General features: G+C 66.8%; 57 protein-coding genes and 2 tRNA genes (1 of these 59 cut by a window edge). 35 read left to right on the top strand and 24 right to left on the bottom strand.

The window, feature by feature from the left end:
- Window positions 1-1440, top strand: partial view of a tRNA uridine(34) 5-carboxymethylaminomethyl modification radical SAM/GNAT enzyme Elp3 gene (locus EGH21_RS10545; RefSeq protein ID WP_220618434.1) — the 3' portion only. Its footprint begins 225 nt before the window's first position; 1440 of the gene's 1665 nt are visible here — the last part of the coding sequence; the start codon falls outside the window, past its left edge; it ends in the stop codon at window positions 1438-1440.
- A 102-nt stretch (window positions 1441-1542) separates the two neighbouring features.
- Here the strand turns inward: EGH21_RS10545 and EGH21_RS10540 are convergent, their stop codons facing one another.
- On the bottom strand, window positions 1543-1914 hold the full coding sequence (locus EGH21_RS10540; protein WP_220618433.1) for a DUF7994 family protein: 372 nt from the start codon (window positions 1912-1914) through the stop codon (window positions 1543-1545).
- A gap of 62 nt (window positions 1915-1976) precedes the next feature.
- On the opposite strand from EGH21_RS10540, the gene EGH21_RS10535 reads away from it, so the two are divergent.
- Window positions 1977-2438, top strand: a complete 462-nt coding sequence (locus EGH21_RS10535; RefSeq protein ID WP_220618432.1) for an SRPBCC family protein — start codon at window positions 1977-1979, stop codon at window positions 2436-2438.
- Between the two features lie 27 nt (window positions 2439-2465).
- Here EGH21_RS10535 and EGH21_RS10530 read toward each other — a convergent pair whose 3' ends face one another.
- Both EGH21_RS10530 and EGH21_RS10525 read right to left on the bottom strand, forming a co-directional pair.
- Window positions 2466-3119 carry a hypothetical protein gene (locus EGH21_RS10530; RefSeq protein ID WP_220618431.1) on the bottom strand — a complete coding sequence of 218 codons (654 nt, stop codon included), beginning with the start codon at window positions 3117-3119 and terminating at the stop codon, window positions 2466-2468.
- A gap of 77 nt (window positions 3120-3196) precedes the next feature.
- Window positions 3197-4021 carry a hypothetical protein gene (locus EGH21_RS10525; RefSeq protein ID WP_220618430.1) on the bottom strand — a complete coding sequence of 275 codons (825 nt, stop codon included), beginning with the start codon at window positions 4019-4021 and terminating at the stop codon, window positions 3197-3199.
- Between the two features lie 204 nt (window positions 4022-4225).
- On the opposite strand from EGH21_RS10525, the gene EGH21_RS10520 reads away from it, so the two are divergent.
- The 7 genes from EGH21_RS10520 (at window position 4226) to EGH21_RS10490 (ending at window position 12374) form a co-directional block, all read left to right on the top strand.
- A complete protein-coding gene (locus EGH21_RS10520) occupies window positions 4226-4936 on the top strand; it encodes an MBL fold metallo-hydrolase (protein ID WP_220618429.1) in 711 nt (236 codons plus the stop codon).
- Window positions 4937-5004: 68 nt separating this feature from the next.
- Complete coding sequence (locus EGH21_RS10515; protein ID WP_220618428.1) at window positions 5005-6042, top strand: NAD(P)/FAD-dependent oxidoreductase; 1038 nt, start codon at window positions 5005-5007, stop codon at window positions 6040-6042.
- A gap of 59 nt (window positions 6043-6101) precedes the next feature.
- The gene (rqcH, locus tag EGH21_RS10510; protein WP_220618427.1) at window positions 6102-8237 is read left to right on the top strand and encodes a ribosome rescue protein RqcH; all 2136 of its coding nucleotides are present in this window, start codon (window positions 6102-6104) and stop codon (window positions 8235-8237) included.
- A gap of 105 nt (window positions 8238-8342) precedes the next feature.
- Window positions 8343-9044, top strand: a complete 702-nt coding sequence (locus EGH21_RS10505; RefSeq protein WP_220618426.1) for a DUF4013 domain-containing protein — start codon at window positions 8343-8345, stop codon at window positions 9042-9044.
- Window positions 9045-9263: 219 nt separating this feature from the next.
- The gene (locus EGH21_RS10500) at window positions 9264-9986 is read left to right on the top strand and encodes a DUF4013 domain-containing protein (protein ID WP_220618651.1); all 723 of its coding nucleotides are present in this window, start codon (window positions 9264-9266) and stop codon (window positions 9984-9986) included.
- Window positions 9987-10025: 39 nt separating this feature from the next.
- Entirely contained in the window at window positions 10026-11093 is a 1068-nt protein-coding gene (locus EGH21_RS10495; protein ID WP_220618425.1) for an mRNA surveillance protein pelota, read from the top strand.
- Between the two features lie 123 nt (window positions 11094-11216).
- Entirely contained in the window at window positions 11217-12374 is a 1158-nt protein-coding gene (locus tag EGH21_RS10490; RefSeq protein ID WP_220618424.1) for a sensor histidine kinase, read from the top strand.
- Window position 12375: 1 nt separating this feature from the next.
- On the opposite strand, the gene EGH21_RS10485 is transcribed toward EGH21_RS10490, so the two are convergent.
- Window positions 12376-13134, bottom strand: a complete 759-nt coding sequence (locus EGH21_RS10485; RefSeq protein WP_220618423.1) for an MBL fold metallo-hydrolase — start codon at window positions 13132-13134, stop codon at window positions 12376-12378.
- 326 nt (window positions 13135-13460) lie between these two features.
- Window positions 13461-14258, bottom strand: coding sequence for an ArsR/SmtB family transcription factor (locus tag EGH21_RS10480; RefSeq protein ID WP_220618422.1), 798 nt, complete (start codon window positions 14256-14258; stop codon window positions 13461-13463).
- 174 nt (window positions 14259-14432) lie between these two features.
- On the opposite strand from EGH21_RS10480, the gene EGH21_RS10475 reads away from it, so the two are divergent.
- Window positions 14433-17183: an ATP-dependent helicase gene (locus tag EGH21_RS10475; protein ID WP_220618421.1), complete on the top strand. Its 2751-nt coding sequence runs from the start codon at window positions 14433-14435 to the stop codon at window positions 17181-17183.
- 69 nt (window positions 17184-17252) lie between these two features.
- Window positions 17253-17879, top strand: coding sequence for a beta-class carbonic anhydrase (locus EGH21_RS10470; protein WP_220618420.1), 627 nt, complete (start codon window positions 17253-17255; stop codon window positions 17877-17879).
- A 51-nt stretch (window positions 17880-17930) separates the two neighbouring features.
- Here the strand turns inward: EGH21_RS10470 and EGH21_RS10465 are convergent, their stop codons facing one another.
- A complete protein-coding gene (locus EGH21_RS10465) occupies window positions 17931-18809 on the bottom strand; it encodes a hypothetical protein (protein ID WP_220618419.1) in 879 nt (292 codons plus the stop codon).
- Between the two features lie 320 nt (window positions 18810-19129).
- On the opposite strand from EGH21_RS10465, the gene EGH21_RS10460 reads away from it, so the two are divergent.
- Both EGH21_RS10460 and EGH21_RS10455 read left to right on the top strand, forming a co-directional pair.
- A complete protein-coding gene (locus EGH21_RS10460; RefSeq protein ID WP_220618418.1) occupies window positions 19130-19591 on the top strand; it encodes a PH domain-containing protein in 462 nt (153 codons plus the stop codon).
- Window positions 19588-21165 carry a PH domain-containing protein gene (locus EGH21_RS10455; protein WP_220618417.1) on the top strand — a complete coding sequence of 526 codons (1578 nt, stop codon included), beginning with the start codon at window positions 19588-19590 and terminating at the stop codon, window positions 21163-21165. Before EGH21_RS10460 ends, EGH21_RS10455 begins: the two co-directional genes overlap by 4 nt.
- Window positions 21166-21394: 229 nt before the next feature.
- On the opposite strand, the gene EGH21_RS10450 is transcribed toward EGH21_RS10455, so the two are convergent.
- A complete protein-coding gene (locus EGH21_RS10450) occupies window positions 21395-24181 on the bottom strand; it encodes an AAA domain-containing protein (protein WP_220618416.1) in 2787 nt (928 codons plus the stop codon).
- A gap of 261 nt (window positions 24182-24442) precedes the next feature.
- Here EGH21_RS10450 and EGH21_RS10445 point away from each other — a divergent pair, with 261 nt between their 5' ends.
- On the top strand, window positions 24443-24616 hold the full coding sequence (locus EGH21_RS10445) for a DUF7556 family protein (protein ID WP_220618415.1): 174 nt from the start codon (window positions 24443-24445) through the stop codon (window positions 24614-24616).
- 8 nt (window positions 24617-24624) lie between these two features.
- Here the strand turns inward: EGH21_RS10445 and EGH21_RS10440 are convergent, their stop codons facing one another.
- Window positions 24625-25005 (bottom strand): DUF2237 family protein, encoded by a 381-nt coding sequence (locus EGH21_RS10440; RefSeq protein ID WP_220618414.1) that lies wholly within the window; start codon window positions 25003-25005, stop codon window positions 24625-24627.
- 117 nt (window positions 25006-25122) lie between these two features.
- On the opposite strand from EGH21_RS10440, the gene EGH21_RS10435 reads away from it, so the two are divergent.
- Both EGH21_RS10435 and EGH21_RS10430 read left to right on the top strand, forming a co-directional pair.
- Window positions 25123-25668: a hypothetical protein gene (locus tag EGH21_RS10435; protein ID WP_220618413.1), complete on the top strand. Its 546-nt coding sequence runs from the start codon at window positions 25123-25125 to the stop codon at window positions 25666-25668.
- Window positions 25669-25702: 34 nt separating this feature from the next.
- The gene (locus tag EGH21_RS10430) at window positions 25703-26041 is read left to right on the top strand and encodes a hypothetical protein (RefSeq protein ID WP_220618412.1); all 339 of its coding nucleotides are present in this window, start codon (window positions 25703-25705) and stop codon (window positions 26039-26041) included.
- Window positions 26042-26047: 6 nt separating this feature from the next.
- Here the strand turns inward: EGH21_RS10430 and EGH21_RS10425 are convergent, their stop codons facing one another.
- From EGH21_RS10425 to EGH21_RS10415, 3 genes are all read right to left on the bottom strand, one after another.
- Window positions 26048-27142 (bottom strand): GNAT family N-acetyltransferase, encoded by a 1095-nt coding sequence (locus EGH21_RS10425; RefSeq protein ID WP_220618411.1) that lies wholly within the window; start codon window positions 27140-27142, stop codon window positions 26048-26050.
- 96 nt (window positions 27143-27238) lie between these two features.
- Window positions 27239-28189 (bottom strand): zinc-dependent metalloprotease, encoded by a 951-nt coding sequence (locus EGH21_RS10420; RefSeq protein WP_220618410.1) that lies wholly within the window; start codon window positions 28187-28189, stop codon window positions 27239-27241.
- Window positions 28190-28250: 61 nt separating this feature from the next.
- On the bottom strand, window positions 28251-28502 hold the full coding sequence (locus tag EGH21_RS10415) for a hypothetical protein (RefSeq protein ID WP_220618409.1): 252 nt from the start codon (window positions 28500-28502) through the stop codon (window positions 28251-28253).
- A gap of 77 nt (window positions 28503-28579) precedes the next feature.
- Between EGH21_RS10415 and EGH21_RS10410 the strand changes: the two genes are divergently transcribed.
- The 6 genes from EGH21_RS10410 to EGH21_RS10385 all read left to right on the top strand — a co-directional run bounded on the left by EGH21_RS10410 (window position 28580) and on the right by EGH21_RS10385 (window position 34857).
- The gene (locus EGH21_RS10410) at window positions 28580-29638 is read left to right on the top strand and encodes a zinc-binding metallopeptidase family protein (RefSeq protein WP_220618408.1); all 1059 of its coding nucleotides are present in this window, start codon (window positions 28580-28582) and stop codon (window positions 29636-29638) included.
- 149 nt (window positions 29639-29787) lie between these two features.
- The gene (locus tag EGH21_RS10405) at window positions 29788-30936 is read left to right on the top strand and encodes an AI-2E family transporter (protein WP_220618407.1); all 1149 of its coding nucleotides are present in this window, start codon (window positions 29788-29790) and stop codon (window positions 30934-30936) included.
- 98 nt (window positions 30937-31034) lie between these two features.
- Entirely contained in the window at window positions 31035-31217 is a 183-nt protein-coding gene (locus tag EGH21_RS10400; RefSeq protein ID WP_220618406.1) for an LSM domain-containing protein, read from the top strand.
- Entirely contained in the window at window positions 31214-31387 is a 174-nt protein-coding gene (locus EGH21_RS10395; RefSeq protein ID WP_004517916.1) for a 50S ribosomal protein L37e, read from the top strand. Before EGH21_RS10400 ends, EGH21_RS10395 begins: the two co-directional genes overlap by 4 nt.
- A gap of 12 nt (window positions 31388-31399) precedes the next feature.
- Window positions 31400-32842: an amidophosphoribosyltransferase gene (purF, locus tag EGH21_RS10390; RefSeq protein WP_220618405.1), complete on the top strand. Its 1443-nt coding sequence runs from the start codon at window positions 31400-31402 to the stop codon at window positions 32840-32842.
- 200 nt (window positions 32843-33042) lie between these two features.
- The gene (locus EGH21_RS10385; protein ID WP_220618404.1) at window positions 33043-34857 is read left to right on the top strand and encodes an asparagine synthase-related protein; all 1815 of its coding nucleotides are present in this window, start codon (window positions 33043-33045) and stop codon (window positions 34855-34857) included.
- Between the two features lie 157 nt (window positions 34858-35014).
- On the opposite strand, the gene EGH21_RS10380 is transcribed toward EGH21_RS10385, so the two are convergent.
- Window positions 35015-35572, bottom strand: a complete 558-nt coding sequence (locus EGH21_RS10380; protein WP_220618403.1) for a DUF420 domain-containing protein — start codon at window positions 35570-35572, stop codon at window positions 35015-35017.
- A gap of 217 nt (window positions 35573-35789) precedes the next feature.
- Here EGH21_RS10380 and EGH21_RS10375 point away from each other — a divergent pair, with 217 nt between their 5' ends.
- Window positions 35790-36710, top strand: coding sequence for an LTA synthase family protein (locus EGH21_RS10375; RefSeq protein ID WP_220618402.1), 921 nt, complete (start codon window positions 35790-35792; stop codon window positions 36708-36710).
- 1 nt (window position 36711) lies between these two features.
- Here EGH21_RS10375 and coxB read toward each other — a convergent pair whose 3' ends face one another.
- Complete coding sequence (gene coxB / locus EGH21_RS10370) at window positions 36712-37491, bottom strand: cytochrome c oxidase subunit II (protein WP_220618401.1); 780 nt, start codon at window positions 37489-37491, stop codon at window positions 36712-36714.
- Between the two features lie 166 nt (window positions 37492-37657).
- On the opposite strand from coxB, the gene EGH21_RS10365 reads away from it, so the two are divergent.
- Both EGH21_RS10365 and EGH21_RS10360 read left to right on the top strand, forming a co-directional pair.
- Window positions 37658-39931, top strand: a complete 2274-nt coding sequence (locus tag EGH21_RS10365; protein ID WP_220618400.1) for a DUF6789 family protein — start codon at window positions 37658-37660, stop codon at window positions 39929-39931.
- Between the two features lie 3 nt (window positions 39932-39934).
- Complete coding sequence (locus tag EGH21_RS10360) at window positions 39935-40447, top strand: DUF7979 domain-containing protein (protein WP_220618399.1); 513 nt, start codon at window positions 39935-39937, stop codon at window positions 40445-40447.
- Here the strand turns inward: EGH21_RS10360 and EGH21_RS10355 are convergent.
- From EGH21_RS10355 to EGH21_RS10345, 3 genes are all read right to left on the bottom strand, one after another.
- Window positions 40444-41277: a cytochrome c oxidase subunit 3 gene (locus EGH21_RS10355; protein WP_220618398.1), complete on the bottom strand. Its 834-nt coding sequence runs from the start codon at window positions 41275-41277 to the stop codon at window positions 40444-40446. The two genes, EGH21_RS10360 and EGH21_RS10355, sit on opposite strands and share 4 nt — an antisense overlap.
- A 104-nt stretch (window positions 41278-41381) precedes the next feature.
- On the bottom strand, window positions 41382-43649 hold the full coding sequence (locus tag EGH21_RS10350) for a CDC48 family AAA ATPase (RefSeq protein ID WP_220618397.1): 2268 nt from the start codon (window positions 43647-43649) through the stop codon (window positions 41382-41384).
- Window positions 43649-43897 carry a DUF7127 family protein gene (locus EGH21_RS10345; RefSeq protein WP_220618396.1) on the bottom strand — a complete coding sequence of 83 codons (249 nt, stop codon included), beginning with the start codon at window positions 43895-43897 and terminating at the stop codon, window positions 43649-43651. The genes EGH21_RS10350 and EGH21_RS10345 overlap by 1 nt, the downstream gene beginning before the upstream one ends.
- 149 nt (window positions 43898-44046) lie before the next feature.
- Between EGH21_RS10345 and EGH21_RS10340 the strand changes: the two genes are divergently transcribed.
- Window positions 44047-44832 (top strand): alpha/beta fold hydrolase, encoded by a 786-nt coding sequence (locus EGH21_RS10340; RefSeq protein WP_220618395.1) that lies wholly within the window; start codon window positions 44047-44049, stop codon window positions 44830-44832.
- Between the two features lie 2 nt (window positions 44833-44834).
- Here the strand turns inward: EGH21_RS10340 and EGH21_RS10335 are convergent, their stop codons facing one another.
- A complete protein-coding gene (locus tag EGH21_RS10335) occupies window positions 44835-45521 on the bottom strand; it encodes a protein sorting system archaetidylserine synthase (protein WP_220618394.1) in 687 nt (228 codons plus the stop codon).
- Window positions 45522-45567: 46 nt separating this feature from the next.
- Window positions 45568-46245 (bottom strand): hypothetical protein, encoded by a 678-nt coding sequence (locus tag EGH21_RS10330; protein ID WP_220618393.1) that lies wholly within the window; start codon window positions 46243-46245, stop codon window positions 45568-45570.
- Between the two features lie 33 nt (window positions 46246-46278).
- On the opposite strand from EGH21_RS10330, the gene EGH21_RS10325 reads away from it, so the two are divergent.
- Entirely contained in the window at window positions 46279-46419 is a 141-nt protein-coding gene (locus EGH21_RS10325; protein ID WP_220618392.1) for a hypothetical protein, read from the top strand.
- Window positions 46420-46436: 17 nt separating this feature from the next.
- Here EGH21_RS10325 and EGH21_RS10320 read toward each other — a convergent pair whose 3' ends face one another.
- Complete coding sequence (locus EGH21_RS10320) at window positions 46437-46784, bottom strand: thioredoxin family protein (protein ID WP_220618391.1); 348 nt, start codon at window positions 46782-46784, stop codon at window positions 46437-46439.
- A 68-nt stretch (window positions 46785-46852) separates the two neighbouring features.
- Complete coding sequence (locus tag EGH21_RS10315) at window positions 46853-47284, bottom strand: SRPBCC domain-containing protein (RefSeq protein WP_220618390.1); 432 nt, start codon at window positions 47282-47284, stop codon at window positions 46853-46855.
- A 129-nt stretch (window positions 47285-47413) separates the two neighbouring features.
- Between EGH21_RS10315 and EGH21_RS10310 the strand changes: the two genes are divergently transcribed.
- Window positions 47414-47722: a PRC-barrel domain-containing protein gene (locus tag EGH21_RS10310; protein ID WP_220618389.1), complete on the top strand. Its 309-nt coding sequence runs from the start codon at window positions 47414-47416 to the stop codon at window positions 47720-47722.
- Here EGH21_RS10310 and EGH21_RS10305 read toward each other — a convergent pair.
- Window positions 47719-49179, bottom strand: coding sequence for a DHH family phosphoesterase (locus tag EGH21_RS10305; RefSeq protein ID WP_220618388.1), 1461 nt, complete (start codon window positions 49177-49179; stop codon window positions 47719-47721). The genes EGH21_RS10310 and EGH21_RS10305 overlap by 4 nt on opposite strands.
- Window positions 49180-49338: 159 nt before the next feature.
- Here EGH21_RS10305 and EGH21_RS10300 point away from each other — a divergent pair.
- Window positions 49339-49412: transfer RNA gene (locus tag EGH21_RS10300), tRNA-Lys, on the top strand.
- Window positions 49413-49507: 95 nt separating this feature from the next.
- Complete coding sequence (locus tag EGH21_RS10295) at window positions 49508-49651, top strand: hypothetical protein (protein ID WP_220618387.1); 144 nt, start codon at window positions 49508-49510, stop codon at window positions 49649-49651.
- Window positions 49652-49663: 12 nt separating this feature from the next.
- Here the strand turns inward: EGH21_RS10295 and EGH21_RS10290 are convergent, their stop codons facing one another.
- Window positions 49664-50101 (bottom strand): GNAT family N-acetyltransferase, encoded by a 438-nt coding sequence (locus tag EGH21_RS10290; RefSeq protein ID WP_220618386.1) that lies wholly within the window; start codon window positions 50099-50101, stop codon window positions 49664-49666.
- Window positions 50102-50207: 106 nt separating this feature from the next.
- On the opposite strand from EGH21_RS10290, the gene EGH21_RS10285 reads away from it, so the two are divergent.
- Window positions 50208-50432, top strand: coding sequence for a hypothetical protein (locus tag EGH21_RS10285; protein ID WP_220618385.1), 225 nt, complete (start codon window positions 50208-50210; stop codon window positions 50430-50432).
- 75 nt (window positions 50433-50507) lie between these two features.
- On the opposite strand, the gene guaB is transcribed toward EGH21_RS10285, so the two are convergent.
- A complete protein-coding gene (guaB, locus tag EGH21_RS10280) occupies window positions 50508-51992 on the bottom strand; it encodes an IMP dehydrogenase (RefSeq protein WP_220618384.1) in 1485 nt (494 codons plus the stop codon).
- 196 nt (window positions 51993-52188) lie between these two features.
- Between guaB and EGH21_RS10275 the strand changes: the two genes are divergently transcribed.
- The 4 genes from EGH21_RS10275 (at window position 52189) to EGH21_RS10260 (ending at window position 53752) form a co-directional block, all read left to right on the top strand.
- On the top strand, window positions 52189-52356 hold the full coding sequence (locus EGH21_RS10275) for a hypothetical protein (RefSeq protein ID WP_220618383.1): 168 nt from the start codon (window positions 52189-52191) through the stop codon (window positions 52354-52356).
- A gap of 6 nt (window positions 52357-52362) precedes the next feature.
- Entirely contained in the window at window positions 52363-53250 is an 888-nt protein-coding gene (locus EGH21_RS10270) for a DUF5794 domain-containing protein (RefSeq protein WP_220618382.1), read from the top strand.
- Between the two features lie 38 nt (window positions 53251-53288).
- Window positions 53289-53516: a DUF5795 family protein gene (locus tag EGH21_RS10265; RefSeq protein WP_220618381.1), complete on the top strand. Its 228-nt coding sequence runs from the start codon at window positions 53289-53291 to the stop codon at window positions 53514-53516.
- Window positions 53517-53571: 55 nt separating this feature from the next.
- A tRNA-Trp gene (locus EGH21_RS10260) sits at window positions 53572-53752 on the top strand.
- Between the two features lie 563 nt (window positions 53753-54315).
- Here the strand turns inward: EGH21_RS10260 and EGH21_RS10255 are convergent.
- Window positions 54316-54675, bottom strand: coding sequence for a DUF7522 family protein (locus EGH21_RS10255; protein WP_220618380.1), 360 nt, complete (start codon window positions 54673-54675; stop codon window positions 54316-54318).
- Window positions 54676-54806 lie beyond the last annotated feature (131 nt).

Here is a 54806-nt window from a genome sequence, read left to right as displayed (position 1 = left end):
AAGCCGGTCCGGACGGCGTCGGGCGTCTCGCCCATCGCCATCATGACCTCGCCCGAGCGGTGTCCTCACGGGAAATGTCTGTACTGTCCCGGCGGCCCGGACTCGGAGTTCTCCTCGGCGCAGTCCTACACGGGCCACGAACCGGCGGCCGCCCGCGGCGAACAGAACGACTACGACCCCTACGGACAGGTCACGCTACGGCTGAACCAACTGCGCGAAATCGGCCACCCCGTCGACAAGGCCGAACTCATCGTCATGGGCGGGACGATGACGGCCCGGAGCCACGACTATCAGGAGTGGTTCGTCAAGCGGGCCTTAGAGGCGATGAACGACTTCGACGTCGACGCCGACCCTCAGCCAGCGGAAGAAGTCAGCTTCGCAGAGGACCCCGACGAGTACGAGTTCCGCTATCTCGAGGACGTCGTCGCGGAGAACGAGACGGCCGACGTCCGCAACGTCGCGACGACGTTCGAGACCAAGCCGGACTGGTGTGACCCCGAGCAGATAGACCGGATGCTCCGCCTCGGCGGGACGAAGGTCGAGGTGGGCGTCCAGACCACCTTCGAGCGCATCAACCGCGAGATGCACCGCGGCCACGGCGTCCAAGCCAGTATCGACGCCAACCGACGCCTGCGCGACTCGGCGTTCAAGGTGGGCTTCCACATGATGCCCGGCCAACCGGGGATGTCCAAGGAGATGTGTCTGGAGGACTTCCGGCGCATCTTCTCGGAGGAGCGCTGGAAGCCCGACTACCTCAAAATCTACCCGACGCTGGTCGTCCCGGGGACGGTCACCTACGACTGGTGGCAGCAGAACGACTTCGACCCGCTGGGCAACCAGGAGGCCGCCGAACTCGTCGCCGAAATCAAGGACATGATTCCGCGGTACACCCGCCTCCAGCGCGTCCAGCGGGACATCCCGGCGGACTTCATCGAGGGCGGCGTCTGGAAGTCCAACCTCCGCCAGTTGGCGTGGAAGGAGATGGAGGACCACGACTGGACCTGTGACTGCATCCGCTGTCGCGAGGCCGGCCACAGCGACGAGGTGGCCGAGAACGTCGACCTCGACGTCATGACCTACGAGGCCTGTGGCGGCACGGAACACTTCGTCTCGTTCGAGGACTTCGAGAACGACGTCCTCGTCGGGTTCTGTCGCCTGCGGTTCCCGAACGACCCGGTGCGCCGCGAACTGCAGGACGCCGCGCTCGTCCGGGAACTCCACGTCTACGGGAATTCGGTCGGCCTCGGCCAGTCGGCGGGCGACGACGACCACCAGCACAAGGGGTACGGGAAGCGGCTTCTCGGGAAGGCGGAGGAACTGGCCCGCGACGCCGGCTTCTCGAAGATTGCGGTCATCTCCGGCATCGGCGTCCGCGAGTACTACCGCGACAAACTGGACTACGTGCAGGACGGCCCCTACGTCTCGAAGCGGCTGGAGTAAGGCCGCCTCACTGCCCACGTTTTCGTGCCGAGCAGGGACCGCAAACTCACGAGACTGGAAGCGTAGCTGGAGGGTCCTCTGTCCCGAAGCGGGTGGCGTGACTCACAGTCGCCCGTGCTTCTCGGCGAGGCCGACGACGCCGAACAGCACCGCGCTCAGGCCGCCCAGAACGACCAGCGCCGTGTAGAGGGTCCCCTCGACGCCGGCCGGCGTCCGCCAGAGTCCACCGAAGATAGCGAGGCCGACCGCGACGTCGCCGAGGCCGCTACAGTCGTGCAACTCGACCGCTCGACCGCCGACCCGGAGGAGACGCTCCGTCGCGGCGACGAGGAACAGACACCCGGCGAGGGCGAGGAACCCGACGAACGCCGTGGTCCCGACGCCGCCGGTCAGGGCCGCCGGCCCGAAGAGGCCGGCGAGAAGTGCCACACCGGCGAAACAGCACACGCCGGCCAGCAGGTTCAGGCGGTTCACCACGCTTCCGTTCGGCCGCGAGTCGGAAATCCGATGCGGCTCCGGGCGTGAGTCGTGCGTGCATGCCGCGTATCCACCGCGAGACCCGCATCGACGCGCCGCGTGAGCGGGTGTTCGACCTCGCGCGCCACGTCGAGGCCCACGTCGCGACGATGCCGAACGAGGAGGCGGTCCGCGGGAGCGGTCTGCTCGGCCCCGGCGACGTGGTGACGTTCCGGGCACCGCAGTTCGGTGTCTCGTTCGAACTCACCGCCGAAGTGGTCGAGTTCGAGCGACCGCGCCAGTTCCGAGACGTCCAGCGTGACGGCGTGTTCGGGTCGCTCTCGCACGAACACACCTTCGCGTCCGTCGACGGTGGCACCGTGATGACCGACGACGTGCGCTTCTCGATGCCGTTGGACCCGCTCGGACGACTCGGGGCACCGGTCGCCCGCTGGCGACTCGCACGACTCGTCGACTACCACGCCGCGGCGCTGAAAGCACTGGCAGAGGGCGACGAGTGGCGGACGTTCCTCGACGACTGAGCCGCGGGCTTCGCCCGTGTCGCCCGCCTAACGAGGCTGGAACGACCGACTGACCCGTTCGCACACGGCGTCGTAGGTGTCCGGACAGGGGTCGCCAGCACCGACGGCGGTCCGGACCTCGATTTCGTAGGTGCCGTCCGAACCGGGGATACCGAAGACCCACGCGACGGCCGTGTCGTCGGTCCGACGGACGGCGACCGCTCGCTCGCCGCCGTCGTACGTGACTGTTCCGCCCGCCTCCCAGCCGTCTCGCTGGACGTACCGTTCGCCGACGTCCTCCTCGTCGACGGGGCCACGCTGGGTGACCCGAAGCGTCTGTTCGTACTGTCCGTCCTCGGCCGCGGCGTAACCGATGGCGGTCACTGCCTCGGTGTCACTTGACCGCTCCTCGAACACCGCTCCGGCCATCGGATAGACGAACGTCGCCACCAGCGGTCGGTCGCCGGGGTCGTAGCGCTGGTCCGTGTCGCCGAAGGCGGCCGCACAGGACCCCGCCAGACTGGTGTCTCCGCTAGCCTCGCCGCTGTCCGTCGGCAACGCGTCCGTGTCGTCCTGCGCCGTCGTCGGCGTCGCGGCCGGAGCGTCGCCGAGACAGCCAGCTACCACCGTCGTCACTCCGCCAGCGGCGAGGGCGGCGAGAAACCGACGTCGGCCCACGGTCCCGTGATTCGTCCGGTTCATGTCTACCATACGGCTACGGGATGGCTTAACCCCCTCTCAGGGCGAGAGAAACTCTCTCAGGCCGGTCTGTCCGGTCACTATCGGGAGCGTTCTGCGACGCTACTGTTCAGCAGTTCCTCGGCCAGAACGTCTACACCCAGTACGTCCTCGCCGGGGGTCGCCGTCGTCTCGAACCCCGCCGGTTCGGCGGGCGGGCCGCCGCGACTCCCCCGCGGCGGCGGGCCGTGCGCGTAGACGCCGCCCGGGTTCGGAAGGGTCCAGACGTGCATCATACAGGGGGTTCTGCACGGCAGGCGGAACCCGGTGTCGGCCCCGTCCCCCCACACCTGCTGGTACTTCCACCACGCGTACCGCCCCGGCAGACCGACGTGGTGGTGCCACGGCGAACAGCGGTCCTCGTCGTCGCCCTCGCCGTAGACGTCGGGCGGGTCGTCGAGTCGCTCTCCGTCTCTCGTCGCCACGAACATCACGCCGAGGGGGCGCCACCACTTGTTGTCGACCATGACGGCGGCCGGCCGACTCGCGTCGAGTATCGAGTCGTCACCGATGTACCGTGGGTTCAGCCAGTGGGACCAGCCGCCGGCGTCGCCGTCCGTCAGGAGGTCGAAGTACGGGACGAACCCGTCGTCGAGGAGCGCACCGACGGTGTCGAAGTCGGCGTCCAGCGCCGCCGCGGCCTCGTCGCTGAGTTCCTTCGTCCGCGGGTGGTCGTCGGTGCACCCGGCCGTCGTCGCCGCCTCGCAGTCGCGCATCGCCGGCCGCGTCGTGGCGTCTGGACAGTCGCCCGTGAGAGAGAACGACGGACTCGCGTTCCCAGTGGCCCCCGAGAGGCCGAACACGCCACCGGAAGCCCGCAGTACGTCGCGCCGGGAGAGCGACCCGGACGTCTGTTCGTCGGTCATACGGTACAGTGGCACAGACCAAGATTCAATAAACAATCAGCACTTATCCCTCGCCGTCTCCCGATAGTGTGACCTTATCGACCATCGCTGGGCCGCCCGCGCCGTCGACGGCGGGTGCGTGACCGGCGTCGACACCACGACCCACGGTAGGGACAGCCACACACGATTCCGCAGTGTTTTGCTGGTCCGGACCCTGTGTAGTGTATGGTCCGTCGTCTCGGTGAGGGCGTGTGGCTCCTCGAACTCGGTCTGATTCCACCGCTCGCCTCGAACGCGTATCTCGTCGACGAGCGTGCACTCGACGCCGAGAGCGACGCACTGACGCTCGTCGACACCGGCCTGTGGTGGAACGAACCCACCATCGTCGACGAACTGGGGGCCGTCGGTTTCGGTCCCGCCGACCTCGACCGCGTCCTGTTGACTCACTACGACCTCGACCACGTCGGCGGGCTGAACCGACTGGTCCCCGAGTTCGACGGGCCGGTCGCCGTCGGGAGCGACGACCTCGAACTGCTCTCCGGGCACGTGGACCCCGAATTGCTCCACCACAAGGGGCTGTTCCACCGGGCCAGCAGACGGCTGTTCCCCTTGCCCGACCTCGCGCTGGAACCGGTGGAAGACGGCGACGCTATCGGCGGGTTCACCGCCTACCACACGCCGGGGCACAACCCGGGCCACGTCGTCTACCACCACGCGGCGGCCTCGACGGCGTTCCTCGGTGACCTCGTCTGGGAGGACGAGGGCGGTCTGACGACGCCCTTCTGGGGCGACTCCTACGACATGGACCTGCTCCGCCGGAGTGTCGCGGACCTCTCTGCGCGAATCCCGCCGTTCGAAATCGCGGCGATGGGCCACGGCGACCCGTTGGTCGCGGACGGTGACGACGCGCTTCACGCGCTCGCTGGCCGGGTCTAACCGAACGACAGCGGCTCCCTCTCCCGTGTGGGGGTGGTTATTTACTCGCGCCGACCTTCCGTTCGAGTATGACAACGACGCTGGCAATCGTCGGCGCCGGAGCGGCCGGGGCCGCGGCCGCGTACGCCCTCAGGGACGCGCCCGTCGAGGTGACGGTCTTAGAGAAGAGCCGTGGCGTCTGCGGCCGGGCCGCTACGCGACGCAAAGACGACTGCACCTACGAGTACGGGGCGAACTACCTCAAGGACGACGACGCCCGGGTCACGGAACTGGTGACCGAGACGCTCCCGACAGACGGCCTCGTCGACGTCGAGGACCCGATTCACGCCTTCGAGCGGAGCGGCGGCATCCACGAGGGCCGGGACGCGGACGACCACAAGTGGACCTACGAGGACGGCATCACGCAACTCGCGAAGCGCCTGTTCGCCGAGACGGACGCGACGGTCCACAACGGCGTCCGCGTCGAGACGCTCGACCGGGCGGACGGCGGGTGGCGAATCGTCGACGCCGAGGAGACGGACTGCGGCGAGTTCGACGCCGTCCTCCTCACGCCGCCGGCCCCCCAGACGGCGGACCTCCTCGGACAGGCGCGGTGGGACCACGACGACTGCCGGGACTTCCGACAGACCATCGCCTCGGTGCCGTATCGGACCGTCGTCACGGGGGTCTTCCACTACCCGTTCGAACTCGACGTCCCGTGGTACGGCGCGGTCAACACCGACAAGGACCACGACGTCGGGTGGGTCGCCCGCGAGGAGTGCAAGGACGGTCACGTCCCCGACGGCGAGTCGCTGCTGGTTGTCCAGATGAACGAGCCGTGGTCGGTCGCCAACTACGACGAGCACCCCGACCGGATACTCTCGGCCATCGCCGAGCGAACCGCGGGTCTGGTGGCCGACGACCGGCTCACCGACCCCGACTGGACGGACTACCAGCACTGGCGGTACGCCCAACCGGAAGCCACCGTCGACCACGCCGAACTGGCAGGCGCCACGGACCACGACCTCTACTTCGCCGGCGACTGGGTGGCCGACGAACCCCGCCTGCACGCGGCGGTGCGGAACGGGCTCGAGACCGGCGAGGCCATCGCCGACGAACTCGCGTAACCGGCCCCCTCGTCCGTCGGTCCCGACAGGCCTTTGCGTCGGCGCCGACAGCCACCGACATGGACACGAAGCGGGAACTGACGAGCGTCGACCTCGCGGCCCTCGAGGGCGAACTCGCCGACTACGAGGGCGCGAAACTCGACAAGGCCTACCTCTACGCCGAGGACGACCTCGTCCGACTGAAGATGCGGGACTTCGACCGCGGGCGGGTGGAGTTCATCATCGAGGTGGGTGACGTCAAGCGCGCCCACGTCGCGGCGGCCGAACACGTCCCGGACGCCCCGGGCCGGCCGCCGGACTTCGCGATGATGCTCCGGAACCGCCTGTCGGGGGCGGACCTCGTCCGCGTCGAGCAGTTCGAGTTCGACCGTATCGTCGAACTGGAGTTCGACCGCGAGGACGGGTCGACGACCATCGTCGCGGAGCTGTTCGGCGACGGCAACGTCGCCGTGCTGGACGAGTACGGTGAGGTCGTCGACTGTCTGGAGACGGTCCGTCTGAAGTCACGCACCGTCGCGCCCGGGACGCCCTACGAGTTCCCGTCGGCGCGGTTCAACCCCCTGACCGTCGACTACGAGGGGTTCGTCGCCCGCATCCGCGACTCCGACTCGGACATCGTCCGGACGCTGGCGACCCAACTCAACTTCGGGGGCCTCTACGGGGAGGAACTGTGTACGCGGGCGGACATCGACTACAACGTCCCCGTCGAGGAGGTGACCGACGAACAACTCGAACGGCTCTACGACATCGTCTCGGAGTTGGGTACCCGTCTCCGCGAGGGTGACCTCGACCCACGGGTGTACTACGACACGCCCGAAGGGAGCGAGGACACCGAGGAGAACCGCCAGCGCGTCGACGTCACGCCCGTTCCGCTGGAGGAGTACGAACACCGATACAGCGAGGCGTTCGAATCGTTCAACGACGCACTGGACGACTACTTCTTCAACTTCCAGCGGGAGCAGGAGGTCGAGGGCGGCGAGACTCAGCGCCCCGACTTCGAGGCGGAGATTTCGAAGTACGAGCACATCATCCAGCAACAGCAGGGCGCTATCGAGGACTTCGAGGCCGACGCCGAGGCCGAACGCGAGAAGGCGGAACTGCTGTACGCTCGCTACGACCTCGTCGACGAGGTGCTGTCGACGGTCCAGCAGGCCCGCGAGGACGACGTGCCCTGGGAGGAAATCGAGGCCACCTTCGAGACGGGCGCGGAACGAGGCATCCCCGAAGCGGAGGCCGTCGTCGGCCTCGACGGCAGCGAGGGGACCGTCACGCTCGACGTCGACGGGACCCGCGTCACCGTCGACGCCAACACCGGCGTCGAGAAGAACGCCGACGAACTGTATCAGGAGGCCAAGCGCATCGAGGGCAAGAAGGAGGGCGCGATGGCGGCCATCGAGGACACGCGCGAGGACCTCGAAGCCGTGAAACAGCGCCGCGAGGAGTGGGAGGCCGACGACACCGATACGGCCCCGGAACCGGACGAGGAGGACGACGACGAACCCACCGACTGGCTCTCCGAGCCCTCTATCCCCATCCGCAACAACGAGCAGTGGTACGAACAGTTCCGCTGGTTCCACACCTCCGACGGCTACCTCGTCATCGGCGGCCGGGACGCCGACGACAACGAGGAACTCGTCCAGAAGTACTGCGAGCGGGGTGACAAGTTCTTCCACGCACAGGCCCACGGCGGCCCGGTCACGGTGCTGAAGGCGACGGGGCCGAGCGAACCCGCGAAGGAAGTCGACTTCCCGGACTCCTCACTGGAGGAAGCGGCGAAGTTCGCCGTCTCGTACTCCTCGGTCTGGAAGGACGGGAAGTTCGCTGGCGACGTGTACATGGTCGACCCGGAGCAGGTGTCGAAGACGCCCGAGAGCGGCGAGTATCTGGAGAAGGGTGGGTTCGCCGTCCGCGGCGACCGGACCTACTTCGAGGACACGCCGGTCGGCGTCGCCATCGGTATCACTTGCGAGGACCGGACCCACGTCGTCGGCGGTCCGCCCGCCGCAATCCGCCCGCACGCCGCGACGAGTATCACCGTCGAACCGGGCCAGTACGCCCAGAACGACATCGCCAAGCGGCTCTATCGGGAGTTCAAGGAACGCTTCGCCGACGAGACGTTCGTCCGGAAAGTCGCCAGCCCCGACAAGATTCAGGAGTTCCTCCCCCCGGGCGGGAGCCGAATGGTCGAGGAGTAGCACGGCTCACGCAGCTTCATATACTTGTCGGTCGTAGTATACGTGTAGAGACGCGGGGCGCCGTACGGACAGGACGACACCCCGTCCGTGTCTCGGGAGCCAACAATGTTTCAAGAAGCCCTAAACTACCCACGGAACAGCGACAGCGCGGTCAAGAACGTCGTCGTCGGCGGTCTACTACTGGTCTTTAGCTTCCTGCTCGTCCCGACGTTCCTCGTCTTCGGCTACCTCGCCCGGACGCTCCGGCACGTGATAGACGGCGTCGAGGAACCCCCGGCGTTCGACGACTGGGGCCCGATGCTCGTCGACGGCCTGAAGGTGTTCGCCATCGGGTTCGTCTACGCGCTGGTACCCACCGTCATCGCAATCGCGGCGCTGTTCGCCACCGGCGTCACCGCCGGCATCGGCGGAGACAGCAGTGGGGCCGGGCTCGCAATCGGCCTCATCGCGGTCGTGACGGCGCTCCTCGTGACCGTCGTCTCGCTGCTCGTCGCGTACGTGATTCCGGCAGCCGTCGTCGCCTGGGTCCGCACCGACAGCCTCGGCGCGGCGTTCTCGCCCGCCGAACTCCGCCCGACGGTCTTCAGCCGAACCTACGCCACCGGGTGGCTCGTCGCCTTCGGTATCAGCCTCCTGAGCGGTATCGTCATCGGCCTGCTGAACGTCGTCGTCGTCGGCGCCATCCTCGCCCCCTTCGTCACGTTCTACGCGAACGTCGCGGGGGTCCACGCGATCGGCTCGGCGGTCCGGGAGATGCCCGCCGTCGACGAGGGGCCCGACGCCCCGGCCAGCCAACCCGCGGCCTGAGCGACCGAACACGAGGTGGACCGGATTTTCGTGACAGTCGTCGTCAAGTGACGACCATCGGCTATCGAGCGTGCCCGTATCCAGCATGCTACTCGTAGTGTCTTTTCAGCCCGCCTTTATCCCCTTGGCAGACGTACTTTCCTCCGTTACTGCTACGCTGGGCCAACGACGAGTGTTCTCGAACGTGGCGCCGACGGAGGCGGTGACAAAGTGATACCCATGTTCGAAGACGCACTCAGATACCCCTGGCGAGGCGAGAAGCGAGCCGAGACCCTGCTCATCGGCGGCGTGTTGAGCCTGCTCGGGTTCCTGCTCGTTCCGATACTGTTCGTGTACGGCTACATGGTCCGGGTCGTCCGGCAGACCGCGGCCGGTGACGCCGCGACGCCGCCGCGATTCGACGACTGGGAAGAACTGCTGGTCGACGGCGTCGTGGCGTTCGTCGTTTCGGTGGTGTATCTCTTCGTCCCGGTCGTGGCCATCGCACTGGCGGCGTTTGCCTTCCTCGTGCCCGTCACCGTCGTCGAGGGCGGCGTGGGTCCCAGAGCGGGGATGCTGGCGGCCGGCGGACTGCTGGTGGCGTTGCTGGCACTGTCGGTGACGCTGCTGCTGTTGCTGGTCGCGCTGTACCTGTTCCCGGCGGGCATCGCGGCCTACGCCCGCACCGGCCGGGTCACCGCGGCGTTCTCACCCGGCGACCTGCGGACCGTCGCCGGCGACCGGCGCTACGCCACCGGCTGGCTCGTCTTCGTCGCCATCGCGGTGCTCGCACAGGTGGTCTCGGGGGCCGTCGCGGCGACCGGCGTCGGCGGGCTTCTGGTCCCGTTCCTCCTCTTCTACGCCAACGTCGCCGGCGCGTACGCCATCGGCGTGGGCGTCGCCGACCTCGAGCTACGGGACGAGGCCGACGAGGACGCCACGGCCAGTCAGCCAGCGGTGTGAATAGCAGGGCACTTGTGGACGGGCGGCCCACCACTCGGTATGCAGATCAAGAGCCGGCAGGCCACCGGCGAGGGTCGCGAACGCGTCGAGGTGGTCCCCGAGACGCTCGACGACCTCTGGCACCTCTCACACGTCGTCGAACCCGGCGACCACGTCTCCGGTGACACCACGCGGCGCATCCAGCGCAACGACGACAATCTCCGTGACAAGGGCGGGGAGCGTGAACCGATGTGGCTGAAGATAGACGTCACCGACGTCGAGTTCGCGAAGTTCGCCAACCGTCTCCGAATCGGCGGCGAAATCGTCGACTGTTCCCGCGAGGACCAACTGGGCTTTCACCACACGCTGAACGTCGAGGAACACACCGAACTGACAATCGAGAAGCGCTGGAAACCGGACCAGAACGCGCGATTGGAGGAGGCCGTCGAGGCGACAGAGAACCCCGACGTGGCAATCGCCACCGTCGAAGAGGGCGAGGCCCACGTCCACACCGTCGCCCAGTACGGCACCGAGGAACGCGCCTCGATAACGTCGACGACTGGGAAAGGCGAGTACGCCCGGCCACGCGACGAACTGTTCGGCGAACTCGCCGACGTGTTGAAACGACAGGACGTGGACGCATACATCCTCGCCGGTCCCGGGTTCACGAAGCAGGACGCGCTGGACTACTTCGAGGACGAGATTCCGGATATCGCCGAGCAGATTACCGTCGTCGACACGGCCGCAGTCGGTGACCGGGGCGTCCACGAGGTACTGAAACGCGGCGCGGTCGAGGACGTCCAGCAACAGACCCGCATCGCCGAGGAGGCCGACCTCGTCGACGAACTGATGGCCCGCATCGGCGAGGGGAGCGAGGTGGCCTACGGCCCGGAGGAAGTCGCCAAAGCCGCCGACTTCGGCGCCATCGAGACGCTGTTGGTCGTCGACGAGCGACTCCGCGAGGAGCGGTCGGGCGAGGGCGACTGGGACGTCGACGTCGACCACATCATCGAGACGGCCGAACAGAAAGGCGGGTCTGTGACCGTCTTCTCCGCGGAGTTCGCCCCCGGCCAGCAACTGTCGAACCTCGGCGGTATCGCCGCTCTGCTTCGCTATCGTCTCGACTGACGCTCGCCGTCGGTACGAGTCGGTCCGCCACTCACCCGGAGTATCGTATCTTGTAATCGCCCGAAACCGTTTTTCCCTGTCCTACCGAGGAGGAGTTATACACTCGTCGAGAGGGTGGCCTGGATGGCATTCGAGGAACAACCGGACTTCGCGCGACAGGTGGCCGACTTGAACAAGTACGGTCAGGCACTCAACCGCTGTGAGACCGTCGAGGAGGTGGTCTCGCTGACGCTGGAGGCGATGTCGCTGCTCTTCCAGTTCTCCTACTCGACCTTCGTCGAGGTCCGTGACGGTGACCCGCACGTGGTCCACAGTACGAACCCCCGGACGACGGCGGGCGATCAGCCGAGCGACGTCGCGGCCCGCGCACTGGCGGCCGGCGAGACGGTCGTCGCGACCGGCGAAGAGGCCGGCATGACCGCCGACTCGGAGGTGACCGCCACGCTCGCCGTCCCGACGCAGGTCGGCGGGGAGGTGACGGCGATTCTGGTGACTCGCTCCACGTCCGTCGACTCGTTCGGCGAGGAACAGACCCGCCCGCTCGAGATTCTGGCCTCCCACGCCGGGACCGCCATCAGTAACATCCGCTCGCGCGAGCGCCTCGAACGCGCTCGGCAGGACTTAGAGACGCGCAAGGAGATGATAGAGATGTACGACCGGCTCTTGCGCCACGACCTGGGTAACGACCTGCAGGTCATCGCCGGGTTCGCCGACGCCGTCGCGGCCGACGTCGACGGCCAGACCGAAGAGTACGTCGGCAAGATACAGCGGGCGGCCCGGAGTTCCGCCGACCTCATCGAACGCGTCGGCGACCTCGTCTCGACCCTCGAAGCACAGGACGAACCGGAACCGCGCGACCTCGGCGCGATACTCCGGAGGACCGTCACCGAAGTCGCGGGGAACTACGACAGTCTGTCCGTCGACTTCGACCCGGACGAGTTCGACCACCGGGTGTACGGCGGGGAACTGCTCGACTCCGTGTTCACGAACCTCGTCTCGAACGCCGCCGTCCACAACGAGGGCGACGTCGAGGTGCGGGTCTACACCGAGGAACTCGGGACCGAGGAGGTGGTCGTCGGGTTCGCCGACGACGGCGACGGCGTCCCGGAGCGCCTCCGCGAGGAGATATTCGAGATGGGGGCGAAGGGTCCGGACAGTTCCGGGAGCGGGTTCGGTCTCGGCTTCGTCCGGGCGCTGACCGAGTCCTACGGCGGGAGCGTCAGCGTCGGCGACAGCGAACTGGGCGGGGCGGACTTCCGGGTCACGCTCCAGCGCGTCTGAGTCAGCGCTCGTCGACCGTTATCGAGAGGCCGTCTTCTGCGAACCGGACGTCGCCGTCGTAGCGGTCGCCGAGCGACGACAACATCTCCTCGTGTCGGCCCTCCGTGTGGGGGTAGAGGTGCGTGAGGTACACCCGTCCGAGGTCCGCGTCGGCCCCAGCGAGAGCCTCACCGAGCGCCGACGGTGTCGGGTGGTTCGAGACGTCGACGTCGTCGGGGAAAGAGCAATCGTGGACGAACACGGCCGCGCCGTCGGCGAACTCGACGAGGTCGGGGAACGCCTCGGAGTCGCCGCTGAACGCTATCGTCGGCCCCCCGGTGGCCGGCGTCACCCGGTAAGCGAAACACTGCATCGAGTGTCTCGTCTCGACGTGCTCGACGTCGAACCCGGCGAGCGAGACGGGACCGTCGACGTCCCGGAGCGTCAAGTCGAGGCGGTCCTGCATGTACTCGTGGACCGAGAGCAGGTCTTCGACGAGCGACTGGGTGCCGGGCGGCCCCGCTATCGTCAGGTCCGTCTCGCCGGCCAGCCAACGGGCTTTCAGCAGGACGTCGAGGTCCGAGACGTGGTCTAAGTGGTGGTGTGTCAGGAGGACGGTGTCGACGCCCTCGTAGCCGCGGTCCGTGCGAGCGAGTGCGTCGAGGACCCCGCTCCCGCAGTCGACGAGCAGGGCGTCGTCGCCGCTCTCGACGAGGTAACCCGACTGCGCGCGGTGCCCGGTCGGCATGGCACTGCCGGTGCCGAGGAACGTGAGTCGCATACCCGGGACGACCGCTCGGAGGCGGAAAGGTATTGGTGTCGTCAGCGGGGTGGGCGGACGTCGATGGAGGGTTGGGAGGGGGACCGTTCAGGGTCGCGTCGGCGGAGGGCTGGGGGAGGGGGACCGTTCAGGGCCGCGTCAGCGGAGGGGTGGGCAGCTGTGGCCGCCGGCGGGGACCGGTGGAGCGGTGACAGGGGAGCGTGCCACCGGGTCAGGGCGGAGTCGGCCGAACCGGGTCGCCCCGCGACGGCGCGTTTAGGGGTTGTTCCGGGTATATAAAAAGTCCAACTGAGGCTCAAAACTCGTTTTGAGCGACCGGAAGCCGGTCAGTAGTCGGCGTACGCGAGCGTCACCGCGACGATGGCGACGACGAGGAGTCCCCCGAGAAAGAAGGCCACCCCCGGTTCGACCTCGAACCCACCGCTGCCGGCGGCCGTCGTCGCCACCTCCGTCGCCACGTCGAGGGCCTCTGGTTCTTCGGTGGCGACTTCGGTGGGCGTCGGCGTCTCCGTCGCCTCGGCGATGCTGACACCGCCGCCGTCGCCGGACGTCGTGGCAGCCTCTGTCTCCGTCGAGACGGCCGTCGGCGTCGGGGTCGCCTCGGTACCCTGTACGGCCGCGTCCCCGCCACCCGACCCGCCCGACTCGGCGCCGTCACCGGAGGCGGCGGTCCCGAAGGGGAACGGGACATTTCCGAGCAGTATCTGGAGAATCAGGCTCGCTGCCGTCAGGATACCGACGGCGGGCATCAGGCGCTTGACGAGGGACTTGAGCGACCGTTTCCGGTCCTGTGTGCCCACGAACAGCACGAGGGGGTCCTCGGGCGGTTCGTACACCTTCATCTCCTGGCCCTTCTCGGAGTACTGCGTGCCGGCGACGGCTATCAACTCCTCGGTTTCGAGCTTTTCGAGGTGGTAGGAGACCTTCTGGATAGACATCCCCAGTCGGTCCGCGAGTTCGGATGGCGTTCCCGGGTCGTCGTAGACGGCGTTGAGTATCTCGCGGGCCGTCTCGGAGGAGAGCGCGTCGAGGACAGCGGAGACGTCGTCGTCGACACCGACGATCTGGAGTTCGCCGTCCTGTGACGCACTCGCGTCGGGACCACGCGAGGGCAACAGAGACATAATCGAGTCTACCAATGTCCAGCGTAATGAATCTCGTGGAGACTGCGACGGGAATTTCACTGTTCCAGTGGCCAGTTTAAGACGGTATTACCCACGTCCGTACTGCCCGGATGCCTAACTATCGTGGCGGAACCCACTTCCCCCCGCAGGCCGACGCTGACACAAGAGCCGACAATGGGAGGACGAGAGCGCCTCGCGGCGACCGACCCGGCGTTCGACGCCGACTCGGTCGCTATCGACGACGCGGACGTACTGGACTGTCTCGCGCCCGTCGTGCAGGACTGGTGGGTCGAGCAGTTCGGCGAGTACGTCCCCGGGAACGGCGGATTCTTCACCCCGCCACAGAAGGAGGCCATCCCGCTCATCCACGAGGGCGAGAACGCCCTCATCTGTGCGCCGACGGGGTCGGGCAAGACGCTCGCGTCCTTCACCGGCATCATCAACGAACTGTTCGCGAAGGCCCGCGAGGACGACCTCGACAACTCCGTCTACTGCCTGTACGTCTCGCCGCTGAAGTCGCTGGCAAACGACATCCACCGGAATCTGGAGGTGCCGCTGGACGGCATCACCGACAGACTCGACGAACAGGGCGAGGACGTGGCGATTCGCCACGCCATCCGCCACGGCGACACGAGCGACAGCGAGCGACAGGCGATGCTGGAGACGACGCCGCACATCCTCAACACGACGCCGGAGACGCTCGCCATCCTGCTGAACTCCCCGAAGTTCAAGGAGAAACTGGAGACGGTGGAGTACGTCGTCGTCGACGAGATTCACAGCCTCGCCGAGAACAAGCGCGGGACCCATCTCTCGGTGTCGCTGGAGCGACTGGAGGCCATGACCGAGACGTCGCCCACCCGTATCGGGTGTTCCGCGACGGTCGAACCGCTGGACACCGTCGCGGAGTTCCTCGTCGGCCGCGAGGAACCGGGCGGCGAGTCCCGACCGTACGAAATCGTCGACACGCGGTTCGCGCGGGACTTCGACGTCGAACTGACCTGCCCGACCGACGACCTCATCAACACGCCGAGTGACGTCGTCACCGAACGCTTCTACCGCGACCTCCACGAGCAGATTCAGGACCACACGAACACGCTCGTGTTCACGAACACGCGCTCCGGAGCCGAACGCGTCCTCCAGAACCTCCGCGAGAACTTCGCCGACTACGACGCGGACAACTCCGGGTGTCACCACGGGTCCCTGTCGAAGGAGAAACGACAGGGCATCGAGCAGGCTCTGAAGGACGGCGAACTGGACGTCGTCACGACGTCGACCAGTCTGGAACTGGGTATCGACATGCCCTACATCGACCTCGTCGTACAGGTCGGGTCCCCGAAGTCCGTCGCCTCGCTCCTCCAGCGCGTCGGCCGCGCCGGCCACCAACTCGGGCAGACCGTCGAGGGTCGCGTGGTCGCACTCGACCGCGACGAACTGGTCGAGTGTGCGGTGATGCTGCAGAAGGCCGAAGACGGGTTCGTCGACCGGGTGTTCATTCCCGAGAACGCACAGGACGTGGCGACACAACACGTCTACGGGATGGCCATCAATCGGGTCCGGCCCGAACGGGAGGTCCGCGGCATCCTCGAACGAGCGTACCCCTACCGGAACTACACCGACGAGTCGTGGGAGCAACTGTGTCGCTACCTCACCGCGGACTACCCCGGGATGGAGGAGAAGAACGTCTACGCGAAGATATGGCGGGACACGAACGACCCGCCCGACGGCGAGTACCACTACGAGGAGTACGAGGTGGGCGAACCGCTCGTCGGCAAACGCGGCCGACTCGCCCGCGTCATTTACATGACCAACATCGGCACCATCCCCGACTCGTTCACCTGCGACGTGTTCGTCCGCGGCGGCGACGAGTGGGTCGGGCAACTGGACGAGTCCTACCTCGACACGCTGGAACAGGGCGACGTCTTCGTGCTGGGCGGGTCCAACTACGAGTACCGCTACCGCCGCGGGTCGAAGGTGTACGTCGACCCGACGAGCGCCCGGCCGACGGTGCCGTCGTGGTTCTCCGAGCGCCTGCCGCTGTCGTACGACCTCGGGCGGGAGATTCTCGCCTTCCAGCGCGAACTGCTCGAGAAACTCGAACGCGGCGGGATGTCGGAGGTGCGAAACTGGCTCCGGAACTTCCCCTTGGACGAGAACAGCGTCCGCGCCATCGCGCGGATGTTCCGCGAACAGGTGGCCTACGCCGGCCCGGAGAGCGTCGCCACGGACGAGCGACTGGTGATAGAGGAGGCGATGGACCACGACGAGTACGAGCGCCACTACTACGTCCACTCCAACTACGGCCGGCGGTTCAACGACGGCCTCTCGCGACTGCTCGCCTACCGCGTGGCACAGGCGGCCAACGCCAACGTGCAGGTGGCCGTGGCGGACAACGGGTTCACGCTCTCGATGCCGCTCAATCGGAAGGTCGATATCCAGCGCATCGTCGAGAACGTCGACCCGGAGGACGTGCGGGGTGACCTGCGAGCGAGTCTCGACGGCACCGACCTCCTCCAGCGGTACTTCCGCATCAACGCCACGCGGTCGCTGATGATTCTGAAACGGTACAAGGGCTACGAGAAGTCCGCCAGCGAACAGCAGGTGTCCTCGGAGATGTTGCTCGGGTTCGCCGAGGACCTCGGTGACTTCGCCGTCGTCGAGGAGACGTACCGGGAGATTCTGGAGGACAAACTCAACGTCGCCGGCATCGAGGACGTGTTGACCGACGTACAGCGGGGTGCCGTCGACGTCGTCTCGACGCGGGTCGACTCGCCGTCGCCGCGCGCGTTCGGGCTGGCGACGCTGATGGCCAGCGACGTGGTCCTCGCCGAGGACGAGTCCGCCGTCCTCGAGGAGTTCCACCGTCGCGTCCTCGAAGAGATAGAGGGCGACGGGGACACCGACCGGTCGGTCGCCACCGACGACTGAGCGTCGTAGATGGCGGTATCAGTTGCCCGAACGACAAGACGGGTCATAGTGGCGACCGAACGTCCAGTGATGCCACACCACACACACGGCGAGGACCGCGAGGAACCGGAACCCGGACACGTCCACGAGGCCGTCGACGCCGACGTCGACGCCCGCGACGACTGGGCGCGGCGGCGACGGAAGGGCATCCCGACCGACAAGCAACTGCTCGTCGTCGCCTGTATGGACGAACGAATCCCCGTCGAGGAGGCGCTCGGCCTCTCGCTGGGGGACGCACAGATTTACCGGAACGCCGGCGGGAAGGTGACGGACGACGTCGTCCGGTCGGCGGCGCTGACGACACAGTTCTTCGACACGACCGAGATTATCGTCGTGAACCACACCGACTGCGGGATGATGAGCGCGAGCGACGAGGACGTGGTCGCGGGACTGGAGGCCGCCGCTGGCGGGGACTTAGACGACGTAGACGTCGACCCGTCGATGCCGGACCTGAACCTCGGCGACCACTCCGTCGCGGAGTGGATTCGCATGACCGACGACATCGACGAAGCCTGTGCGGCACAGGTGGAGTACTTGCGGAACCACGAACTGATTCCGGACGACGTGACGGTGACGGGGTACGTCTACGAGGTGGAGAGCGGGCACCTCAGGCGGCCGGGCGAGCGAGTGGCCGAACAGGTCAACGAGCGAGTGTGAGTCGACCGGGAGCGAGGGGCGTGGTGGTGTCGGTGGTCGACTGACTCCGTCTCACTCCCCCGCGCCGTCGAACTCGGCGAACTCCTCGATAGAGACGAACACGCCGCCGCGCATCGTCGGTTGCATGACGTACGCGGTCGGGTACTCGTCGGCGACGGCGTACACGTCGGGCGTCTTCATCTCGACGACCCGTTCCTCGTCGAGACCGTCGATGAACTCGGTCGTCACCATCGGTTCGACGAACGTCAACTGTCCGGTGCCGTCTCCGTCCGGGTCGTACGCGCCGTAGATGTTCGTGTGCGTGAACGACCCGTCGGGCTGGAACTCCGCCCCTGTCGTGTCGGCGAGGTGTTCGCCCATGTGCGGTTCGACGAGTGGGGTGTCGCGTTCGCCGTCCCCGTCGCTGTCGATGACGGGCAAGCGCTGGTAGTCCGTGGGCGTCTGCGCGTCTGGGAGGTCGAAGGTCGCCGGCCCGCCGAGGATGCCCTCGACCATCTCTTCCGGGACCACGTAGAAGTGGAAGTCGTAGTGCGGGACGGTGTAGACGTCCGGCGGTGGGTGGCCCTCCGGGTTGTAGTGGAACCCCACGAAGGTGAACTGGTGTGTGTCCACCGACGAGGGCAGTCCCAGATGCACCCCCAATGCGTCGTCGTCGAAGGCCGCCAGTGCGTCTGCGTCGACGTAGACGCCGAGCGAGGAGAGTGCCCCCTGCGGGTTCGTCGTCGCGTACGTCTGGACGACGCCGTCGAGGTAGCCGACGTCGTCACCCCACACGACGTCGTGGTTTTCGGGTTTCGGATGGGCCGCCGTCCGCGTCGAGAGGGCCGCACCGCCGACGGTGAGCGACCCCACGAGCACCGTACTCGTCGCCAGCCCTCGCTTGAGTGCGTCGCGTCGTGTCAGTCCGTTCGCTGATTGTGGGTCTGGCATGTGAATCCGGGTGACTCGTGTCACCCGACCTAGCACACCCGGCGCGGTCGCATAGTTATGTGTCTCGAACGGGTCGGTAGCGAAGCGTACGCTGTGTCGCTGGACGAGACGGTAGAGTAAGTGTCGGATACGTCCGTATAGACCCCGTGACGGGGGACCGGTGATAACGCGCAATCGTGTAATCTGGCAGACGGTTCGTGCCGTGGACCCGGATCGAAGTGTCAGACTCGGAACGTCGAGGGTCGCTTCGCCGTGAGAGACACCCGGTGGGGCGGCGCTCGGCCCCACACTTAATCCGCGTCTCGCACTACGGGTGGCGTATGGAGTCGTTGCATCCGCGAGTGAGACTGCTGTGGGCCGGCCGGACAGTCGTCTTCGCGTCAGTCCTGCTCGGACTCGCGGTCCTCGCAGACCGGTTGGTGGTATCGGTACCGCTCGACCTCGTCGCCGTCGGGTGGGGCGTGCTAGTGGTTCTCGGCGCCGTCCACGCGGTGTTCGCCCACCGAATCTGGCGGTTCGGGTTGCAGGACGACGCGCTGTTCCTCGTCCGCGGGGTCCTGACGCGAACGGACACGTCGGTCCCCTACGTCAGGGTCCAACACGTCGACACGACCAGAGGACCGGTCGAGCGAGCGGCGGGTCTCGCGAGCGTCGTCGTCTACACCGCCGGCTCTCGCGGCGCGGACATCACCATCCCCGGTCTGCGTCCCGAGCGAGCGACGGAACTGCGCGAGCGCCTCCGTGACCTCGCCAGCGAGAGCGAGGCCACCGACGCAGTATGAGACGGCTCCACCCGCGGAGCGCAGTCTTGCGCGTCGGCCGGGCCGCCGTTCAGGGCGCCGTCTTCGGCTTCTTCGTCGGGACGGCGTTGGCGGGGTCGCTCGGCCTGCCGGCGTGGGTCGGGCCCGCGCTGGCCCCACTCGGAGCGACGGTCACCGGGGGGTTCGCGCTGGTCCGGTACTACCGGTTCCGCTACGAGATTGTCGACGAGACGCTGGCCGTCGAGTCGGGGGTGCTGGCCAGACAGTCGCGTGAGATACCGCTCGGTCGGATTCAGAACGTCGACCTCCGGCAGGGCGTCCTGAACCGGTTGCTCGGGCTGACAATCGTCGACTTCGAGACGGCCGGTGGGAGCACCACCGAGGCCTCGCTGGACGCCGTCGCCCCCGAGGAGGCCGATAGACTCCGTCGCCTCGTCCAGCAGTTCGACCGTGAGAGCCGCGACCGAGCGGCCGGGACCGTCGACTCGTCGGCGGACGAGACGGACAGTGAGGCTTCGAGCGAGTCGGCGGCCGACGACGAGGTGACCGACCTCTTCGCCTTCTCGTGGCGCGACCTGCTCACCTACGCCGTGGTCTCCGTGCGCCCGGCCGCGCCGGTGTTGACGCTCGCCGGCCTCCCGCTGGGTGGGGACCTCGTCGCCGCCATCGTCCGGTTCAACCTCACGCTCGTGGGCGCAGAACCGGCGCTGACGCCGTCGGTGCTGGAACCGTTCGGCCCGCCGCGACTGGTCGCACTCGCGCTGCTGACGCTCGTCGAGTTCCTGCTGGCGGCGCTGGTCGTCAGCGTCGTGCTCACCGTCGTCGAGTACTACGACTTCCGCCTGTTCCGGGAGGGCGACGACCTGCGGTATCAGCGCGGCCTCGTCCGGCGGTACAGCGGCACCATCCCGCTGTCGAAGGTCCAGACGGTGACGGTCAAGGAGAACGTCCTGATGCGACGGTTCGGACTGGCCACCCTCGTCGTCGAGACGGCGGGGTACGGCGGCGGGACCCAGCAGTCGGAACAGGGCGTCGCCGTGCCGATGGCTCCCCGCGAGGAGGTGTACGAACTCGCGCGGGACATCGAACCGTTCGGCACCTTCGAGTTCGAGCGACCGCCGACCCGCGCACGTCGGCGGTACGCGTTCCGCTTCGCCGTCGTCGCCGCCGTCCTCAACGGGGTCGGCTACGCCGTCGACACGTTCTTGCTGGAGTCCGGCGACTGGTGGGTCCTGTTGGGGCTGTTCGTCCTCGTGCCACTGGCGGCCCACCTCCGGTGGCGACACCGCGGGTTCGCACTGGACGACGACGTCCTCGCCACGCGTGCGGGGTTCTGGTCGCAGACGACGCGAATCGTGCCGTACTATCGCGTCCAGACGGTGTTCGTCGGCCGGTCGCCGTTCCAGCGCCGCCGTGACCTCGCGACGGTCACCGCCGACACCGCCAGTACGGCGAGTGTTCTCGGCGGATCGGCGACTGCCTACGACGTCGACGAGGAGACGGCGACCGACCTGCGGACGGAACTCCGGAAGCGTCTGTACACGGATTTACTGGCGCGGAAACGCGCACGCAGGATGGACGAGAGCGGTCGGTAGCGGTTCTGTAGAGGGGGACGTGGTCGGGGGACCGGGACTGTGGCGCGTGGAGGGCGACGTCAGGGCGGTCCGGCCCGAGCGGTCACTCGACGTGTCGCTTCCCACACTGCTGGCAGGAGAAGAGGGTCCGGTCGGACAGCTCCTGTTCGGCGGCCAGCGGGAACCCACAGTCAGGGCAGTCTGTCATACGTTGTATTCGTGGCCGGCGGGTTTTAAAATACGGTACTAACTATGCAGGGTCCCGCCCGCCTCCGGCCCACTCGACCATCCGTCCGTACACCTCGTCCGTACCGAGTGCGTCCGCGTCGCCCACGAGGACGAGGGCCTTCTTCGCTCGCGTCATCGCGACGTTGATACGCCGGTAGTCCTCGAAAATCGGCCCTTCGAGGGCTCCCGTCGCGACGAAGGAGACGACGATGACCTCCTTGCTCGACCCCTGAAACCGGTCCACCGTGTCGACGGCGACGTCCGGCAGGCGCCGGTCGAGTTCGGCGACCTGTGCGCGGAACGGCGCGATGACGCCGATGTCGTCCGCGGGCACCCCCGCGTCTCGGTACGCCGCGACCACCTCGGCCACGGCGTCGGCCTCGACGGGGTTCGTGTTGCCCGTCTGCGTCCCCTCCGGGTCGACGAAAGCGACGCGGTCACGGAGGTGGGCGGGCAACGCGTCCATCGAGACGCCCGGGAGGTCGTCGATTCGCTGGGCGGCCACCTCGCCGGTCGCCGGCCGTAGCTGACCGTCGTAGAACTCCCGCGAGGCGAACGCCTGAATGTGTTGTGCCATCCGGTACTGGCGGTCGAGCATCACGCCGGCGTCGGGGTGTGTCTCGATGAGTCGCTGGAACAGCGACGTCGAGAGCGTGGCGTCGTCGGACTGGACCACCGGTGGGAGTTGCTGGTGGTCGCCCACGAGGACGAACCGGTCGGCGAGGGTCGTCGCCGCCAGCGTGCCGGGTTCGGTCAACTGACCGGCCTCGTCGACGACGGCGACGTCGAACGACTGGCTCTGCATCGCGGTGCCGCCGCAGGTGGCCGTCGTCGCGGCCACGACCTGCGCGTTCTGGAGCGTCGCCGCACACTCGCCGGGGTCACCCGACTGTTCCAGTCTGTACTGCTGCATGTCCTCGCGAACGCCGCTCTCGGTGCCGACGCGGACGACGTCCGTGTAGCCTTGCTCTTCCAGCGCCTCGATGGCGTTGTCGACGGCGCGGTTCGTGAACGCCGACAGCAGGACGCGGTCACCCCGGTCGACGAGCGTCCGGACCATCCGCGCGAGCGTGTAGGTCTTCCCGGTCCCCGGAGGCCCGTGGACCAGCGCGAAGTCCTGGGCGCCGACGGCCAACTGGACCGCCTCGTTCTGGGCCTCGTTGTTGTCGATGAACGTCTCCTCGACAGTCTCGAACTCGGGGGCCCGACGCCCGAACAGCACGTCCTTCTCGTCCGGCGACTGGGTCAACAGGGCGTCGTGGAGCGCGTTCTGGAGGCGGTCGGTGGTCAGCTCAGAGGGGTACACGTCCAGTCGGCGGAGGTCCAGTGGTTCGTCGGCGGTGACGACTATCTCCTCACCCACTCGCTCGACTCGCGCCAGTTCCGCGTCCCCGGTGACGGGGTCCCCGTCGCTGGCCATCACGAGGTCACCTTCGCGAATCTTCGAGACGGCGCCGGTACCGGTGGCCCGGAGCTCCCAGCGCCCGCTGTCGAGTTCCGTGCGCCCGACGGGGTCGAGGTCCACCAGCGCCCGGTCGTCGTCGGCCCGTTCCTGGGGGGACTGCTCCCAGAGTTTCGCGTACTCGCGGTGGACCGCCCGACGCTCGGCCTCGATGGCGTCGTAGTACCGCTCGAAGTAGTCCCGCTCCTCTTCGGGGATGGCGACGCCGACCTGTCCGGCCTTCGACTCCTGGTCGAGACGGCCGGAGACGGCCATGCAGGTGTCCTGCTCGAAGCAGTACTCACACTTGGCGTTGGCCTCGTACCCCGTCGGGACGCCGGTGTCGTGTTCCATCGCCGCGATGGCGTTCCGGGTCCGAATCACGTAGTTCAGCAGGCCCGACCCGATGGAGAACTCCTTGGCCGGCGAGAGGTCCCCGCTCTCCTCGGTGCGGTCGACGGCAGCGTTCTTCGTGTACAGGAGGGTCCCGGTGTCCGGTGCGGCCTCGATGGGCGTCGTGGTCCCACCGTCACCGGCCATCACGGCGCTCGCGTCCAGCGAGTTCGCCGCCCGTTCGCCGAGCATCAGCGCGTACGCCGTCGCCTGAATCTTGTCCTGAAACCGCGGTTCGCGCTTCGTGTTCTTGCCCGTCTTCAGTTCGACCGGCATCCCCCGTCGGACGGCGTCGGCCCGCCCCTTCATCCCGTACCGTTCGGAGATGAGCGTCATCTCGGAGCGCCACTCGCTCTCCGCGGGACTGAAGTCCCGCTCCGCGCTGTCAGCGGCTTTCGCCGCTCCGTCTTTGTCCGTGAGCGTCCCCTGATTCAGCCACCCCTCGATGGCCTTCGCGTGGTCCCGCACGTCGCCGGCCACCTCGTCGGCCTCCCGGCCGAGCAAGCCGATGTCGAGGCCCGCGGCCTCGACCTGGTCCTCGATGGCCGCCTCGACGTCCCGGCCCCGCAGGAGGTCACCGAACACCTCGTGGACGACGGTCCCTTTCACGAGCGGATACGCGAGGTCCGCCCCGTCCAGTTTCCGGAGGTAGTACATCCGGGGGCACTGCACCCACGCCCGGACGTCGGTCACGTCCACGAGGAAGTCCGGTTCGACGACGACGGTGGCGTCGCTCCCCACCGAGTACTGCGTCTCGCCCTGATACTGTCGCTCGTCCGGGTCGTAGACGGCCAGTTCCATCCCGGGTTCGAGTACGTCGGCCGTCTCGGTCCACTTCCCCCAGAGCGTGACCGTCGTCGGGTCGCCGGCCCCGCGGTCCGGACGGAGCGTCACCTCACAGAGGTCGCTCTCGCCGTACTGCGTGTTCACGGTCTTCGGGTCGCTCACCTCGACGACGGGGCCGCGAAGTTGCACGGCCTGAGTCACGGCGGGGCACGGAAAAACGCTGTCGGTCACTCCGCTCTGCGACGACGGCCCGAGCGCCGACTCTTCGGTGTCGGGAGCGGTGCTCGTCGTCTCCCGACAGAACCGACGATACTGATACGCGGAGCGGATGTTTCACTTTGACGCAGAGGATGGCGGGAAGTGGACGTTATCTGCGACAGCATTACTTGGATGTGTTCTTCTCGACTTAATTCCGCCACATTCATTTATTCGGAGGGAGAACGACGAGATATGAGCGCGGAAACCGAGCCGGTCGAGAGTCGTCCCGTCGATACCCAGCGCGTCGTCGCGGCCGTGGACGAGACAGACGGCCAGCGCCGCCTCGTCGTCGCCGACGTCACGACCGACGAGGCGTGGCTATCGGTTCCGACGAGCGCCGCCGTGACGGTCTCGGAGTGGCGATAGTCCGCGTCTCAGGACTCCGTCTCGTTCTCGTGGCTGTAGCTCCGAAGCGTCTCCAGTGAGACGTCTTCGAGCACGTCCTCGCTGGTGGCCGACAGCACGACCGGCGGCGCGTGGCCGTCCTCGTGGGCCTCTATCCAGCGCGGGACGCAGACACACCATCGGTCGCCCGGTTCGAGCCCCGGGAAGTTCAGTTCGGGGCGGGGCGTGACGAGGTCGTTGCCCGCCGCCTTGCTGTACTCCAGAAACGTCTCGGTCATCACCGCACAGATTTCGTGCCGGCCGGGGTCACGTTGCAGCGGGTAGCAGTAGCCGTCGCGCATGAACCCGGTCACCGGGTCCTGTGAACAGCTTTCGAGGTCGCCGCCCAGGACGTTCGACTCGCTCTCCATACCGCTAGCTCCGGGTGTCCGCGTAAAGGGGTTCGGCTCTCTCGTCGGGCCGCGGCCGACGGCGTACCGTGGAGACCGATGCCTTCATTCTGACGCGGGACCAACCTCCGACCGACAATGCGCGTTCGTGACTGGCAGGACATCATCGAAGACGTGATGGACAGCAACGCCGACCCCGGCGGGTGGCGCGCCGTCGGTGGCGACCGCACGAACGGCATCGGCGAGGACCTGTACGTCGGCCACCCCTCTTCCGGAGTCTACCAACTCAAGACGTACGCGAAGAACCCCTTCGAAGTGCAGGGGGTCGGCACGCGGGTCGCACGCCGCATCGACGAGGACATCGACCCGCTCTTCCCCGAGAACGGGACGGGTCTGTTCGGCGTCCAGCAGGCGCCGGAAGACGAGGACGACGCCGAGGAGAAGGCGAAGAACCTCGAGACAGTCCTCGAGACGCACGCCGACGCGCCGACGACGCCGCGAGCGATGCTCGAAGACGTGATGGACGCCGTCGACTCGCCAGCCTACGGGCCGATGGAGTTCGACCAGTACGACCGTCCAGAGCGGATGGACTCGCTGACCGACACCTTCGAGGAGGCCGAGGAACTGCTCGACAAGGAGTTCGAGGACGTCGTCGAGGAAGACGTCGAACGAGGATTCTACTGATGACACACCCACACGACAGCACGGGAGACGCCTGATGGTCGGCCCCTCTATCTCCAGTGCGGACCGCGAGAAGTTCCTGAAGCAACTCAAACTCGGGTTCGCCATCCTGGTGGGCGGGTCGATGGCGCTGGTCACGCTCTGGGGTGGTGCGGAACTGCCACTCGTCGTCGGCGTCGCTGTCGGTACGACCGCCGTCGGACGCCTCCTCGCGGAGTTCACGTTCCCCGACAGCATCGCCGAGACCCCCTACGAGGACACGACCGACCGCGGGCCGAAACCCGGGGCGCGAACGAAGCGACGGCGCTCCGAGTCGGACGACGATGGGCTGACGCGAGCGACGGACGGCGACGGCCGACGGTCGAAGCGCGAGTAGTGACCGTCAGCCGACGTGCTTGAGATACAGCGACCGGCCAGTGGCGAAGACGTCCCAGACGGGACTGGCGCCCCGCTCCCACACCAACGTCGGAATCGTCTGCCCGCCGAACCCCTCTTTGTACCGGAACACGCCGTTCTCGTAGTCGGGCTTCGTCGACCCGAGGTCGTAGGTGTCGTACCCGTGGTCGATGCCCCAGCGGAGGACGTAGTCGTAGAGGCGCTCGGACGTGTGGTGCTCGAAGTACCGTTTCGGAACGGCCGAGAGGTAGCCGTGGACCGACGACTGCTCGTCGTCCAGAATCTCCAGCAGTCCCCCGGCGTACTGTCCGTCGACGCGCGCCGTCACGAGGAGCAGTCGGTCGTCCATATCCAGCAACTCCTCGAAGAACCGGAACGGGAAGGGGTCGGTGCCGACACGGGCCATCACCTGCTCGTAGGTGCGGTAGTATCGGTCGAGTGAGTCCCACGTCACCGGTTCCTCGACGACCTCCAGACAGTCCGCCTCGCGCCCGCGCTCGATGCCACGGCGCCGTGACCGACTCATCCCCGCGAGGACGTCGTCGTACCCCTGCGACAGGTGGAGCAGGAACCGACAGCGGCGTCGGTTCGGCACGTAGTCGTGGGCCCGCAAGACCGTGTTGTACCGGAGATAGCTCGGGTCCAGCGCCCGTATCTCGTGGACGATAGTGCGCGGCGAGAGCAGGTCGGGCACCGCGTCGAGCAGCGCCGAGAGCACTGCGTCCGTATCCGTGGTCATCACCGGCCCGCCGAACCCGGGGTCGACCGAGGTCAGCCGCCGGAACGGAGGCCGCTCTGCCCCGTCGAGGGGCGCGACGAAGTTCGGAAAGAGGCCGACGAGGTTGTCGTCTTTCCTGACGACGAGGTGTCGGGGCGTGCGGTCGAGCCCCGCTTCCACGGCGTCGAGCCACTCGTAGCGGTGGAAGACGCTCCCCCGACTCGCGTGCTCGACGACGTGGTTCCACTCGTCGCGAGACAGTTCCCGCACCGACTCGAGAACGTCGACCTCGAGCCGTGACTGGCCGCTCGCAACCGGGGCGCCACCAGCGAATCCGGACGCGAGACGACTGACGATGTGCATCTGCCACCGGCTTACTCGAAGCGGGGACTATGTAATGGTGAAATTTCGTGCGGTAAGGACCACTAGCGGCCGACGTTCGGCCGCTCTGGCGCCGACCTACGGGTCGACGCGCTCTATCCACAGCGCGGGCGTCTCGATTTCGTCGTCGGTCGGCAGGGTCTCCGGGGAGTCCCACACCCGACCGGCGGCCGCGACGCCGCGTTCGTCGGCCACCGCCTCGAAGAAGGCCTTCCCGCGTTCGTACTGCTGGCGTTTCATCCCGAGGCCCAGGACCCGCCGGACGAGTTCGGCGACCGGGCCGCGGCCCTGTCGTCGCTCGTCGACCTTCCGCCGCAGGTCGTCGTACTCGTCGTCGAAGGCCCGGTCCATCAGCAACTCGGCGTACCCCTCGACGGCGGTCATCGTCGTGTCCAGTTCTCCCAGCGAGTCCCGGTCGAGGGTGCCGTCGGTGAGGCGGTCGATGGCTTCCTCCATCGTCTCCTCCATGTGGTCGGAGAGCCACGGCGCGGCCCCGAACTCGGCGGCGTGTGTCACCTCGTGGAACGCTATCCAGCGGCGGAACCGGTCGTGGTCCACGTCGAGTTGGTCGGCGACCTTCCGGATGTTCGGCCGGACGAAGTACAGGGCGTGGTCGTCGCCGTCGGCGAGCAAGAGGGGGTCGTACTGCCCGAGGACGTTGTTTCCGAGAAAGGAGAGCGCGAACGCCATCGACCCGGTGTTGACCACGCGGGCGACGCCGGGGATGAACTCCGCCTGCTGTTCGATAGGCGCCATCACTCGTTCGAAGGTGGCGACGTTGGCGTCTATCCAGTGGTGTCGGTGCTGAATCTCGACTGTTTCGGGGAGGTCGAAGTCGAGCTGCCCGACTTCCCGGACGCGATCCCGGGCGTCCCGGACGTCCGTCGCGTACCCCTGTCGCTCCGTGGCGGATACGTCGAGGTCGCCGGGATCCGTCGCCGACTTCGCGGCCTCGGCGACGGCGGTCCAGTCTATCGGACCGTCGCCAGAAGCGCCGGCGACGGCGCGAACGCTATGATATAATCCCATACCCGAAGGAGGGGACGGGGCGGCATAGTCCTTCTCCCCACGCCGGGGGCGTGATTCCGCATCACTCCTCGTCCATATCGACGGACGGCAGTTCCTCGTCGTCGCTCCCCGAGAGCAGTTTCTTGCCGGCTACGGCCACGCCGACGAGGGCGAGGAGGACGACCAGTGCGAGCACTCCGCCGCGGCCGCCGGAGTCGCTCGCGTCGCCTTCGTCGGTGGCCGTCTCGGCAGTCTCGTCGCTACCGACGCCGGGTGCGTTCGCGGTGAACTCGGCGCCGTCCAAGTGCAGTTCGAGGAGGGTGAATTTCGCCATACTGATAGTTCGCCGGCCCGGCTTTTATCGGTTGTGGCGGCCCCGTAATTCTTCACAGCCGACGGCATAGGCCGGGTATGGACGAACGTCGACGAACGTTCCTCGAATCGCTACTGACGACGCCGGCACCGTCCGGCTACGAGGCCGAGAGCCAGCGGGTGTGGCTCGACTACGTGCGCGAGTTCGCCGACGAGGTACGCACCGACGACTACGGGAACGCCGTCGCAACCCTCCACGGCAACGACACGTCGGTGGCGCTGGCGGGTCACGGCGACGAGATCGGCTTCATCGTGCGCGATTTGACCGACGACGGCTTCCTCCGCATCGAACGCATCGGCGGGTCCGACAAGACCGTCTCTCGCGGCCAACACGTCACGGTCCACACCGCCGACGGCCCCGTCTCGGGCGTCGTCGGCCAGACGGCCATCCACCTCAGGGACCCGGACGACGAGAGCGTTCCCGACGTGGCCGAACAGCACGTCGACGTGGGTGCCGAGGACGGCGACGAACTCGCGGAACTGGTCGACCGTGGCGACCCGGTGACGTTCCAGCAGACCCTCAGCGAACTCGAGAACGGTCGGCTCGCCGCCCGTGGGATGGACAACCGCATCGGCATCTGGGCCGCCGCAGAGGGCCTGCGCCGGGCCGCGGAACGCGGCGTCGACGCCACCGTCCACGCCGTCTCGACGGTACAGGAGGAGGTCGGGCTACAGGGCGCGAAGATGGTCGGGTTCGACCTCGACCCGGACGCCGTCCTCGCCGTCGACGTCACCCACGCGACGGACAACCCCGACTCGCCGGGCAAGCGGTCGAACGGCATCGAACTCGGCGGCGGCCCGGTCGTCGCACGCGGGAGCGCCAACCACCCGGTCGTCGTCGACGCCCTCCGCGAGGCCGGTGCGGACGAGGACCGTGACGTCCAGTTGCAGGCCGCGGGCATCAGGACCGGGACGGACGCCGACGCGTTCTTCACGGCACGCGGCGGCATCCCGTCGGCCAACGTCGGCCTGCCGAACCGATACATGCACACTCCCGTCGAGGTCGTCGACCCGGACGACTTAGCGGGAGTCGCGGACCTGATAGCCGGATTCGCCGTCCGCGCCGACGACCACGCGCCGTTCAGCGTCGACGTCTAAGCGGGCCTTACCTCGGTGGCCGAGGGGTATCCGGACTATAACCAACCGGCGTCGTGGCGGAAGGCGATACATGGCCGGCGCCGCTTCCTGTCGCCCCCGCTTCGCTCCAGCGACCCGTCTCCGACCGTCGAGGAGGACGACGTCGTAGTATGGACCTGCCGTTCTCACGGGGCCGGGCGGCGTGGGTGGTCGCCGGACTCGTCGCCGCCGTCGTCGTGGCGTGGGTGGTCGCCAGTTACGTCGGGACGTTCGTCTTCGGGGTGTTCCTCTACTACGTCGCGCGGCCGGCCCACCGACGACTGCGGAACAGATTACGCCCCAGCATCGCCGCGGCGACGGCTATCGGAGCGCTCGCCGTCCCGGTCGTCCTCCTCGTGGGGTACACCCTCGCCGTCGCCGCACAGGAACTCGACCGACTCGCTCAGGCGGTCGACCTCGGACCGTTGGCCGACCGAGTCGAACCGTATCTGGACGTCTCCGAAATCGTACAGGACCCGGCCATGTTGCTCCGGAACCCCGACGTCGTCGACGCCGGCCAGTTGCTCGCGGAGGGGGTCCTCGACTACATCCCGCTGGTCGGGACGGCGCTCGTCAACCTCTTTCTGGCGCTCGCCGTCGCGTTCTACCTCCTCCGAGATGGCCCGCGACTCGGACGGTGGCTCCGGGGGACCTTCGGGAACGGGACCGGGACGTTCGACGCGTACGTCCACGCGGTCGACGAGGACCTCGGCAGCGTCTACTTCGGGAACATCCTCAACGCGTTCGTCGTCGCCATCGTCGCCGTCGTCCTCTACACCGTGTTGAACGCCTTCGCGCCGGCGACGGGCATCCCGTACCCGGCGCTGGTCGGCGTCCTCGCCGGTGCCGCGAGTCTGATTCCGGTGGTCGGCATGAAACTGGTGTACGTCCCCGTCGCCGTCGGCCTGTTCGCGCGCGCCGTCGTGGCGGACGACCCGCTCTGGTTCCCCACCGCGTTCGTCGTCCTGACCGTCGTGTTCGTCGACCTCATCCCCGACGTGCTCCTCCGGCCGTACGTCTCCGGGCGCAACCTCCACGTCGGGCTCGTGATGATAGCGTACGTGCTCGGCCCACTGCTGTTCGGCTGGTACGGCCTCTTCCTCGGTCCGCTGGTGCTCGTCGTCGTGTTCCACTTCGCGCGTATAGTCCTGCCGACGCTCGTCGCCGGCGGCCGGCCGACGACGCCCCCGCCACACACAGAGCCTGCGGACCACGAGCCAGCGGAGCCGGATACGGCCGAGGACCCGACGAACAACTCGCCGGAAAGTGACCCTGCGTAGACAGGTCTGCCCGTTAGCACCCGCATCTGTCGAATCTACGTCCCGTCCCGGGCCGCGCAAGCGGTACGTTTAAGCGGCAGTCACTATCCCAACCGAACATGAGTGGACGACCGCTTGACGTTCTCGAAGCCTCGCTCGGCGAGGAAGTCACTGTACAACTCAAGGGCGGCGAGATGTTCGAGGGGACGCTGACTGGGTACGACCAGCACATGAACCTCGTCATCGAAGACGAAGACACAACGATTATACGCGGGGATAACGTCGTCTCGATTAACCCATGACTGGTGCAGGAACCCCGAGCCAGGGGAAGAAGAACACCACGACACACACGAAGTGTCGGCGGTGTGGCGAGAAGTCGTATCACACCAAGAAGAAAGTCTGTTCGTCGTGCGGGTTCGGTAAATCGGCCAAACGACGAGACTACGAGTGGCAGTCGAAAGCCGGCGAATAACACTCACCTACCATGCACGAGAAGTGCGGCGTCGTCGGCATCTCCCTCGAGGACCGTGACGCCGCCCGCCCCCTCTACTACTCCCTGTACGCCCTCCAGCACCGCGGCCAGGAGTCGGCCGGCATCGTCACCCACGACGGGTTCCAGCAACACAGCCACGTCGAGATGGGCCTCGTCGGCGACGCCTTCGGCCCCGGTGACCTCGAATCGCTGAACGGGTCGAACGGCATCGGCCACGTCCGGTACCCCACGGCGGGGAGCGTCAACGCCTGCTGTGCGCAACCGTTCTCCGTCTCGTTCAAGTCCGGGTCGCTGGGCCTCTCTCACAACGGGAACCTCGTCAACGCCGACGAGATAGGCGACGAACTGGCCGACCTCGGTCACGCCTTCACGAGCGACGGCGACACCGAGGTCATCGCCCACGACCTCGCGCGCAACTTACTGGAAGAAGACCTCGTCCGCGCCGTCAAGCGGACGATGGAGCGCATCCACGGGTCGTACTCGCTGACCATCATGCACGACGAGACGGTACTGGGCGTCCGGGACCCGCAGGGGAACCGACCGCTCTGTATCGGGAAACTGGACGACGGCTACGTCCTCACCTCGGAGTCGGCCGCCATCGACACGCTGGACGGCGAACTCATCCGGGACGTCGCGCCGGGCGAACTGGTCGTCCTCCACCCCGACGGCACAGGCTACGACACGTACCAACTCGTCGAACAGACGAACACGGCCCACTGCTTCTTCGAACACGTCTACTTCGCCCGCCCGGACTCGACCATCGACGACAGTCTGGTCTACGAGGTGCGACGTGAACTGGGCCGCAAACTCTGGGAGGAGTCCGGCGTCGAGTCCGACGTCGTGCTCCCGGTTCCGGACTCCGGGCGCGCCTTCGCCTCCGGGTACGCCGAGGCCGCCCAGGACGACGGCTCGGACATCGAGTTCGCCGAGGGCCTGATGAAGAACCGCTACGTCGGCCGCACGTTCATCATGCCGACACAGGACGAACGCGAGCGGGCCGTCCGCCTGAAACTCAACCCCATCAAGTCGACGATAGAGGGCAAGAAGGTCACCATCATCGACGACTCCATCGTCCGCGGGACGACCTCGACCCAACTCATCCAGTTGCTGAAAGACGCCGGCGCCGAGGAGGTCAACGTCCGCATCGGCGCGCCGCCCATCGTCGCGCCGTGTTACATGGGCATCGACATGGCCTCGCGCGACGAACTCATCGCCGGCGACCAGTCCGTCGAGGAGATTCGCGACGAAATCGAGGCCGACTCCCTGTCGTACCTCTCCATCGACGCCATCGCCGAGACGCTGGAGACGAGCAGAGCCGACCTCTGTCTGGGCTGTGTGACCGGCGAGTACCCCTACGACATCGAGGGCGAGGAGACCGACCGCGATGTCACGCGCCCCGAGATCGGCGGCGAACCGACCGTCGCCGACGATTGAGAGCACGCGCAGCGAGGCGGCTGTTTCTCTCACACGAGCGTGGTTCAGTACCGGGCCCCAGTGGTGCGACGACCGTTCACTAGGCCGGTGCCAGCGGAACCATCTGGTAAGCGCCTTACACTCTCTGTGACAGTAAACGCCGGCTAAACTACGAATTGCGCTCTATACTTTTTGATGTGCATACCACTCGGTTGTGGTATATGCCCGGTATCAACGTGTTGGCTGGGGCGCGGCTTCCGGCGACCGACGAGACCGAGGCGGCTCACCGCCCGGCGCTCTACGACGACCGGTACGAGTACGATTCGTACGACCTCGGGAACTGTCGCGTGACGACGGCCCTGTACCCCGAGTATCCGTTCAGACGCTTCACGTTCGGGGAGTGTTCGGTGTTCGTCGAGGGCGTCGTCTACAACCGCGACGAGGCGACGCTCCGGGCCGAACTCGAACGGCGGTTCGTCGACGGCGACGCCGCGCCGACGGACCCGACGTGGCTTCGAAGCCTCGACGGCGAGTTCGTGTTCTACGCACACGACGCCGCCGCGGAAACGATGACCGTCGTCCCGGACCGTCTGGGGCAACTGCCACTGTTCTACGCGCCCGACGCCGATGTCGCGCTGGTCGGTCGCAACAAACCGATTCTCGCCCGTCTCGGGAACTGTACGGAGTTCGACCGCCTCGCCGTCGCCGAGTACCTCCGTCTCGGTTACGCGCTGGCCGACCGGACGCTCTACGCTGGCCTCCGCCGCCTCCCCGAGGGCCACCACGTCCGAGTCGAGACGGACACCGGTGCCCTGACCGTCGAACGACACTACGAGTTCGACTTCGACGAGGAGACGAACGCGGACGCCAGCGTCAGGGAGAACGCCCGTGAGCTAGCACGCCGGTTCACGGACGCCTGCGAGCGCCGGGCGACCGCTGCTCCCGGTGAGAACGTAGTCCTCCTGAGCGGCGGGCTGGACTCGCGGGCAGTGCTCGGGGCGTTCGAGCGGTGCGACGTGTCGTACCGCGCCATGACCCGCGACTTCGAACACGATTCTCGCGCGGACATCGACCTCGCCCAGCGACTGACCGACGCCGTCGGTTCGAACTGGGACCGCTTGCCGACGCCCGGTCCGGACGGGACGGACCTGCTCCACCACCTAGACATGACCGGAGGGACGGACTCGTTCAGCATCGCACACATGCAACCGTTCCTCAGACGGGTCAGGGCGGACGCCGACGGGCCGGCGTGGTCGTACACCGGCGACGGCGGCGACAAACTCGTCCCCGACATCTCCCCGGTCGTCGAGGTAGCGTCAGTCGAGGACCTCGTCTCGTACGTCCTGCAGTCCGAGGGGAGGTTCGACGCCGAGGACGTCGAGGCGATGACCGGCGTCTCGGAGGCCGAGATTCGAGCCGACGTCCGTGAGACAGTCCTCGACTATCCGGAATCGTCGCTCTCGAAGCGGTTCGTCCACTTCGAACTGTTCCAGCGAGCGTTCGCGTGGCTCTTCGAGGCGACGGACACGAACCGGAACCACCTCTGGACGACGACGCCGTTCTACGCCCCCGACGTCTTCGAATACGCGATGTCTATCCCGGATACCCAGAAACGGCGCTACCGGCTCTACGCGGCGTTTCTAGAGGAGCTTTCGCCCGAACTGGCGGCCGTGCCGAACGCGAACTTCGGCGCGCCGCCGAGCAGCGTCGGGCACGAAGCACGGGTCGCTCTCTACAACGCCTTACAACGCCATCCGGACCTCTTCGAGGCCGTCAAACCGGCGATAAAGTCCGTCTTGGGGATCAGTAGCGACAGCGACCGGCCCGCCGCGGCGTTCGTCGACTGCCTGCGCGAGCAAGCCACACGCACCCAGCGGGCGGTCCTCGACAGACACGGCCTCGAACGGACCGTCCTCGACGACCCCGGGGCGTACACACGGACACAGCGGTACCACGTGCTGACGCTCACGTCGCTCCTCGAGTACCACAGGGACGACCCCGTGTTGACGGAGTACCGGAGCGACCAGTTCGCCTGACCGTGGGTTCTCGCGCCCGTCGAGTCGAGAGACCACAGGTCGTTTCGCTGCACGCGCCCGAGCGAAGCGAAACCGTGACTCAATCACGGCCGGATTCGCGGCGCCTTCCTCGACCTGTCCGGCCACTCGTTCGTGCGTCGCCGACCCGTCGTTCGAGTCACCACACCAGATACAACATCGCGTAGACGACGATGCCCAGCGAGAAGGAGACGAGCCACAGTCCCGCGGCCAGTTTGCCGGCCCGCGGGTGGTTCGTCTGGCCGAGTTCCGAGACGGGATAGCTCGCGGCCAGCAGGAGGACGTAGTAGACGGCCGGGATGGCCACGATGGCGAGGAGGATGTGGACGGCCAGTAGCGGGAGGTAGACGTACGACTCGACGACGGCGGGGCCGGCGAAGTCCGTCGGCCCTTCCAGCGTCACCCGGTAGAGATAGAGGACGAGGAACGTCGCGAACAACCCGAACGTCGTGACCATCAGTCGCCGGTGTCGACGGACCTCTCCGTCTCGAATCGCGCTGATACCGGCGAGGATGGTGACGATGGCCGTCGCACTGACGACGGCGTTGACGTGCGGGATGGCTGCGACGACGGCGTCCGGCGCCCGCGGGAGGACGGTACGCGGAATCGCGCCCAGTACCGCACCGAACACGAGGGCCAGCGAGACGACGGTCAACAACCCGGTCAGTGCAGGGACGCGCTCACGAACAGCTATCATGTGACGACGTAGGTGGGTCGCGATAATGTGGGTTGTGACACGGCCCGGGGAGACGTCCCGAGGACGCCCCGGGGACAGTACAACCTGCTTACGACGAGACTGCACGGATACAGTCCACCTTCGACAACAAATACCTTCGAGAGAAGAATGTCTTTAGGGCCGTCTTAGAACGCGTTTTCTGTGTGTTACAATGTGTCTTCTCTCCCGAGAGCCCCGTGTGACATCGCTACTCAAGTGGGCCTACTACCAGTACGTCGGGGCCGCCATGTCGGTGCTGTCCCGGTATCCCGTCGGGACGAACGTCTACGAACGGGACTGGGACGCCCTCGTCATCCTCGATACGTGCCGGGTGGACGCACTCCGAGAGGTGGCCCCGGAGTACGACTTCGTCGAGGACGTCGACGCCATCTGGTCCGTGGGGTCCGCGTCCGCGGAGTGGATCGCCCAGACGTTCACCGAACGCTACCGCTCCGACGTCGAAGGGACGGCGCTGGTCTCCGCGAACGCGTTCACGGAGCGAGTCCTGCGCAACCGAGAGTTCCCCGAGACTGGCCGCGGCATCTCGTTCACCGACTGGCAGACCCTCCGCCCGGAGGACTTCGACTACGTCGACCAACCGTGGAAGTACGCCGACCCGCCGCCGGTCGGACTGACGCTCCCGCGACCGGTGACCGAACGGGCCATCAGCGTCGGCCGAGAGCGGGACCCGGAACGCCTCGTCGTCCACTACGAACAGCCACACCACCCGTTCACGGCACGGGCCATCGCCGAGGGGCGCGAGACGCTGGAACCGTGGGAGGGGGAACCGTTCGACTACCTCAAGAACGGCGGCGACTACGAGAAGGTCTGGAACGCGTACCTCGACAACCTCCGCTGGGTGCTGGACGAAGTGGAACTGCTTCTGGAGAATCTGGACGCCGACCGGGTGGTGCTGAGCGCCGACCACGGCAACGCCTACGGCGAGTGGGGGATGTACATGCACCGCTACGCCGTCCCGGTGCCGACCGTCCGGCGCGTCCCGTGGGCCGAGACGACGGCCACCGACACCGAGTCGTTCGAGCCGACGCTGGTGCCGCCGGAACGAGAAGCCGAGACGGACACCGACGAACACCTCCGTCAGTTGGGGTACTTGCAGTGACTCAGGGCCGAGCGTCGACGCGAGCGGTCGTCTCGGTCGCGTTCGCTCCGCCCGTCGAGTCGGCGGCGTTCCCCGACCGCTGGCCGGCCACCCAGTCGTCGTACGCGGACTGGTTCAACACGACGACGGTGGCGTGCATCCGAGTGTGACCGGAGCCACACAGTTCGGCACAGTAGAGCCGGTAGGACCCGGTCTGGGTCGCGTTCGTTCGCGCGACAGTCGCCTGCCCCGGGAAGATGTCCTGCTTGACGCCGAGTTCGGGCACGTAGATGGAGTGGATGACGTCGGCCGACCTGAGCGTGAACCGGACGTCCGTGTTCGCCGGGACGACGAGACGGGACTGCGTGGTGACGTTCGAGTCGGGGTAGTGGAACTCCCATCCCCACTGGTAGGCGAGGACCTCTATCTCCATGTCGCTCTGGAGTTCGCCGCCGGGTTCGGTCGGACCGGCGGCCGCGGGCGTGATGTAGGGGTTCGACAGCACGAAGAACGCGGAGATGCCGACGAACACGAGAATCGCGCCCGTCGCGGCCGTCCACGTAATCTCCAGTGCGGGGTCGTCGATGGTCGGTTTCGGCTCGTCGTTGTTCCGGAACCGGTAGATGGCGTAGACGAGCGTCAGTTCGACGAACAGCGTCAGCGGCAGGGCGACGTACAGCAGTTGCTCGTTCAGTTCGTCGATGGCCGCTCTGTTCAGCGACTGTGCGGCGGCGGGCGTCGTGAACAGGAGGGCGCCGGCAGCGAGGACACAGAGCCACGCCGCCACGCGACTGAGACGCATTGCGAATAGCTTCCGCCGGGCGTCACAAATAGCTTGGCCAGCGGGTGGCCGGTCCATCACTACCCCGTCGTCGGGTAGTTTTATCAGCGTGGGACTGGCAGTGTGTGGCAATGTCGCTCCGGACTGTGTGCCTCCCGACTGGCGGTGGCTTCTCGGAGGGACGCGGATGAACCGAGCGGTCGTCGAAGGGTCTGCCCTCGCGGTTCTCGCGCTGGGGATACTGACCCTCTGGTTCGTGGCCCGTCGCCGCGCCCGCCCGGAGAGCGACGGCGGGTACACGACGCGCGAAGAGATTCGCTTCGAGATAGGCCGCCTCCAGTCGCAGGTGTACCGCTGGCTGACCACGACGAACCACCGCGACATCGGCCTCCTCTACATCGCCTTCGGGACTGTCGCCGGCCTGTGGGGCGGCGTCGACGCGATGATGCTGCGGACGGAACTGCTCTCCCCGCCCGCCGACATCTGGTCGCCGGAGACGTACAACGCGCTGTTCACCACGCACGGCCTGACGATGCTCATCTTCTTCGTCCTGCCCGTGTTCTTCGGCATCGGCAACTACGTCCTGCCGCTGCTCATCGGCGCCGACGACATGGCGTTCCCGCGCGTCAACGCCATCGGCTTCTGGCTGTTGCCCCCGGCGCTGTTGCTCGTCAGGATGGGACTGCTCGTACAGGTCGGCGGCCAGTTCCTCAGCCTGTTCCTCCCCGAGGACACCATCGCCTTCTTCCTCACCGTCCGCGAGGTGAGCGTCGGGTGGACGCTGTACGCGCCACTGTCGGTCCAGCAACCGAACCCACAGATAGACATGCTGTTGCTCGGACTGCACCTCTCGGGCATCGCGACGACGGTGGGTGCCATCAACTTCATCTCCACCATCGTCTACGAGCGAGCGGACGACGTGACGTGGGCGAACCTCGACATCTTCTCGTGGAACATGCTCGTGACCAGCGGCCTCGCCCTGTTCGCGTTCCCACTGCTGGGGAGTGCGCTGGTGATGCTCCTGCTGGACCGGAACCTCGGGACGACGTTCTTCGCGACGGAGGGCGGCGGTGCCATCCTCTGGCAACACCTGTTCTGGTTCTGGGGACACCCGGAGGTGTACATCCTGTTCCTCCCCGCCTCGGGGTTGATGAGTACGCTCCTCCCGAAGTTCGTCGGCCGGAAACTGTTCGGCTACAAGTTCGTCGTCTACTCGACGCTGGGCCTCGGCGTGCTGTCGTTCGGCGTCTGGGCCCACCACATGTTCACGACGAGCGTGGACCCCCGGATCAAGGCCTCCTTCATGGCCATCTCTATCGCCATCGCCGTGCCCAGCGCCATCAAGGTGTTCAACTGGATAACGACGCTGTGGGACGGCGACGTCCGCATGACGGCCCCGTTCATCCTCTGTGCGGGGGGCATCTCGACGTTCATCGTCGGCGGGGTCACGGGCGTCTTCCTCGCCGTCATCCCCATCGACGTACTGTACCACGGCACCTACTACGTCGTCGGGCACTTCCACCTCATCGTCGTCGGTATCATCCCGTTCCTGATGATAGCGGCCAGTTACTACTGGTACCCGCTCATCACCGGTCGCTGGTACGACACGCGACTGGCGAAGTTTCAGGCAGTCCTCATCGTCTTCGGGTCGTTCGTGACGTTCATGACCCTGTTAGTCATCGGCGGACTGGGACTGCCGCGCCGACAGGCAATCTACCCGCCGGAGTACCAACTCGCCCAGCAGATAGCGACCGTCGGCGCCTACGTCATCGGCCTCAGCGCCCTGCTGTGGCTCTACAATATGCTGGTGTCCTACTGGCAGGGCGACGTCGTCCAGACGACGGACCCGTGGGAACTGAAAGCGACCGACCAGTTCACCCGCGAGTGGCAGTGGTTCGAGGAGCGGATGGTGGAGAAGTACGACCTCGAACCGGCCGAACCGACGACCACGCGGCGGTCGTACGCGCCGGAGATGGAACCGCTGGGGCTCCTCGGCGGGGTCGGGACCGTCGCCGAGAACGTCTACCGGAACGCGTCGATGGCGGCCGCCGGTGGCTTCGTCGGCACGGTGTTGATGACCGGTGGTATCGGGACTGCCGTCGTCGTCGACGTCCTCGACCCGTCGTCGTTCGGCGAGATAGCCGAACTCGTCGGCCTGCCGGCGGACCCACTCCTCGGCGCGGCGCTGTTCCTCGTCGGCGGCACGGTGACGTGGCCGCTCCTCTTTCTCGCGTTCCAGGAGTACCTCCCCGGGCGACTGCTGTTCGAGACGGGACTCGTGTTCGCGACGCTCATCTCCACCGGGTTCGCCATCGCCTTCTACACCGGCCAGCAGGGACTGGCACTCGTCGGCTACCTCGGGTTCGTCCTCGTCGCGCACTGGGCGTACGGACTTGGACTGACCGTGACCTTCCAGTACCTCCGCTCGCGCCGACGCGAGCGACGGGAGATGGAGGCCTGACCGATGAGCGACCAACCCGAGTCGGTGCTGTTCACCTACCTCGCGCCGTTCCTCGGCGTCCTACTGGTCGCCGTCGGCATCGGTGCGGCCGTGCCGGGTGGCTACGCGCTCATCCAGGACGAGATAAGCACCTGCGGTGAACCGACGATAGCCGTCGAGGGGCCCGAGGAGACCGCACGGCGGTTCGCCGAGACGACGCCACAAGTGGCTCGGTTCGACTACGAGGACCTGTCCACGGCCGAGCAGACGGCGTTCACGGAGGCGCTGACCGACCCGAGGGGCGAGGCCCACGTCACCGGCGACTTCCCGAACGCCGCCCAGTTCCGCAACGGGTCGATAGTTCGGCACGAGGGCGAGCGTCACTACGTGACCATCGTCTCGGAGAACCCCTGCTTCGAGGCCGCACCGCTGCAGTTCCCGCTCGGCGTGTTCGCCATCGCCTTCGGCGTGGTCGGCATCCTGACCCCGCCGCTGTACCGGAAACTGGTCGCACTCGAACGGTCGGCCGGAGACTAGAGCGTCGACCCGACGTAGAGGACGAGGACGAGCACTATCCAGACGGCGTCGACGAAGTGCCAGTACAGCGACGTGGTCCGGATGGCGGTGTCGCGGTCGGGGGCGTAGTGGCCGCGAAGCGACCGGCCGAACGCGATAGCGATGAGGAGGACGCCGAGTGCGACGTGGAGGCCGTGGAGCCCCGTCAGGCCGTAGAAGGCGCTCCCGAGGATGCCGCTGGAGAACGTGAAGCCGTCCCCGACGACGAGTTCGTAGTACTCGACGGCCTGCCCGACGAGGAACACGACGCCCAGCAGTAGCGTCGCGCCGAGCAAGCCGAGGTAGCGTCGTCGGTGCCCGGCCTCCAGCGCCTCGTGTCCGTAGTGGAGCGTGAAACTACTGGCGACCAGCAACGCCGTGTTGACGAGGACGAGCGACCCCAGCAAGGGCGGGAGGTGGTCGGGCGGCCACGCACCGACGCGGACGAACGCGTAGTAGACGAACCCGGCGGCGAACGTCGCCACGTCGGAGACGAGGAACAGCACCATGGTCGTGCTGTAGAGGTCCGACTCGCCGGCGTGGGACTGCCGGTAGTCTGCGACGAACGCTTCGTTGGCCCACCCGGCGAGGCCGACGACCAGACCGACGGCACCGACGGGCGCGAGGGCTAACGGAATCAGCGAGGGGACGAGACTACCGCCGACGAAGAAGAGGCCGGCACCGAGGTACAGGGTCGCCGCGCCGATAGCCGCGACGAGCGGCCACCGACTCCGGTGCTCGTGTTCGTGTTCGTCATCGTCCTCGTACCCCTCGGGAGCGTGTTCGGACGCGACGTCTGTCGACCCGGCCATTGACAGAGGATGCGGCCGCGGACGTTAAATAACTGGTCCGGACGGGAGGTGAACACACGGGCGAAAAACGGATACTGACTCCCGAACGGAGACGAGGGGCCGGTCTACTGGAACGTCCGGCTGACCTTGTCCTCTTCGAGTTCGGGTTCGGAGGTGTCGAAGCGCTTCTCGATCTCGTCGTAGCGCTCCCGGGTCTCGTCGGTGACGCTCGGGCCCACCTCGTCGAGCGCGTGCTCGAAGTGGTCCATCGTCACGCGGACGTTCCCGACCGAGTCACCGATGTCCTCGGGGTCGACGCTGTTGATGAACTCGCGGGTCGCGGCCATCGACGCCTCGCGGCAGACGGCCTCGATGTCGGCGCCCACGTAGCCCTCCGTCCGACGGGCGAGGCTGTCGAGGTCGACGCCGTCCGCGAGTGGCTTCTCGCGCGTGTGGACCGTGAAGATGGCCCGGCGGGCCGCTTCGTCGGGCACCGGCACGTGGACGTGGCGGTCCAGTCGGCCGGGTCGCAGTAGCGCGCTGTCGATGAGGTCCGGCCGGTTGGTCGTCGCGACGACCACGACGTCCTCCATGTCCTCGATGCCGTCCAACTCGGTCAGCAGCTGGGAGACGACCCGTTCGCCGACGCCGGAGTCGGTCTGCCCGCCACCGCGTTCGGTCGCGATGGAGTCTATCTCGTCGAAGAACACCACGGTCGGGGCGTTCTCGCGGGCCTTGCTGAACACTTCTCGGACGCCCTTCTCGGACTCCCCGACGAACTTGTTCAGCAGCTCGGGGCCCTTCACCGAGATGAAGTTCGAGTCGGCCTCGTTGGCGACGGCCTTCGCCAGCAGGGTCTTCCCCGTGCCGGGCGGGCCGTAGAGCAGGACGCCCTTCGCGGCGTCTAGGTCCATCGAGTCGAACACTTCACCGTACTCCAGCGGCCACTGGATGGTCTCGCGGAGGCGCTCCTTGGTGTCTTCGAGGCCACCGACGGATTCCCACGTGACTTCGGGCACCTCGACGAACACTTCCCGCAGGGCAGAGGGCTCGATACCCTTCTTCGCCTCGCGGACGTCGTCGTCGGTAATCTCCAGCTTCTCCAGCACCTCGGCGTCTATCTCGTCGGATTCGAGGTCGAGTTCCGGGCGGATGCGCCGGAGCGCGTTCATCGCGCTCTCCTTCGTCAGGGAGGCGAGGTCGGCGCCGACGAACCCGTGGGTGTTCTCGGCGTAGCTGTCGAGGTCGATCTCCTCGGAGAGGGGCATCCCGCGGGTGTGGACCTGCAGGATCTCCTTGCGGCCCTCCTTGTCCGGGACGCCGATCTCGATTTCGCGGTCGAAGCGGCCGCCACGGCGGAGCGCGGGGTCGATGGCGTCGACGCGGTTGGTCGCGCCGATGACGATGACCTGCCCGCGCTCTTCGAGGCCGTCCATCAGCGACAGGAGCTGTGCGACGACGCGGCGCTCGACGTCGCCCTGCGTCTCGCCGCGCTTGGGGGCGATAGAGTCTATCTCGTCGATGAAGACGATGGCGGGGGAGTTCTCCTCGGCTTCCTCGAACACCTCACGGAGTTGCTCCTCGCTCTCGCCGTAGTACTTCGACATGATCTCCGGGCCGGAGATGGTCGTGAAGTAGGCGTCTATCTCGTTGGCGACGGCCTTCGCCATGAGGGTCTTCCCGGTCCCCGGCGGGCCGTGGAGCAGGACGCCTTTCGGCGGCTCGATGCCCAACTGCTGGAACAGTTCGGGGTGGCGCATCGGGAGTTCTATCATCTCCCGGACCTGTTCGAGCTCGCTGTCGAGGCCGCCGATGTCCTCGTAGGTCACGTCGGGCGAGTCACGGTCGGTCGCGCCCTCCTCGCCGCGAATCTGTTCGGCGGGCTTCTCGCTCACCTGAATCTCGGTGGAGTCGGTGACGACGACGGTCCCCGTTGGGTCGGTGTCGGCGATTTTCAGCGGAATCTTCTGGCCGGACATCGACGAGAGCGGTCCGAGGCCGAAGCTCACCGGGACGGTCTGGCCCTGCGTGACGGCCTGCCCGCTGAGGTTGTTCCGAATCATCGGGCCCACGTTCCCCCGAACGCGGAGGTTCTGCGGGAGCGCGACCGTGACGTTGGTGGCCGGCTTGACGTCGGCCTTCTCGACGGTGACGCTGTCGTCGATACCGACGCCGGCCTCCTGTCGGAGTTGGCCGTCGATACGGACGATGCCCTTCGCCTCGTCCTCGGGGTAGCCGGGCCAGACGCGCGCGACGGCGCGGTTACCGCTCTTGCCTTCCAGAACGATGTAGTCGCCGTTCTCGAGGTCCATCTCGTCCATCGCGGCTCTGTCGATGGCGGCGAGGCCACGGCCCGCGTCCTTCTGCTTGAGGGGTTTGACGGTGAGTTTCATCAGTTAGAGTCCTCCTCGTCTGACAGTTCGATAGTGAGGACGCCGTTGTTGATAAACGCTCGTCCGTCGGCGGCCTCCGGAACCTCCTGCTCGTACTGCTCGTCACCCGCGACGACGATGACCGTACCGTCGACGACATCGACGTTGGCGTCGTCTAGGGCACCCACGTCCGCCGCGAGTACGACGCTGTCGTCGTACTCGAATCGGCGGAGCGGCGTCTCGTCGAACAACTGCTGTTCTGAATTCATCCTAACCACGAGTAAGCGCGATAAGTATATAAATCTGTCGCTGAAATACGCCATACGGCGGTAAATCGGAGAGAGTTGACTGTTTGCGGTTCACATCTCCACGTCCGCGGTCGGATGGCTTTATTCCGTCCCCCCGTGTGCGTGCACGCATGGAGACAGTCGCGCACGACGGACGGACGACGGCGTACCGAGTGCGTAGCGGCGACGGTGACGGGCCCGTGGCGCTGTACGTCCACGGGAGTGGCGCGACCCACCGCGTCTGGGCGACCCAGTACGCGCCGAGTGGCCCTACGCTGCCCGCGGCCGCACTGGACCTGAGCGGTCACGGGGCGTCCGAGGACGTAGAGACGCCGCCAGGGGGCGAGACACTCTCGGCCTACGCGGCCGACGTCGTCGCCGTCGCTCGCGCCGTCGACGCGGACGTGCTCGTCGGGAACTCGCTCGGCGGGGCCGTCGCGCAGTGGGTCACGCTGGAGACGGACTGGCGTCCCGACGCGCTCGTGTTACTGGGAACCGGGCCGACGCTCCCGGTGTTCGACGGCCTCAGGGAGTGGCTGGAGTCGGACTTCGACCGGGCGGTCGAGTTCCTCCACGGGCGGGACCGACTCTTTCACGACGCCGACGAGGACCTCCTGACCCGCTCCAGAGCAGAGATGCGCGAGACGGGCCGTACAGTCACACGGCGTGACTTCCTGACCAGCCACCGGTTCGACGTGACCGAGCGCCTCGCAGAAATCGGGGTGCCGACGCTCGCCGTCTGTGGCGAACACGACACGCTCACGCCACGGTCGTACCACGAGCGACTGGCGAGCGAGATTCCCGCCGGCGAGTTCGCCGTGATTCCCGACGCCGCTCACCTCGCGATGCTCGAACGGCCGGCCGTCTTCAACGAGACGGTGCGGGACTTCCTCGCCGCTCGACTCGCGAGCGAGTGACCTCAGTCGAGCCAGTAGTACCGCGGGCCCAACGCGAAGAAGAGGAGCGCGATGGCGAGCATGAGTCGCGGGGCGGCCCGACCCAGCGCCGTCGGTGCGACGACGGCGCCGAACAGCACTACGCCCATCGGTCCGACGGTCTTCACGCCCGGTTTGGGGTAGTCGAACGGCGCGACCTGTGCGACGGCGAGGAGGGTCACGCCCGCGGCCACGACGACGGGGTCCGTGACGCCGGCCAGATACGCCGTCGCGAGGACGATGGCACCGAGCGAGTTTGGCATCCCCGGACGCTCGTCGGGCGCGTCGAAGTACGTCGAGTAGAACGCGGTCCGGACCACCGAGAGGACGGCGTACAGCGACGCCACGACGACGAGGCCGACGAAGACGAGTGGCGCTCCGGCCTCGATACCCCCGAAGGCGTCGGTCAGCAGGACGTAGACGAACAGACTCGGCGTGACGCCGAAAGAGACCACGTCGGTTATCGAGTCCAGTAGCGGGCCGACCTCGGAACTGTCGCTACTGCGGGCGACGATGCCGTCGAGGGCGTCGACGATGACCGACAGGAGGAGGAGACGGGCGGCCAGATGGAGGTCGGCGAAGGCGACGGCCCCGGCGGCGAACCCGACGACGGCGTTGACGAGCGTGACGGCGTCGGCGACACTGAGTCGGCGATGCACCTCGAATCCCATGCCTGCCCGGTGGGCCACCGCCTACATGAAAGAGTCGAAACCGGCGTCACTCCTCGGGCAGGTCGTACCCGACGACGAAGCGGGCCACCGTCGCCAGCGTCCCCGTGACGAGGAGGTACAGTTGCCAGCCACCGCGAGCGACCGGGAAGATTCGGTCGACGTTCTCCGGTTCTCTCTTCCCCGGCGTCGGGTCGACGCCGGTGTCCATCTGCACGGTGCTCGTGTTCCCGATAGAGCGGAGCGAGGGACCGCCGCCTCCGCCGCCGTTCGCGCCGTTCCCGCCGTTCCACTCGACGAACGTCTGGACGATGCCACGCTGGCTCGACAGTTCCAGTTTCCCCCTGACGACGTAGAACTCGTCGTGAATCGGCCACAGGAGGTTCGCACCGCCAGTGACGGCGTCGAACAGTACGTGGCCGACCGCGTAGACGACGACACAGAACCACGCGACCCGCACGCCGTACGCACCCCACCGCCCGCGGACGTACGACTCCTCGCGAGCGTACAGGTCGAACGCCAACACGCCCGCCACTATCGCCGGGATGACGAGGTTCGTCGTCGCGGTTCGGTGGCCGAACTGCGAGACCAGCGCGATGAACGCGTCCGCGTCGGGAACCGTGACGACGACCAGAGAGAGCAACAGCGACCGTCTGTCGAAGGCCGCACCGAGCAGGGTCGCTGCGAGCAACCCCACGAACGCGTAGTGGACGACCAACGATGGCATACGTTCACTCACGACACGACCGGGATGAGTGTTGTGGTGGGTCGCACCGAACGTACTTGTACTACCGCCCAGACGAGACGGGGGCGGAGCGTGAGTAGTGAGGTGGACGCCGTCGACGACCAGACGTGGGACCTGCTTCGGCGGTTGTTCGACACGGACGCCGACCGGCGGTGACCGAGTCGCCGGCCGAGCTACTGGCTGTACCCGTCGACGAGCGCTCTGAGCGTCGCCTCGTCCTCGATGCCGACCCGTCGCTCGACCACTTCACCTTCGGCGAACAGCAGCAGCGTCGGGACGCCCCGCACGTCGTACTCGCGAGCGAGCGTCGGCACGTCGTCGACGTCGACTTTCGCGACGACTGCGAGGGTGTCGGCCGCGATTGTCTCGACCGTCGGTTCGAGGAGTCTGCACGGCCCACACCAGTCCGCGTAGAAGTCCACGAGGAGGACCGACGTGTCGGCAACGAGGCCGTCGAGGTGTGCGATACTCTCGACGTGTACCGGCGTGTCGGTCGGCGCCGTCTCGCTCGCGTCGCCCATGCGGCCCGCTACGAGACCACGACGCTTAACCGCTCTGTCGGTGTGTCACGGGCGTACACGACCGTATCTCACCGCTCCGTGAGTTCGATGGCCCGGCGGCGCACCCCGACGTTCATCTGCTCGAACCCGCGACGCATCCGCCGACCGAGGCGGTCGACGATGTGACCGGCGAACGGGCCGTCGATAGTCTCGTGTTGGACGAACCGCGTACCCCCGCCGCCGCTCGGTTCGAGCAGGAAACTGTGTTCGGCGTCGTAGCCGAAGAGCCGCGACCGCCAGCGTAGTTCGCGAGGTGGGTCGACCGCCGTAATCTCCGGACTGAACGACACTGTCGGGAGTCCGGGGACCGAGAGCCGCGCCGAGACGGACTCCCCGACTGTGAATTCGCCGTCGACCGCCAGTAGCGTATTCCACTTTGGGTAGGCGTCGACGTCGGTCAACACCGTCCAGACGACGCTCGGCGGCGCTGGAACGTCGATACTGGCGCTGACCTCCGGCATCGTGGGTGCGTTAGGCTCGTCCCCTGAAAAGCTTCCCGTGTCGCCCTAATCCGGGTGTCGCACCTCGGTCGCAGACGAACGTCTGACGCGCAATGAAAGTTTAAGACCCGTCCGGTCCAGCAAGAGAGTATGGATCACAGGAGCGCTCCACAGGAGATTACGACGCTCGTCGGGAGAGAGGTGTACTCGAAGAACGGTGTGTTCGTCGGCGAAGTCGAGGACATCCGCCTCGACCTCGACCACGAGGCGGTCACGGGGCTCGCCCTCCACCAGCTCAACAACGAACTGTTCGGCGCCGACGCACGCTCGTCCCGCGGCGTCATCGTTCCGTACCGCTGGGTGCAGGCCGTGGGCGACGTCATCATCGTCAACGACATCGTCGAGCGCCTGCGCCAGCCAGATACCGACGAGGACGAGGAAGAAGAGGTCCCGGCCTAGTTCCCGTTCGCGCTCTCGCCGCTCGAACTGTCGACGCCCATCGCCTCGAACAGTTTTCGTTTGACCGCTTCTTCGGTCAGTTCCAGTAGCGTGTCGCGGTTGTCGTCGCTCGTGTCCAGTCCGGTGAAGATGCCGAGCGGAATCTCGACGCTCGCGTCCGTCGAGTGGCCGGCCGTCTCGCCCATGTCGCCGAAGGCGTCGGCGAGTACCTTCCCGATGTTCATCCGGATGTCCTTCGACCGCGCGGCGAGGTAGATGGTGTCGTCGGCGATGGCGAACACCGCAGTCGTCGTGATACCTTCGAGGTTGAGCAGGTGTTGTGCGGCCTGTGAGAGGGCGTCTCGGTCGCGGATGAACCCGGCGTTGGAGACGAGGTGGCTCCCCTGCACTTCGCGGTTCCGGATGGCCTCGGCGAGGACGTCCAGCGTCTCCGGACTCATCGACGGCGACTCGACCTGTTCGAGGGTGTCGTGGTCCGCGAACGGGTAGAGGTACGCCGCGGCCGTGAGGTCCGCCGGCGTCGTGTCGCGCTTGAAGTCTAGCGTCTCGGCTCGGATGCCGTACAGCAACGCGGTGGCCACGGTCTGGTCCAGCGTCAGGTCGAGTTCCTGGATGTACTTCGTGAGGATGGTGGAGGTGGCCGAGACGTTCGGCCGGATGTCGGAGAATGCGGCGTCGTGGTCGTGGTCGTGTTCGTAGTGGTCGATGACGATGTCGACCGATTGGACGTCCGGTTCGCCGCCTTTGGCGACGTCGACGAGGGCGAACGTGTCGTAGTCGTCCAGCGAGACGGACTGGCGCGAGGCGAGTTCGATGCCCAGGAGGTTCACGAACGCGCGGTTCTCCTGGTGCCCGATTTCGCCCTCGTAGACGATGTCGGCCTCGACGTCGCGGCTCTCGGCGATGGCCCGCAGTGCGGCAGCGGAGGCGATGGAGTCCGGGTCCGGCGAGCGGTGGATGAGAATCGCCATCCGCTCCTCGGTGGCGTCGATGACGTCGCCCAGTTGCGAGGCTTTGTACTCCAGTTCGCCCGTCTCCAGCGCCCGCAGGGCCGAGTCGGCGATGACCGCCGAAGGGTTGATGACCACGTCGGCACCGAGTTCGGTGAGTTCGTCGGCCGAGACGGGGTCGTCCGCACGGGCGACGATGAACTGGTCGCCGTCCGACAACCGGATGTTCCTGACGGCCTCGGCGTTGGCGGTCACGTCCGAGGACATGATGAGGACCACGTCCCGGTCCTGCACCGTCTCGACGATGTCCTGCTCGGAGATGTCCGCCTGTTTGGCGTTCAGGTCCTGGTCGCGTAGTGCTTCGACGCGCCCTTCGTCTGCGTCTAAGATGAGGACGTCTTTCCCCTCGTCGACGAGTTCCTCTGCCACGGCGTGGCCCACGCTCCCACACCCCAGAATGGCGTACGTGGACATCGAGGCCATCGTGATGCCGCTGGCTGCACTCATTGGGTGTGACTGTGGCTGGGACGTACTTATATCACACCGTCTCGCCCACAGGGGCGTGACTGGCGGGCCACGGGGAGTCCGTAGCGGTACGGACGTCGGTGTCGTCCGTCGATTCGAAAGGAAACGTATTTACAACGGCCTCCGCAACCAATGAGTGCAGGGCCGGTAGCTCAGTCTGGCAGAGCGACGGCCTCTTAAGCCGTCGGTCGAGGGTTCAAATCCCTTCCGGCCCGCTTTGCTGTCGCGAACTGATTCAGCCCCGAGTGACGGGTTTAGCACGCCAGTGGACTCGTAGCGCCGTTCGGCAGGCACCCGAAGAAATTTGTCGGTGTCCCGAGTCGACTCCGACGCGAAGGGGCGCGGGAACGACAACGCCGTACTCTGGGCCGTCCTGACGGGACTCGGGTTCTTCATCGGTCTCATCCCGGGGGTTCTGGTCATCGTCGTCTACCTCGTCGTCGGCCGCGATTAGCGCCCGACTCGCTCAGTCGAGTGGCTTGACCATCTCGACGTGCGGGATGCCGGCCTCCTCGAACGTCTCCCCCTCGGCCTCGTACCCGATGCTCTCGTAGAACTCCTGCACGCGGAGTTGCCCGTGCAGGAACGCCGCCGTCGCCCCCTGCTCGCGGGCCGTCGTCTCGGCGGCGTCCATGACGCGGACGCCGAGGCCCTCGCCGCGGTGGGAGTCGAGGACGGCGACGCGCTCTATCCGTGCCGTCGTCTCGTCGACGAACCGGAAGCGCGCGGTGGCGACCGGGTCGCCGTCGTCGGTGACGACGACGTGGGTCGCCTCGTCGTCCTTGTCGTCCATCTCCTCGGCCTCCGAGACGCCTTGTTCCTCGATGAAGACGTCGCGACGGACCGACCGGGCCTGGTCCCCCAGTGCCGCTTCGCCGCCGACGTAACACTCGTAGGACGTCATGGCCACCAGTAGCGAACTGACGGCGGAGTATCTTGCGTTCGTCCCGTGCCTGCCGCGTGGGACTCGCCGAAAACGTCTCTGTGGTGGCAAGTGTATCTCTGCCTGTATGTCAGCGGCGTATGCCAGCGACCACGAACACGAGTTGGCGGCCGAGTACCTCTACCCCGCCGACGCGGACGTCCTCGACATCTACGAACGAGACGGGTCGTTGTACGTCGAGGTGGCGACGGTGTGCCCGGAGTGTAGCGAGACGCTGGCGCTCACTGCGCCGGTCGAGTCGGCCCGCGAGACGGAGGTCGACCTCCCGATAGACGACGACTACTACGACTGAAAAACCGGTCCAGAGAGTCGGTGTCCGCTGCCCAGTTCACCCCGGACAGACGCCCCGACGCACCGACCGACGCCCTCAGCTATCGGGGCTGTAGTTGGGAGCCTCGTCCGTAATCATCACGTCGTGGGGGTGGCTCTCCTGCTGGCCGGCCGCGGAGACGCGGACGAACTCGGAGCGCTCCTTGAACTCCGGAATCGTCTCGGCGCCGACGTAGCCCATCCCGGACTGCATCCCGCCGACGAGCTGGTGGAGTTCGGACTCCAGCGAGCCCTTGTACGGCGTGGCGGCCTCGACACCTTCGGGGACGTACTCCTCACCTTCCTCGTCGTCCTTGAGGTAGCGCTCGCCGCCGCCCTCGTTCATCGCGCCGACCGACCCCATGCCGCGGTACTGCTTGTACTTCTTGCCGTTCATCGTGATGACGCGGCCGGGCGCCTCGTCGGTGCCGGCGAAGTACGACCCGAGCATCACCGCGTCCGCGCCGGCGGCGATGGCCTTGATGGCGTCGCCGGAGTACCGGATGCCACCGTCGGCGATGACGGGCACGTCGTGCTGGCTGGCGACGTCTGCGACCTGTGCGACGGCCGTAATCTGGGGCATCCCGGCCCCGGTGACGACGCGGGTGGTACAGATAGAGCCCGGGCCGATACCGACTTTCACGCCGTCGGCGAAGTCGACGACGGCCTCTGCGGCCTCTCGGGTGCCGACGTTGCCGACGACGACGTCGGCGTCGACTTCGGCCTCGATTTCGCGGGCGCTGTCGATGACGTTCGCGTTGTGGGCGTGGGCGCAGTCGATGAACAGGATGTCCGCGCCGGCCTCGTCGGCGGTCTGGGCGCGGTCGACCTCGAACGGGCCGACGGCGGCCCCGACGCGCAGTTTGCCCTTCTCGTCGCGAGCGGCCTCGTCGTACTCGCGACGCTGGAGGACGCCCTTCATCGTCACGAGACCGACGAGTCGGTTCTCCTCGTCCACGATGGGGACGCGCTCTATCTTGTGGTCGTACATGAGTTCGAGCGCCTCCCGCGGCGTGACGTCCTCGGGGGCCGTGACAACCTCGTCGGTCATGGCCTCCGTGACGGCGTCGGACTCGCCGACCTCGAGGTACGGCCGGATGTCCGTCCCGGAGATGATGCCGAGCACTTCGCCGTTCTCGTCGTCGACGACGGGGGCACCGGAGACGCCCTGCCGGTCCATCATCTCGTCGACTTCGCGGACCGTCTGCTGGGGGCTCGCGGTGACGACGTCGCGGATGATGAGTTCGTCGGCACGTTTGACGCGCTCGATTTCGGCGGCCATCTGGTCGGCGTCCATGTTGCGGTGGAGGACGCCCAGTCCACCCTGCCGAGCCATGGCGATGGCCATGTCGCTCTCCGTGACGGTGTCCATCGCGGCGGTCAGCACGGGGACGTTTAGCTGGACGCTCTTCGAGACGCGCGTCGCGGTGTCCGCTTCGTCAGGTTCGACGCGGGACTCTTTGGGTCGCAGCAGTACGTCGTCGAAGGTCAGCGCCTCCGGAACGCGGAGTTTCTCGGAGAAAGGCTCGGAATCGTTCGCCATGTAAGTCGTCCACGACGGCCGGGCAAAAACGTTGCGAGACTGGCCGAGACTGGGGTGGAGTGCCACACGGGGTGTCCGGTATTCGGTGTCGTCGCGGGACGTCTATCCAGTTGTGTGGGACAGATTCGCACGTTTCACGGGGTGTGGGGCCGAATCTCACACAACGCTTATACTCTGGTGAAAGATAGTTATAGATATGCGTCTCACCGAATCCACCCCCGAGGCCAGCGGCCTGCAATCGACGTGCTCGACGGCGTCGAACACATTCTGGGTGGATTTCGGGAAATCGAAGGGGTGGCAATCGACCGTCGGTCTGGTCGGCGCTGTAAGCACCCATCGGGTACAGGGGTATCCCCGTCCGTAACACGCGATGAGTAGCTCCAGACACCCGGTCGCACTCGACATTGAGCGACGCGTCGGTCGCGGCGGTCGCCTGCTGGCGACGGTCATGGGACTCCCCTTAGTCGACGGTATCTTCCCCGTCCTCGTCCTCGCCGGTGCGCTGACGACGTGGACCGGCATGCTCGAAGTCGGGCTGCTCGTCTTCGGCGGGTCCGCGATGGTCGCCGTCGTCCTCGCGGAGATGGAGGGCGGCCCCCGCGAACAGGCCAGAACCGTCCTGCTCATCGGGGCGCTGTTGCTCCCCATCGCGGTGCTCGAAGCCGCTATCGCACCGACTATCGCCGGAGTCGTGCGTCTCGAGATATTCGAGCGTTTCGCCGGCATCGTCATCATGGCTATCGCGGCCCAGACGGCGAGCGCCCGCATCGGAGAGATACTGCCCCGCCCCGCGATAATCGTGGGACTGGGTCTCCTCGCGAGTCTCGACCCCGCGGGCGCGTCGCTGGTCGTCGAGGCCGACGTGGCGACGATGGCCCGCGCCGCGGCGACGGCGGGTATCGGCGTCGGGTTCGCTCTCGTCGTCGCCCTCGCCAGTCCGTGGCTGCGCAACGCCGTCGACATCGACCGCTTCCGCTTCGGGAGTGCCGTCGCACTGGGCGTCCTCGCACTCTCCGTGCTGGGTCTGATGCCCACGACGGCCCCTGTCGCCCTCGCGGTCCTCGCCGTCACGGCGTTGCTCTCGTTCGACCCCGACAACGCCCGTGAACGACACGCCGAGTACCGTCCCGACAGCATCGACCTCACGGCCGCGTTCTCCGACGGCGGTGCTTCCCAGGGCGTCGCGGCGGACGAACGCACCGACGACGGCGCAACCGTCGAGTACGACCCCGACCAGGAACGCGCGCCGTGGCTCTGAGGGGGAACGTTTAGGCCGCTCACGCTCTGCTGTCCGATATGGCCGACAACCGCGTGGTTCAGGGACGGATGCAGACACCCGAGAGCCTCGCCGAACTCATCGAAGGCGAGAGCGTGATGGACGCAGAACCGATAGAGGACGCCGACGAGTCGTGTCCGGAGTGTGGCGAGAACGTCGTCTCCGTGGGGTACATGCCCTCGGCGCTGGAGTTCGTCACCGGGTACAAGTGCCAAGAGTGTGACTGGTCCGACACCGATCGGGACTGAAACGCCGCCGGGCAATCGAAATCCCTTTAGGTTAACTCGGTAAACGACGGAGTGCGGGGTCGTGGCCTAGTCCGGGAAGGCGGCTGACTCCAGAGGCCACGTGCCTGGGACGAGACTCCAAGGGCTGATATACTGAGCGGCCGACTGATCATCGGTTCGCGACGATGACCCTCTGGAGTTCCGAGGCACAGGACGGAGATATCAGCCGATCGGGGGTTCAAATCCCTCCGACCCCACTCCATATTGTCACCGACGATATCTCGAACCGTGAGACCCTGTTCTGGCGACGTCGGGGCCGATACGTGGAACAGGCGCAAACGCCCATCGTCACGCTCGCTCCGACCCATCCCGACTTCCGAGTCAGCCTCGGACCTGCTCGACCGGACGTGACGCTCGGGGAATAGTGTGAAGGTGTCGCAGCTGAAGCCCGTGGAGTGAACCGCCATCGAGAGTCACGGAGACGACACAGAACTGGAGAGTCGGATCGAGCGACGTCGACAGAGATAGCCGGGAGAAGTGAGACGTAGGCTCGACGTCGGGGGGCCCGTCGAGGGCGAGGACGTGAATACATATTCACCGCACGGCCGACGCGGCGAATACAGTTACCCACAGTGTTGAATGTGTTAGCTCTACACAACGAAACTGCCCGGTGTCAGAGGCACTACCGACAACATCCCCCCTGTCGTCGCTGCCCTCGTTCCTGTCACCGGCACCCCCCAACGGTTTGCACTCGACGCCATCGGCCGGTCCACCCACCGGCTCTTTCTCTTTCCCTCTCCGAGGGACCGACTGTGGGCACTCACAGCGTACTGTCGATCGGCTCGGTCTTGCAGAGGTCGACGAACTCCCGCATCGCGAGGAGCGAATCGGGGTCGATAGAGACGAAGACCCCCGATATGTTCGGGCGAACGAAGTGGAAGCACATCGCCTCCTCGAAACTGTGGACGGTACAGTTCAACCGCCCGACGTCGAAGACGTCTTCGAGGTGTTCGGTCCCCAATCCCTCCATGACGAGTTCCTGGTGGATGCGGTCGATAACGCGCGGTTTGGACTGTACGTCCGGCCGCTCGTAGAGTATCTTGCAGGTGTCCTCTCGGTACGCTGCGACGGCGCGAAGGTTGTCGCCAACCTCGTCGCGGAGCGACGGGACCAGTGACATACGTAAGCAATTCACGTGGCACCGTGCTAAAGGTGTGTGGTCGTTCACGTGGCCGAGACACCGGTTCGGTGTCCGGCGACGAACAGAAAGCTGATAACGGCCCTCGGTATCGGGCTAGTGGGGACCTGGTT

Origin of the sequence: Haloarcula rubra (assembly GCF_019599465.1) — an archaeon.
Taxonomy (GTDB): domain Archaea; phylum Halobacteriota; class Halobacteria; order Halobacteriales; family Haloarculaceae; genus Haloarcula; species Haloarcula rubra.
Note: the sequence above shows the minus strand (reverse complement) of the source record. Positions and strands in the feature narration are given on the sequence as shown.

What these genes read in the sequence shown, in the direction of transcription:
- EGH21_RS10515 (WP_220618428.1), top strand. Translation starts at nt 5,005, where the DNA reads ATGACAACGACGCTGGCAATCGTCGGCGCCGGAGCGGCCGGGGCCGCG.
- EGH21_RS10530 (WP_220618431.1), bottom strand. Translation starts at nt 3,119, where the DNA reads ATGAACCGGACGAATCACGGGACCGTGGGCCGACGTCGGTTTCTCGCC.
- EGH21_RS10460 (WP_220618418.1), top strand. Translation starts at nt 19,130, where the DNA reads ATGGAGTCGTTGCATCCGCGAGTGAGACTGCTGTGGGCCGGCCGGACA.
- EGH21_RS10320 (WP_220618391.1), bottom strand. Translation starts at nt 46,784, where the DNA reads ATGGGCGACGCGAGCGAGACGGCGCCGACCGACACGCCGGTACACGTC.
- EGH21_RS10290 (WP_220618386.1), bottom strand. Translation starts at nt 50,101, where the DNA reads ATGACGTCCTACGAGTGTTACGTCGGCGGCGAAGCGGCACTGGGGGAC.
- EGH21_RS10535 (WP_220618432.1), top strand. Translation starts at nt 1,977, where the DNA reads ATGCCGCGTATCCACCGCGAGACCCGCATCGACGCGCCGCGTGAGCGG.
- EGH21_RS10380 (WP_220618403.1), bottom strand. Translation starts at nt 35,572, where the DNA reads ATGATAGCTGTTCGTGAGCGCGTCCCTGCACTGACCGGGTTGTTGACC.
- EGH21_RS10330 (WP_220618393.1), bottom strand. Translation starts at nt 46,245, where the DNA reads ATGCCATCGTTGGTCGTCCACTACGCGTTCGTGGGGTTGCTCGCAGCG.
- EGH21_RS10520 (WP_220618429.1), top strand. Translation starts at nt 4,226, where the DNA reads ATGGTCCGTCGTCTCGGTGAGGGCGTGTGGCTCCTCGAACTCGGTCTG.
- EGH21_RS10270 (WP_220618382.1), top strand. Translation starts at nt 52,363, where the DNA reads ATGAGTAGCTCCAGACACCCGGTCGCACTCGACATTGAGCGACGCGTC.
- EGH21_RS10285 (WP_220618385.1), top strand. Translation starts at nt 50,208, where the DNA reads ATGTCAGCGGCGTATGCCAGCGACCACGAACACGAGTTGGCGGCCGAG.
- EGH21_RS10505 (WP_220618426.1), top strand. Translation starts at nt 8,343, where the DNA reads ATGTTTCAAGAAGCCCTAAACTACCCACGGAACAGCGACAGCGCGGTC.
- EGH21_RS10445 (WP_220618415.1), top strand. Translation starts at nt 24,443, where the DNA reads ATGAGCGCGGAAACCGAGCCGGTCGAGAGTCGTCCCGTCGATACCCAG.
- EGH21_RS10480 (WP_220618422.1), bottom strand. Translation starts at nt 14,258, where the DNA reads ATGTCTCTGTTGCCCTCGCGTGGTCCCGACGCGAGTGCGTCACAGGAC.
- EGH21_RS10255 (WP_220618380.1), bottom strand. Translation starts at nt 54,675, where the DNA reads ATGTCACTGGTCCCGTCGCTCCGCGACGAGGTTGGCGACAACCTTCGC.
- EGH21_RS10365 (WP_220618400.1), top strand. Translation starts at nt 37,658, where the DNA reads ATGAACCGAGCGGTCGTCGAAGGGTCTGCCCTCGCGGTTCTCGCGCTG.
- EGH21_RS10485 (WP_220618423.1), bottom strand. Translation starts at nt 13,134, where the DNA reads ATGCGACTCACGTTCCTCGGCACCGGCAGTGCCATGCCGACCGGGCAC.
- EGH21_RS10430 (WP_220618412.1), top strand. Translation starts at nt 25,703, where the DNA reads ATGGTCGGCCCCTCTATCTCCAGTGCGGACCGCGAGAAGTTCCTGAAG.
- EGH21_RS10475 (WP_220618421.1), top strand. Translation starts at nt 14,433, where the DNA reads ATGGGAGGACGAGAGCGCCTCGCGGCGACCGACCCGGCGTTCGACGCC.
- EGH21_RS10360 (WP_220618399.1), top strand. Translation starts at nt 39,935, where the DNA reads ATGAGCGACCAACCCGAGTCGGTGCTGTTCACCTACCTCGCGCCGTTC.
- EGH21_RS10315 (WP_220618390.1), bottom strand. Translation starts at nt 47,284, where the DNA reads ATGCCGGAGGTCAGCGCCAGTATCGACGTTCCAGCGCCGCCGAGCGTC.
- EGH21_RS10455 (WP_220618417.1), top strand. Translation starts at nt 19,588, where the DNA reads ATGAGACGGCTCCACCCGCGGAGCGCAGTCTTGCGCGTCGGCCGGGCC.
- EGH21_RS10395 (WP_004517916.1), top strand. Translation starts at nt 31,214, where the DNA reads ATGACTGGTGCAGGAACCCCGAGCCAGGGGAAGAAGAACACCACGACA.
- EGH21_RS10425 (WP_220618411.1), bottom strand. Translation starts at nt 27,142, where the DNA reads ATGCACATCGTCAGTCGTCTCGCGTCCGGATTCGCTGGTGGCGCCCCG.
- purF (WP_220618405.1), top strand. Translation starts at nt 31,400, where the DNA reads ATGCACGAGAAGTGCGGCGTCGTCGGCATCTCCCTCGAGGACCGTGAC.
- rqcH (WP_220618427.1), top strand. Translation starts at nt 6,102, where the DNA reads ATGGACACGAAGCGGGAACTGACGAGCGTCGACCTCGCGGCCCTCGAG.
- EGH21_RS10265 (WP_220618381.1), top strand. Translation starts at nt 53,289, where the DNA reads ATGGCCGACAACCGCGTGGTTCAGGGACGGATGCAGACACCCGAGAGC.
- EGH21_RS10400 (WP_220618406.1), top strand. Translation starts at nt 31,035, where the DNA reads ATGAGTGGACGACCGCTTGACGTTCTCGAAGCCTCGCTCGGCGAGGAA.
- EGH21_RS10335 (WP_220618394.1), bottom strand. Translation starts at nt 45,521, where the DNA reads ATGGGATTCGAGGTGCATCGCCGACTCAGTGTCGCCGACGCCGTCACG.
- EGH21_RS10420 (WP_220618410.1), bottom strand. Translation starts at nt 28,189, where the DNA reads ATGGGATTATATCATAGCGTTCGCGCCGTCGCCGGCGCTTCTGGCGAC.
- EGH21_RS10305 (WP_220618388.1), bottom strand. Translation starts at nt 49,179, where the DNA reads ATGAGTGCAGCCAGCGGCATCACGATGGCCTCGATGTCCACGTACGCC.
- EGH21_RS10525 (WP_220618430.1), bottom strand. Translation starts at nt 4,021, where the DNA reads ATGACCGACGAACAGACGTCCGGGTCGCTCTCCCGGCGCGACGTACTG.
- EGH21_RS10500 (WP_220618651.1), top strand. Translation starts at nt 9,264, where the DNA reads ATGTTCGAAGACGCACTCAGATACCCCTGGCGAGGCGAGAAGCGAGCC.
- EGH21_RS10410 (WP_220618408.1), top strand. Translation starts at nt 28,580, where the DNA reads ATGGACGAACGTCGACGAACGTTCCTCGAATCGCTACTGACGACGCCG.
- EGH21_RS10350 (WP_220618397.1), bottom strand. Translation starts at nt 43,649, where the DNA reads ATGAAACTCACCGTCAAACCCCTCAAGCAGAAGGACGCGGGCCGTGGC.
- guaB (WP_220618384.1), bottom strand. Translation starts at nt 51,992, where the DNA reads ATGGCGAACGATTCCGAGCCTTTCTCCGAGAAACTCCGCGTTCCGGAG.
- EGH21_RS10465 (WP_220618419.1), bottom strand. Translation starts at nt 18,809, where the DNA reads ATGCCAGACCCACAATCAGCGAACGGACTGACACGACGCGACGCACTC.
- EGH21_RS10385 (WP_220618404.1), top strand. Translation starts at nt 33,043, where the DNA reads ATGCCCGGTATCAACGTGTTGGCTGGGGCGCGGCTTCCGGCGACCGAC.
- EGH21_RS10490 (WP_220618424.1), top strand. Translation starts at nt 11,217, where the DNA reads ATGGCATTCGAGGAACAACCGGACTTCGCGCGACAGGTGGCCGACTTG.
- EGH21_RS10435 (WP_220618413.1), top strand. Translation starts at nt 25,123, where the DNA reads ATGCGCGTTCGTGACTGGCAGGACATCATCGAAGACGTGATGGACAGC.
- EGH21_RS10310 (WP_220618389.1), top strand. Translation starts at nt 47,414, where the DNA reads ATGGATCACAGGAGCGCTCCACAGGAGATTACGACGCTCGTCGGGAGA.
- EGH21_RS10345 (WP_220618396.1), bottom strand. Translation starts at nt 43,897, where the DNA reads ATGAATTCAGAACAGCAGTTGTTCGACGAGACGCCGCTCCGCCGATTC.
- EGH21_RS10340 (WP_220618395.1), top strand. Translation starts at nt 44,047, where the DNA reads ATGGAGACAGTCGCGCACGACGGACGGACGACGGCGTACCGAGTGCGT.
- EGH21_RS10470 (WP_220618420.1), top strand. Translation starts at nt 17,253, where the DNA reads ATGCCACACCACACACACGGCGAGGACCGCGAGGAACCGGAACCCGGA.
- EGH21_RS10355 (WP_220618398.1), bottom strand. Translation starts at nt 41,277, where the DNA reads ATGGCCGGGTCGACAGACGTCGCGTCCGAACACGCTCCCGAGGGGTAC.
- EGH21_RS10440 (WP_220618414.1), bottom strand. Translation starts at nt 25,005, where the DNA reads ATGGAGAGCGAGTCGAACGTCCTGGGCGGCGACCTCGAAAGCTGTTCA.
- EGH21_RS10495 (WP_220618425.1), top strand. Translation starts at nt 10,026, where the DNA reads ATGCAGATCAAGAGCCGGCAGGCCACCGGCGAGGGTCGCGAACGCGTC.
- coxB (WP_220618401.1), bottom strand. Translation starts at nt 37,491, where the DNA reads ATGCGTCTCAGTCGCGTGGCGGCGTGGCTCTGTGTCCTCGCTGCCGGC.
- EGH21_RS10415 (WP_220618409.1), bottom strand. Translation starts at nt 28,502, where the DNA reads ATGGCGAAATTCACCCTCCTCGAACTGCACTTGGACGGCGCCGAGTTC.
- EGH21_RS10275 (WP_220618383.1), top strand. Translation starts at nt 52,189, where the DNA reads ATGCGTCTCACCGAATCCACCCCCGAGGCCAGCGGCCTGCAATCGACG.
- EGH21_RS10405 (WP_220618407.1), top strand. Translation starts at nt 29,788, where the DNA reads ATGGACCTGCCGTTCTCACGGGGCCGGGCGGCGTGGGTGGTCGCCGGA.